Source organism: Mycobacterium asiaticum (assembly GCF_001673635.1).
Lineage (GTDB): Bacteria > Actinomycetota > Actinomycetes > Mycobacteriales > Mycobacteriaceae > Mycobacterium > Mycobacterium asiaticum_C.
On sequence record NZ_LZMH01000066.1, the window covers coordinates 57,672 to 100,089 of the forward strand.

Annotated in this window: 35 protein-coding genes; 11 read left to right on the top strand and 24 right to left on the bottom strand. The window is 68.2% G+C overall.

Going from position 1 to position 42,418, the window contains the following annotated elements; all coding sequences use genetic code 11:
* Positions 1 to 63 precede the first annotated feature (63 nt).
* A complete protein-coding gene (locus A5645_RS18385) occupies positions 64 to 1,473 on the top strand; it encodes an aldehyde dehydrogenase (RefSeq protein ID WP_065037254.1) in 1,410 nt (469 codons plus the stop codon).
* 22 nt (positions 1,474 to 1,495) lie between these two features.
* Here A5645_RS18385 and A5645_RS18390 read toward each other — a convergent pair whose 3' ends face one another.
* Positions 1,496 to 2,509, bottom strand: a complete 1,014-nt coding sequence (locus A5645_RS18390) for an NADP-dependent oxidoreductase (protein WP_065130590.1) — start codon at positions 2,507 to 2,509, stop codon at positions 1,496 to 1,498.
* A gap of 46 nt (positions 2,510 to 2,555) precedes the next feature.
* Between A5645_RS18390 and A5645_RS18395 the strand changes: the two genes are divergently transcribed.
* The gene (locus tag A5645_RS18395; RefSeq protein ID WP_065130612.1) at positions 2,556 to 3,290 is read left to right on the top strand and encodes a DUF3060 domain-containing protein; all 735 of its coding nucleotides are present in this window, start codon (positions 2,556 to 2,558) and stop codon (positions 3,288 to 3,290) included.
* Positions 3,291 to 3,315: 25 nt separating this feature from the next.
* Here A5645_RS18395 and A5645_RS18400 read toward each other — a convergent pair whose 3' ends face one another.
* From A5645_RS18400 to A5645_RS18415, 4 genes are all read right to left on the bottom strand, one after another.
* Positions 3,316 to 6,480, bottom strand: coding sequence for an adenylate/guanylate cyclase domain-containing protein (locus A5645_RS18400; RefSeq protein ID WP_081288430.1), 3,165 nt, complete (start codon positions 6,478 to 6,480; stop codon positions 3,316 to 3,318).
* Between the two features lie 30 nt (positions 6,481 to 6,510).
* Positions 6,511 to 6,897 (bottom strand): Rv0313 family protein, encoded by a 387-nt coding sequence (locus tag A5645_RS18405; RefSeq protein ID WP_065037256.1) that lies wholly within the window; start codon positions 6,895 to 6,897, stop codon positions 6,511 to 6,513.
* Between the two features lie 70 nt (positions 6,898 to 6,967).
* Positions 6,968 to 8,419 carry a DUF7159 family protein gene (locus A5645_RS18410; RefSeq protein WP_065130591.1) on the bottom strand — a complete coding sequence of 484 codons (1,452 nt, stop codon included), beginning with the start codon at positions 8,417 to 8,419 and terminating at the stop codon, positions 6,968 to 6,970.
* 138 nt (positions 8,420 to 8,557) lie between these two features.
* Complete coding sequence (locus A5645_RS18415) at positions 8,558 to 10,510, bottom strand: Hsp70 family protein (protein ID WP_065130592.1); 1,953 nt, start codon at positions 10,508 to 10,510, stop codon at positions 8,558 to 8,560.
* 198 nt (positions 10,511 to 10,708) lie between these two features.
* On the opposite strand from A5645_RS18415, the gene A5645_RS18420 reads away from it, so the two are divergent.
* Positions 10,709 to 11,215: a nuclear transport factor 2 family protein gene (locus A5645_RS18420; protein ID WP_036351615.1), complete on the top strand. Its 507-nt coding sequence runs from the start codon at positions 10,709 to 10,711 to the stop codon at positions 11,213 to 11,215.
* A gap of 69 nt (positions 11,216 to 11,284) precedes the next feature.
* On the opposite strand, the gene A5645_RS18425 is transcribed toward A5645_RS18420, so the two are convergent.
* Positions 11,285 to 11,953 (bottom strand): L,D-transpeptidase family protein, encoded by a 669-nt coding sequence (locus A5645_RS18425; protein ID WP_065035650.1) that lies wholly within the window; start codon positions 11,951 to 11,953, stop codon positions 11,285 to 11,287.
* Positions 11,954 to 11,978: 25 nt separating this feature from the next.
* Positions 11,979 to 12,689 carry a phosphatase PAP2 family protein gene (locus tag A5645_RS18430; protein WP_081288431.1) on the bottom strand — a complete coding sequence of 237 codons (711 nt, stop codon included), beginning with the start codon at positions 12,687 to 12,689 and terminating at the stop codon, positions 11,979 to 11,981.
* Positions 12,690 to 12,747: 58 nt separating this feature from the next.
* Between A5645_RS18430 and A5645_RS18435 the strand changes: the two genes are divergently transcribed.
* From A5645_RS18435 to A5645_RS18445, 3 genes are read left to right on the top strand one after another with little or no spacing between them, the layout of a single operon-like run.
* Complete coding sequence (locus A5645_RS18435; RefSeq protein ID WP_065035652.1) at positions 12,748 to 13,230, top strand: hypothetical protein; 483 nt, start codon at positions 12,748 to 12,750, stop codon at positions 13,228 to 13,230.
* A 24-nt stretch (positions 13,231 to 13,254) separates the two neighbouring features.
* On the top strand, positions 13,255 to 13,932 hold the full coding sequence (bluB, locus tag A5645_RS18440; RefSeq protein WP_065130594.1) for a 5,6-dimethylbenzimidazole synthase: 678 nt from the start codon (positions 13,255 to 13,257) through the stop codon (positions 13,930 to 13,932).
* Complete coding sequence (locus A5645_RS18445; RefSeq protein ID WP_065130595.1) at positions 13,922 to 15,370, top strand: sulfatase family protein; 1,449 nt, start codon at positions 13,922 to 13,924, stop codon at positions 15,368 to 15,370. Before bluB ends, A5645_RS18445 begins: the two co-directional genes overlap by 11 nt.
* Here A5645_RS18445 and A5645_RS18450 read toward each other — a convergent pair.
* Entirely contained in the window at positions 15,318 to 16,112 is a 795-nt protein-coding gene (locus A5645_RS18450) for a trans-aconitate 2-methyltransferase (protein ID WP_065035655.1), read from the bottom strand. The two genes, A5645_RS18445 and A5645_RS18450, sit on opposite strands and share 53 nt — an antisense overlap.
* 163 nt (positions 16,113 to 16,275) lie before the next feature.
* Here A5645_RS18450 and A5645_RS18455 point away from each other — a divergent pair, with 163 nt between their 5' ends.
* Positions 16,276 to 17,508, top strand: coding sequence for an alpha/beta hydrolase family protein (locus A5645_RS18455; protein WP_065130614.1), 1,233 nt, complete (start codon positions 16,276 to 16,278; stop codon positions 17,506 to 17,508).
* Here the strand turns inward: A5645_RS18455 and eccE are convergent.
* From eccE to A5645_RS18525, 14 genes are all read right to left on the bottom strand, one after another.
* Positions 17,495 to 18,505, bottom strand: a complete 1,011-nt coding sequence (gene eccE, locus A5645_RS18460) for a type VII secretion protein EccE (RefSeq protein ID WP_065130596.1) — start codon at positions 18,503 to 18,505, stop codon at positions 17,495 to 17,497. The genes A5645_RS18455 and eccE overlap by 14 nt on opposite strands.
* Positions 18,502 to 19,902: a type VII secretion-associated serine protease mycosin gene (mycP, locus tag A5645_RS18465; RefSeq protein ID WP_065035658.1), complete on the bottom strand. Its 1,401-nt coding sequence runs from the start codon at positions 19,900 to 19,902 to the stop codon at positions 18,502 to 18,504. Before mycP ends, eccE begins: the two co-directional genes overlap by 4 nt.
* Complete coding sequence (gene eccD, locus A5645_RS18470) at positions 19,899 to 21,305, bottom strand: type VII secretion integral membrane protein EccD (protein WP_155768074.1); 1,407 nt, start codon at positions 21,303 to 21,305, stop codon at positions 19,899 to 19,901. Before eccD ends, mycP begins: the two co-directional genes overlap by 4 nt.
* 87 nt (positions 21,306 to 21,392) lie before the next feature.
* Entirely contained in the window at positions 21,393 to 22,274 is an 882-nt protein-coding gene (locus A5645_RS18475; protein ID WP_065130598.1) for an ESX secretion-associated protein EspG, read from the bottom strand.
* A 12-nt stretch (positions 22,275 to 22,286) separates the two neighbouring features.
* Positions 22,287 to 22,577 carry a WXG100 family type VII secretion target gene (locus A5645_RS18480; protein WP_036351589.1) on the bottom strand — a complete coding sequence of 97 codons (291 nt, stop codon included), beginning with the start codon at positions 22,575 to 22,577 and terminating at the stop codon, positions 22,287 to 22,289.
* A gap of 29 nt (positions 22,578 to 22,606) precedes the next feature.
* The gene (gene esxG / locus A5645_RS18485) at positions 22,607 to 22,900 is read right to left on the bottom strand and encodes a type VII secretion system protein EsxG (protein WP_036351586.1); all 294 of its coding nucleotides are present in this window, start codon (positions 22,898 to 22,900) and stop codon (positions 22,607 to 22,609) included.
* A gap of 57 nt (positions 22,901 to 22,957) precedes the next feature.
* The gene (locus tag A5645_RS18490) at positions 22,958 to 24,499 is read right to left on the bottom strand and encodes a PPE family protein (protein WP_065130615.1); all 1,542 of its coding nucleotides are present in this window, start codon (positions 24,497 to 24,499) and stop codon (positions 22,958 to 22,960) included.
* A gap of 14 nt (positions 24,500 to 24,513) precedes the next feature.
* Positions 24,514 to 24,822 carry a PE family protein gene (locus A5645_RS18495; protein ID WP_065130599.1) on the bottom strand — a complete coding sequence of 103 codons (309 nt, stop codon included), beginning with the start codon at positions 24,820 to 24,822 and terminating at the stop codon, positions 24,514 to 24,516.
* Entirely contained in the window at positions 24,819 to 28,832 is a 4,014-nt protein-coding gene (gene eccCa / locus A5645_RS18500; protein WP_065130600.1) for a type VII secretion protein EccCa, read from the bottom strand. Before eccCa ends, A5645_RS18495 begins: the two co-directional genes overlap by 4 nt.
* On the bottom strand, positions 28,829 to 30,433 hold the full coding sequence (gene eccB, locus A5645_RS18505) for a type VII secretion protein EccB (RefSeq protein ID WP_065130601.1): 1,605 nt from the start codon (positions 30,431 to 30,433) through the stop codon (positions 28,829 to 28,831). The genes eccCa and eccB overlap by 4 nt, the downstream gene beginning before the upstream one ends.
* Positions 30,430 to 32,292, bottom strand: a complete 1,863-nt coding sequence (eccA, locus tag A5645_RS18510) for a type VII secretion AAA-ATPase EccA (RefSeq protein WP_065130602.1) — start codon at positions 32,290 to 32,292, stop codon at positions 30,430 to 30,432. Before eccA ends, eccB begins: the two co-directional genes overlap by 4 nt.
* 418 nt (positions 32,293 to 32,710) lie before the next feature.
* Entirely contained in the window at positions 32,711 to 33,613 is a 903-nt protein-coding gene (locus A5645_RS18515) for a class I SAM-dependent methyltransferase (protein WP_065130603.1), read from the bottom strand.
* A 9-nt stretch (positions 33,614 to 33,622) separates the two neighbouring features.
* Positions 33,623 to 35,224, bottom strand: coding sequence for a PPE family protein (locus A5645_RS18520; RefSeq protein WP_065035665.1), 1,602 nt, complete (start codon positions 35,222 to 35,224; stop codon positions 33,623 to 33,625).
* A 113-nt stretch (positions 35,225 to 35,337) separates the two neighbouring features.
* Positions 35,338 to 36,243, bottom strand: a complete 906-nt coding sequence (locus A5645_RS18525; protein WP_065130604.1) for an oxygenase MpaB family protein — start codon at positions 36,241 to 36,243, stop codon at positions 35,338 to 35,340.
* A gap of 79 nt (positions 36,244 to 36,322) precedes the next feature.
* Here A5645_RS18525 and A5645_RS18530 point away from each other — a divergent pair, with 79 nt between their 5' ends.
* The gene (locus tag A5645_RS18530) at positions 36,323 to 36,976 is read left to right on the top strand and encodes a TetR/AcrR family transcriptional regulator (RefSeq protein ID WP_065035667.1); all 654 of its coding nucleotides are present in this window, start codon (positions 36,323 to 36,325) and stop codon (positions 36,974 to 36,976) included.
* 3 nt (positions 36,977 to 36,979) lie between these two features.
* Here the strand turns inward: A5645_RS18530 and A5645_RS18535 are convergent, their stop codons facing one another.
* A complete protein-coding gene (locus A5645_RS18535; protein WP_065035668.1) occupies positions 36,980 to 37,525 on the bottom strand; it encodes a hypothetical protein in 546 nt (181 codons plus the stop codon).
* Positions 37,522 to 38,106 (bottom strand): VOC family protein, encoded by a 585-nt coding sequence (locus tag A5645_RS18540; protein ID WP_065035669.1) that lies wholly within the window; start codon positions 38,104 to 38,106, stop codon positions 37,522 to 37,524. Before A5645_RS18540 ends, A5645_RS18535 begins: the two co-directional genes overlap by 4 nt.
* Positions 38,107 to 38,178: 72 nt before the next feature.
* Here A5645_RS18540 and A5645_RS18545 point away from each other — a divergent pair, with 72 nt between their 5' ends.
* The 3 genes from A5645_RS18545 (at position 38,179) to A5645_RS18555 (ending at position 42,224) form a co-directional block, all read left to right on the top strand.
* Positions 38,179 to 38,826 (top strand): TetR/AcrR family transcriptional regulator, encoded by a 648-nt coding sequence (locus tag A5645_RS18545; protein ID WP_065130617.1) that lies wholly within the window; start codon positions 38,179 to 38,181, stop codon positions 38,824 to 38,826.
* Positions 38,823 to 39,938 (top strand): alpha/beta hydrolase, encoded by a 1,116-nt coding sequence (locus A5645_RS18550; protein WP_172830562.1) that lies wholly within the window; start codon positions 38,823 to 38,825, stop codon positions 39,936 to 39,938. The genes A5645_RS18545 and A5645_RS18550 overlap by 4 nt, the downstream gene beginning before the upstream one ends.
* Before the next feature lie 90 nt (positions 39,939 to 40,028).
* Positions 40,029 to 42,224, top strand: coding sequence for an acyl-CoA dehydrogenase family protein (locus A5645_RS18555; protein ID WP_065130605.1), 2,196 nt, complete (start codon positions 40,029 to 40,031; stop codon positions 42,222 to 42,224).
* The last annotated feature ends 194 nt before the right edge of the window (positions 42,225 to 42,418 follow it).

The window sequence follows — 42,418 nt, forward strand, 5'->3', positions numbered from 1 at the left end:
AGCCGACGGTATATGCTCGAAAACCTAATCACAAGTAGTTGAGATTGCCGATCGGAGGCCGGGATGGCGCAAAGCCTGACGGGGCAAGTTTTCGAAGTCGTTTCGCCGCACACCGAGCAACCGGTCGCCGAAGTCACGGCCGCAAGCCCGGACGATGTGGACGCGGCCGTCGACGCCGCGCGTGCCGCACTGGAAACCGGGCCCTGGGGCCGCACCGAACCGGCCGAGCGCATCGCGGCGGTCCGCCGCCTGGCCGACGTCTACGACCAGCACCGCAAGCAGATGGCCGACACCATCACCACCGAGATCGGCGCACCGATCACCTTCGCCAAGCGTGCGCAGGTGGGCCTGCCCGCAATGATGATGCGTGCCTTCTGCGATCTGGCCGAACGGCACCCCTGGCAGGAGACGAGGCCCGGCTTCTTCGGGGCGGACGTGCAGATCCGCAAGGAACCGGTCGGCGTGGTCGCCGCGATCGTGCCGTGGAACATGCCGCAGTTCCTCATCGCCGGCAAGCTGGTTCCCGCGCTGCTGGCCGGTTGCACCGTGCTGATCAAGCCCGCGCCCGAATCCCCCTTGGACGCCCTGCTGTTGGCGGAGCTGCTGGACCAGGTGGATCTCCCGCCGGGTGTGGTGACCGTGTTGCCCGGGGACCGCGCCGTCGGTGAACTGCTGGTCGGACATCCCGGGGTGGACAAGGTCTCCTTCACCGGGTCGAGTGCCGCGGGCCGGGCCGTCGCCGCGGCGTGCGCCGCCAACCTCACCCGGGTCGGTCTGGAGCTGGGCGGAAAATCGGCCGCGATCATCCTCGACGACACCGAACCGCAGCAGGTCGCCGCCGGGGTGCGATCGGCCAGCCTGTCCAACAGCGGACAGATCTGCAACGCCCTGACCCGCCTGCTGGTGCCGCAGCGTCGCCACGACGAGTACACCGACGCGCTGGCCGCCGAGATGAGCGCCATCCGGGTCGGGGATCCGACCGACCCCGGCACCCAGATGGGTCCGCTGGTCTCGCACCGCCAGCAGCAGCGCGTCCTGGACTACATCCGGATCGGTGAGCGCGACGGCGCCCGGCGGGTGCTCGGCGGCACCGAACTGCCCGACGGTCTCGACCGCGGCTGGTACGTCCGGCCCACCTTGTTCGCCGACGCCGACAACAACATGACGATCGCGCGCGAGGAGATCTTCGGCCCCGTGCTGACCGTGATCCCCTACCGGGACGAGGACGAGGCGGTGGCGATCGCCAACGACAGCGACTACGGCCTGGCCGGGTCCGTGTGGTCCGCCGACACCGACCGGGCACTGCGGATCGCGGCGCGGGTGCGCACCGGCACGCTCGGGATCAACCAGGGCTACACCATGGACCCGTTCGCGCCGTTCGGTGGTGTCAAGGCCAGCGGTTACGGTCGCGAGCTGGGCCCCGAGGGCATCGACGGCTACCTGGACGCCAAGTCCATCGCGGTAGCTCCATGAGATACGGTGCGGCGCGACGCTTTCAGGTCGCGTCGCTGACCTTCACCAAGGTCTTGCCGATGTTGGCCCCGGTGAACAAGCCGTTGAGGGCATCGACGCACGACTCGATCCCGTCGTAGATCGTCTGCCGATGCCGCAGCCGGCCCTCGGCTTCCCACTGGCGCAGGTTGGCGAACGCCTCGTCGAAGCGGCCCCACTGGTCGAGCGCGTTGAATCCTTGCATGCTCGCGGTTTTGGACAACAGGTTGACGTAGTTCGACGGTCCCGGGTGCTCGCCGGTGAGGTAGCTGGAGATGACGCCGCACAGCACGACCCGCGCCTTCGGCGCCAGCCTGCCCAAGACGGCGTCGAGGATCGGCCCGCCGACATTGTCGAAGTAGACGTCGACGCGCTTGGGGCAGTGCTGTCTGAGGCCGGCCGCCACGTCTTCGTTCTTGTAGTCGATGCACGCATCGAACCCGAAGTCTTCGACCACCGCCCGGCATTTCTCCGGACCGCCGGCGATCCCGACCACCCGGGCCCCGGCGACCTTGGCGATCTGGCCGGCCACCGACCCGGTGGCGCCCGCCGCCGCCGAGACCACCACCGTCTCGCCCGGCTGGGGCCGGCCGATGTCGGTCATCCCGAAATAGGCGGTGGCGCCGGTGGGCCCATACACCGACATGATCGCCAACTGGTCGGTCTCGCCCGGGATGGGCGTGCTGAATATGTCGTCGCGGATGATCACGTACTCCTGGAAACCGGTCAGCGTGGTGACGATGTCGCCGACCGCGTAGGCGTCACAGCGTGATTCGACCACCTGGCCGATTCCGGCGGCCCGGATGACCTCACCCAGCTGCACCGGCGGCAGGTAGCTGGGCTGGTCGTCCAGCCAGGTCCGAACGGCGGCATCGAGGCCAACGTAGGTGGTGCGCAGCAACGCCTCTCCGTGGGCGGGTTCGGGTGCCGGCCGGGTGACCAGCTCGGTGTCGTCGGGCTGAACGAGCCCGGAGGGACGGCGGCGCAACAGGATCTGGCGATTCGGCAACTCAGGCACGTGCAGAGCCTATTCGCCCGGCTCACCCATGTGGGAGCATTCCACCATGAACCCCGAGGACGACCCGGAAGCCCGCATTCGGGAGCTGGAGCAGCCGCTGTCCAACCAGGCGCACGCAAGCGAATTGGGGCAGGGCGCCAATTACAACTACCCGCCACCCCCGCCCGGCCCGGTGCCGCCGCCGGCGGGGTCGGGCATGACCCCGCCACCGATGTCGCCGAATCTGGCGCCGCCGTCCTACGGTTACGAGAGCCCCTACCCCGGCGCCACACCCCGGTCTTCTTCGGGCATGCGCTGGTTCTGGATTCTGGCCGGAGTCGGCGTGCTCAGCGTGCTGCTGCTGGTCGGCGGCATCGCCGCCTACGCGGCCCGCCAGTTCTCCCACGGCGACCTGGTGGTCGAGTCACCCACCGAGACCACGTCGGCGTTGCCGACGCCGAGCGGCCGCGCACCGTCTACCGTCAAGACCCATGTGCCCAGCTCGTCGCCGTCGCCGTCGGTCACCGCGCCCGCGGCGCAGCCGGTGATCGTCTCGGGCATCAACGAAAGCAGGACGCTGGCCTGCGACGGCGGGATCAGCGTCACCGTCAGCGGGATCTCCAACACGGTGGTACTCACCGGCCACTGCGCGAACGTCACCGTGTCGGGGCTGCAGAATGTCATCACCGTCGATTCGGCCGACGAGATCGAGGCCAGCGGCCTGAACAACAAGGTCACCTACCACACCGGCTCGCCGAAGATCTCCAAGCTCGGCAACGGCAACGTCGTCGAGCAGGGCTAGGGCTAGGGCTAGGGGCTAGGACGGCTCAGGCCATCGCTTCGGCCTGCGCCACACAGCCCTCGAAACCGGCCCGGCGCGCCCGGACGCCGAACCGCCGCACCGACTCCCGGTAGCCGGCCTCGTCGCCGCGCGCCCGTGCCAGCAGTGCCCCCAGGCGCAGCACGGCAAGTTCGTGTGGCACGAACCCCGGGTCGGTAGGCACGTCCGCCAGCCGGTCGACGGCGCGCTGCGCAGCGTCGAGATCGGTATTGCCGCCGCGCGCCAGCAGGGCCTCGACCAGCACCGTCGTCGCCGGTCCCCGGAAAATCATTTCGCCGCAGTCGAATTGCTGGTTCAGCACCGAGGCGGCCAAGGCGATCGCGCCGTCGAGGTCGCCCGATCCGGCGCGCTGGCGCGCCATTTCAATGTCCGATGTCCTTTGCAGCGTCGTGGTGAGCTGCTGGTCCACCAGCATCTGGCGCGCCTCGTTGAGACAGTTCAGCCCGTCCGGGCCGGAGTCGGTGTGCAGCAATGTCATTGCCCGGTTCAACAGCGCATAGGTGAGTGCGACGTTGTTGCCGGAGCTCTGCGCGATTTCCAGCGCCGCTTCGGTGTGCGCCACGTCGTGCGAACTGAGCAGCACGGCTCCGTTCTGCAGACCGGCCTGGTATTTGTACAGTTGAACAAAGGGTTTGGCTGCTTTGTCGACATTCTTGGCCAGCGAGATGCCCTCCTCGAGGTCATTGCGCCAGCCCGGACGCCCCAGGAACATGCCGGCGGCTCCGCGCACGGTGAGTGCCCAGGCCAGCGGGGAACCGATGATGAAGTCGCCCATGGTGGGGTTACCGTCGGCGAGGTCGATGACCCGCTGGGCCAAGGTCAGGGCTTCCGTTGCGTGGCCGGCTTCCCACTTAGCCTGTGCCGCAGCGTAAAACAACCCGACCGTCATCGCCGGATCACCGATTGACTCGACCAGCGTGGCGAACTCGGAGGCCATGTCGGCGGCCTTGAAGTGGTGGGAGTTGAAAACCAGCGTGGTGAGGTGGCCGGCCATACCCAGGGCAAGTGATCGCTTGTCACCGGCGGCGGTGGTGAGCTCACGCAGTTCCGCGAAGCCGGTCTCTGAAGGGGTTCCGCCAACCTGAAAAGCGCTGCCGCACAGCAAGGCTCGCGGTGCGATTCGCATGGCCAGCACGTCCTGCCCGGCACCGGAAATCTGGTCGGCGACGGTGACCGCCTGTTGCCAGCTCTCCCGGGCGGCCCGGATGTCGCGGGCGCCGTACCAGGTCGCCGCCTGCATGTGCCAGTCGTACGCGTCCTGCAGGTCACCGGCCGCCGCGTACTGGACGGCGACGATAGCGGCCTCCTGACCGGTGAATCCACCGCGGGTCCGCTGCATCACCGCGGCGACGCGCCGGTGCAGCTCGGAGCGCCCGGATTTCAGTTGCGACTCGTATGCCACCGCGTGAATCAAGGGGTGGCTGAAGGCATAGGTTGCCCGCGGCGTGTATCCGATCTGTTCGACGAGATAGGCCTCGATCAACGGCGCAATGTCGATCGAATCCAGCAGGTTCTGCAGCAGCTCCGAGTCAAATTGCGCACCAATCACCGCCGCGGCGTTCAGGGTACGTTTCGCCGTCACCGGAAGCCGGTCGATGCGGGCGCCGATGATCGCTTGCAGGCTGGCGGGAACGTGGATGTCGCTCACCTCACGACGGCATACGTAGGCGCCGGGAGCGCCCTCCAGCTCGCCCCGCTCGGCCAGGTCCCGAACGATCTCTTCGGCGGCGAACGGGATGCCCGCCGCCCGGTCGGCGATGACGTCCAACAACCGCCGGACCGAGGGATCGTCACCCAACAGACCCCTGATCAGCGCGGCGCTCTGCGAATCATCTAGTGGCGCAATGTCCAACGGGCAGGAGCCGGGGAGCTTGGACAGGGCACCCGAATACTCCGGCCGGTAGGCGACGAGCAGCACCGCCCGCATGCGGGGCACCATCGCCGCGAATTCGGCAAGCATCGATTCGCTGACGCTGTCGATCCAGTGCGCGTCCTCGACGACGTAGACGACCGGTTCCACCCGTCGCGCCGCCATTGTCCTGATCAGCTCGCCCAGCCGACGGCGCTGGGCGTCCGGGCTGATGTCGGGCAACGGGATGCCGTCCTCCCGGATACCGAGCAGGTCGTCGAGCAACACCCGATCGTCGTCGCTGGCCTCGGGGATTTTGCCGTGGACCCGCGCCCGGGCCGCTTCCGCGCCGACGTCACGCACGCTGAACACAGCGCGCAACAACCGTGAGATGGCATGGAACGGAATGTCTTTGGTGTGTGATTGACAGTGTGTGGTGAATACCTCGAACCCCCGGCCGGCCGCTGTCACGACCGACTCGCGGACCAATCTGGTCTTGCCTACGCCCGGTCGCCCGGTCACCGTGATGATCGCGCCCTGACCACCCAGCGACCGATCCAACAGCTCGGCGATGATGTTCTTCTCGGTTTCGCGTCCAACCAAGCGGGACTGGTACCGGACCTTGCGCCGGTACTCGAGGTCGGCGGCCAGCAATTGACGCGCGGGCACGCCGGTGGCGACACCCTTGATGTGGACGATCTCCCGGTCGGCGAGCACCACCCGGTCTTCGACCAGCCGTGCGGTGGATTCGGTGAGCATCACCCCGCCGGGTGGCGCCGCCGATTCCATTCGTTGGGCCATGCCCACATGTGCGCCGACCGCGGTGTAGCCGAGGTGCGTGGCGCCGACTTCGCCGGTGATCACCTGCCCCGAGTTCAGGCCGATCCGCAGCCGCAGGTCGATGCCGTCGCGTTCGCGAACCTCCGCGGCCAGGCCGCGCACCACCTGCTGGATGTCCATGGCCGCCAGACAGGCCCGGAACGCGTGGTCTTCCAGAGCGACCGGGGCACCGAACAGCGCCATGATGCCGTCCCCGGTGAATTTGTCCACGGTGCCCGCATAGCGCTGCACCACGGCGGACGACCGGTCCACCAGCTCGGTCATCACCTCGCGCAGCCGCTCGGCGCCCAGTGCCGCCGCGATGTCCATAGATCGGACAACGTCGGCGAACAAGACCGTCACCTGCTTGTATTCGGCCGGTTTGACGACGACCGTCAGCGGCGAGCCGCACGCATCACAAAACCGGGCACCCGCGCGCGGCTCGGAGCCGCAGGTAGGGCAAACGGCGGAGGTTGCGGCCACAATCTGCAGAGAATAGGCCGCATTGGCCGATTACGCCGTGTCCTCCGCAGGATCGTCGAGGACGCTGACAGCGATGCCGTATGGCAGGAACCGGACCTTGCGTTTGGGGTCGGTGTTGTTCTTGTTGGCGCGCAGGGCATCGAGCTCGGTGGCGTACACCTGCTCGACGCGGGCGGCGCCGTCGTCGTCGACCGTGTAGATGGCCCACACGCCGTCACCGGCCTCGCCGGTTGTCTCCGGCTCCGGACGGCTGCGCCGGGACAGGTCCTCGAAGATCGCCGACCACCCTGTCTTGGTGCCAGGGCCGCCGACGAACCTGCCGATGCGCTCGAAAGCGTCGCGCAGGCCCTCGGTTCCCTCTCTGATCACCCGATCGAACTCGTCGGGGTCGAACCCGAATCCGCCTTTGTCGCTCACGCGACCTCCTAGCCACTGATAACCGTTACTGCCAGTTTGCGCTTCAGCGACCGGATCCGCCACGTGCGGCCTAGGGCGCGGGCGGCGGAGGCGGCGGCGGCGGGTTGATCGGGATCGGGATGGTGAAGAACGGCAGGTGCAGGTACGCCGTCATGATCGGTGTCGGCGGAGCGGCCGGGGCCGGGGCGGCGGGTGCCGGCGCGGCGGGCGGCGGCGCGGCCGGTTGGGGGGCCTGCTGCACCGGGGCCTGCACGGGCGGGGGTGCCTGACGCGTCGGTGCCCGGCGGGGCTGCTGCGGCGCCAGGTACGCGGGCGCCTGCGCCGGTTTGGTGACCGTCTGCGGAGCCTGCTGCACCACCGGCGGCGGCTGCTGCACGGGCGGCTGCTGCTGGACGGGCTGCTGCACGATCGGCGGCTGCACGACCGGCGGCGGCGCGCTCGGAGCCGGGGCGGGCGCCTCGGCTGGTGGGGGCGCGGCCGGCGCCGAGCTCGGGGCCGGTAGCAGCACCTGCGCCGGCAGTTCGGTGGCCGGTGCCTGCAGCGCGGGTGTCTGCGCACCGCCCCGTGCGCTGGCCTCCTGCGCGGCCGTCGGCCGTACGTGAGAGGCCAGGGAAACCATCAGCATGCCGGCGGCGACCGCGGCGACCCCCGCTATGGCGGCGCTGACCAGGGTCAACGGCTTGCGCCGTGATTCGGCGTCGTGCGGTTCGGCCTCGGCGGTCAATTCGTCGCCCAAGGCGCTGTAGGCCAGGGCGCCCTCGCCGACGCCCGCGACGGCGCAGACGTCCAGGTAGTGCGGCGTGAGCGCGTGCGGGTTCACTTCGCCGGTGCCGGGATCCAGCGCATAGGCCAAAGCGGAGGTCGACGAGGAGAACAGCGGGGCGTTCGCCGAGGCCAGCGCAGCCCCGCGGGCCAGCGCCATGTCCGGCTCCTCGGGGAGGCTGACCACTAAAGACGTCGCCGCCTCCAGAGCGGGCTTGAGGTCCACGATGTCGACCCCACAGCCGACCACGAACACGCCCTGGGCGCGGGACTCCGGCGCATCCAGTCCGGCGAGCATGGTCACCAGCTCGGCGGCCACCGACGCATCCCGCAGCACATGGCGATGCAGGTCCACAATCGAACCGTCGGCGACGTCGACGACCGCCAGCGTCGCGCTGTCGGCCTCGACGAACAGCATCGCGATGTGCTCGTACTCCAGCGCCGCGCCGACCGTCTGCGCCAACGCGGCGGCGGCCAGCAGCGGGGAGACCAGCATGACGCCGCCGATCTCGCGGGCCGCCAATTCCGCGCGCAACGGCGCGACTTCGCCGGCGTCCGTCCACGTCACGCCGGTCGACGCGAGCCGGTATCCGCTCTCGGCGGCGCCTTCGCGCGTGCCGATGAGCGCGTCGATCACCTGCGCGGTCTCGGTGACCTCAATGCTGTCTTCCTCGATGGAAACACCGTCGGCGTCCGCCCCCTCGATCAACACCAGTCGGACTGCTGAGGGCTCCATTGCCACCCCGAGCACGATGTCCATCGCCCCTCCAAGCCATGTGCGAGATTCGTTCTGCTGGCCTGTTATGAGTTTGCCAGCTAAAAGCCTACTCGCGCACATCGAAGTGGAGAGCAATTCCTATGAAGCTCAAAGGCGACAGCTATACCCGAGGTTGAGGGTTTAGTAGCCTCCCGGATTTTGGAAGGGGTTCTGGGGTCCCGGGTCTTGCGGTATTTGGTTTTGCGGTAGCTGGTTTTGTGGGAGCTGGTTTGGCGGGACCTGGTTCTGCGGCACCTGGATCGGGATCGGGACCGGAAGCAACGGAACGTGTATCCACTGGGTGGTCATCTTCACCGGCGGCTCGGTACTGGGCGGTGCCTCCGCCGCGCTCGGCGACTCCGCCACGGGGCTGCTGGGCGGGGTGCTCGGCGGGGTCGTTAGCGGCGTCGTGGCGGGTGGCGCGGTGTTCGACGGGGCCGGCGGATGTGTGGTGGTGACCGGCGCCGGCCGGGTGGTCGTCACGCTCATGGTCGGCGGCGGTTCCACGGTGGGTGGCGGTGGTGGCGGCGGCTCGCTGGTGGGCACCGCGGCGTTGGGCGCCGGCACCTCGCTGGGCGGCGGCAACGGGGGGAGCGCCGGCGGACTGGTCGGCAGCAGGCTCGGGGGCCTTGCGCTGGGCTGGGGCGCGACGCTGGGCACGATCGCGGGCTGGTGCGGGACGTGTCGCTGCTCGACAGCCGTGAGCGAGATCGCCACCCCGCCGATCGCCGTCAGGGCCACCGCCGCACACAGCCCGATCAGCACCTGCGATACCCGAATGCGGCGCCAGGGCGGCTCTTTGGGCGGATCGATGATGTTCAGCCGCATCGAGAAGCACGGGCCGTCCTCGTTGTACGAGTCGCCGTCGAAGCGGGTCATCACCTCCGGGAACTCGGTCTGCGACCAAGCGAGCTCGCGCTCGGTCAACGCGTCCTGATCGATTACCAGCAGATCGCCGGGCGGCAGGTCGAGCAGGCTGGTGCCAGCGGAGGCGCCGGTGGCGGACGAAGCCGCCGCTGCCATCGCCCCGATGGATACCCGGGTCCGCAGGTCGAGCAGTCCCCCGCGCTTGGCCAGCAACAGGGCGCCGCGCGCGGCCGCGGTGACCGGTTCCGAGGCGGTCAGGACCGGCACCCGGGTGTGGAACGAAAGGCGCTGGCTGACCAGCGGAATACTGGCACCGCCGCCGACCGTCACCACCGCGGCCAGATCGGCGAAGCTGGAGCTGTTGCGCGCCAGCATGTCGTCGAAGGCGTAGATGAAACCGGTCAGCCGGTCGGAGATCAGATCTTCGAACTTCTCCCGGCTCAACTCGATGCCGATGCTGCGTCCGGACAGTTCGGCGGCCAACTCGGTGACCGCGTCGGTGGACAACCGCTCCTTGGCTTCCCGGCACTGCTCGCGCAGGGCGCCGAGCTGCGAAAGCATGGCGGTACTGGTCTGGTCGATGTCCTTGTGGCCCAGGACGTCGATGGCGTGCAGCAGCAGCGCCTGGTCGATCTGGTTGCCCGAGAAATCCTCGTAACGCATTGTGGCGCCGATTGGTTCGAAGTCGCTCTTGTGCTCCAGCAAGGTCACGCACGTTCCAGAGGCACCGAAGTCGAGCAGGCCCACCACACCGTCGGCGGGAACCTCGGCTTCGGCGTTGACCGCCGTCAGGGCAGCGATGGCGTCGGGCACCAACCGGGGGGCCATGCCGCTGCGCACGAAGCCGACGTGCGTCCGCAACGCATTGCGCAACGCCTGCACCGTGCTCGGCTTCCAGTGCGCGGGAACGGCAATCGCGATCTCGGCGGCACTCGCGTCCGCCCCCGCCGCGACGACCATCGCGTCCAGCGCCTCGACCGTCAGCAGGTCGGGATCGTGCGCGGATCCGTCCGGAGAGACCAGCGCGACGGAATCGCCGATCCGCTCCACGAAGCCACTCATCAGCGTGCCTGGTTCGGCGAGCACTGAAAACTCGCCGAACGCACCAAGTTTCGGGGCGCAGTGCGGATACAGGGTGAGCACGGCGCGACGGATAACCGGAGAGTTCCCGTTAGCCGCCGCAACCAAGTTCATGGTCCCGATCGACAACCCCAGCGGGTCGTACATAGAGCAGATACCTTCGTCGATAGCGGGTCGGTAGCCAGCGCGTTAACCATAGCCAGGGACACCCCGGATGTGCCTCGGCCCCAACCTCATTGGTATCCGGTCGATGCCGTGTCGTCACCAAAAAGGTATGACCGGCGCTATTGACAGACCGGCCCCGGGCGCGTCGCCGGCCAGCCCTACGAGACTGCGGCAAAGGCGGTGTGCTGCAATGAGCGGGTGACCCTTCCCGAGTTTCCCGTAGCCGACGTCGAAGCGATCAAACAGGTCAAGTACCGCTACCTGCGGGCCATGGACACCAAGCACTGGGACGAGTTCGCCGAGACGATGACCGAGGACATCGTCGGCGCCTACGGCTCATCGCTTGGCAAGGAGCTGCATTTCGACAACCGCAAGGACCTTGTCGAGTACCTGAGTTCGGCGATGGGACCCGGTGTGGTCACCGAGCACCGGGTGACGCACCCCGAGATCACCGTCACCGGCGACACCGCTTCGGGCATCTGGTATCTGCAGGACCGGGTGATCGTCGCCGAGTTCGACTTCATGCTGATCGGGGCGGCGTTCTACCGCGACCAGTACCGGCGCACCCCGGACGGCTGGCGGATCAGCGCGACCGGCTACGACCGCACCTACGAGGCGACAATGTCGGTGGCGGACCTGAAGTTCCACGTCAAACCCGGCCGCGCACGCGCGGATTTCCAGGGCTGAGCAGACGCGAAAGCACCCGACACGCCGGGCGTGCGGGTGCTTTCGCGTCTGCTCGCGCGGGTACCGGGCTTACTTGGCGATCGCGATCACCGCGCCGGGGCGCAGCCAGCGGATGATCTGCACGAGCGTGTCGTCGTCGATCGCGACACAGCCTTCGGTAGGACCGCCGTCGGTGGTGTGAAAGAAGAACGCGGCGCCACCGCCGGGAACCTTGTTTTTGTTGACGCCCATCACCACCGCGTGTTTGTACTGCGGAATCTGCAGGTTCTCGCTTTCCCCAGTATTGAAGGGGCACTGGGCTTTCTGACACACCTGCATGGAGTTGAACGTGGGACTGTGGTCATCGCCGCTCCACCAGTGATTCGGCCCCACCTGTGTGTAGGGCAGTCCCCCGCCCGGGTTCGGCGCGGTGCCGAAGGCGGAGTCCAGGCTGTACACCCCCATCGGGGTGGCCGGATACCCGCTCTTGGCCTGCGGCGCCATGCCCGCCGAGCCGACATGGGTGGGTATTCCGGTCTTGAGGGCCTGCCAGCCGGCGGCGGTGCGCTGATAGATGTCCATCTTCGCGTTGGACCCGCCGGTCGAGACGACCGAAACCACTTGCGTCGCATTGCCAACCGAGTTGGCGAACCAGGGGTTGCCGGCGGCCGCGGCCAGCGGTGCCGCCAGCATCGAGCCGAACAAAGCGGCCACCCCGGCGCACACCACGGCACACAGTAGAGCTACCTGTCGGCGCATCCTTTTATGGTCGAGTGCGCCTCAGCTAGGGGTCAAGTAAAGCTTGAGCCCCGGTTGGGTCACGGGGCCGTGACCCGGCGTGGCCCTCGGGTTTGACCGGCACGGGCCGAAACACCCACAGGCACAACAGGAAATACACGTACCCCAGCGCCCAGCCGGCGATCACATCCGAGGGGTGATGCACGTTCAGCGCGACCCGAGCGACGCCGACGATAAACACGCACAAGCCGCCGACCACCATCGCGACGACCCTCAGCACCCGGCGGGACAGCAACGGCAGCGACAAGATCAGCAGCGCCGGCACGGCGGCCATCGCCTCCAGCGCGTGCCCGGACGGAAAGGACGTCTCCCCCACGAACACCAATGCGGTCGCCGGTCGCGGGCGCCCGGCCAACTGCTTACCGACCAGCGTCACGAAGCCATTGAGCGTCACACAGAACAGCACCAGTAGCGCCATGCGCATTCGTCGTCGCACCAGCAGAATCACGGACAGCACAAACCCCAGCGTCCGCAGCGGGACGGGCCCCAGCACGAACGACACAATGACCCAGAACCGCACCCACCCGGAATGCTTGATGCCGATGTCGTGCGCCGGGTTCAGCAAGGACCAATCAAAAGTCTCCAGCCAGCCCCACTGCTGGCGGTGCCCCACCCACAACACGATGTAGAGGGCCAGCGCGCCCAGCGCCAACCAGGCGGCCGTTGAAAAGCGGAACACAAATCTTGGGCCGGTCACGCGCTAAATCGATATCAGCATCGGTGCGCCGCCCGCGAAACCACCCCATACTGGCGTCATGGCGGTGATTCTTCGGCGGTTGTTCGGCGTGGGCAAGCTGCCCGACGATCTGCGCACTCAGGTCGACGCCGAGGGACTCATCCACCTGGCCGAGTACGTGGCGGTCACCCGGAAGTTCAGCGGCTCGATCCCGGGTCTGCGGTCCCAGGGCACGATCGCCAGTTACGTGGGTTGCCTGGCGTTCACCTCGCAGCGGGTGCTGGCGACGCTGTCGGTGGTGCCGAAGTTGGCCGGTCGCGTAGTGGACGTGCGGTGGGACGACGCGGCGCGCGGCGCGGCGGCCGCGGAAATTTCTTCGACCGGATTGCAAGTCGACCTCGACACCGCCGCCGTCGACGAGCGGTTTCAAGGCCATCTGTCGCTGCACTTCAAGGACGCGATCGGTGACGATGTGCTGGCCAGGCTGCCCCGGCGCACGCTGGCATTCGACGTGCCGCCGGAGTACGTCTTCCGGGCGGTGGGCGTCACCTACAGTCCGTGACGGCCACGTTTCTACGATGGCCCGGTGACCGATTACGCATTCACCGCGCCGGAGCGGCGGGCGGTGTACCGCGTGATCGCCGAACGCCGGGACATGCGCCGCTTCGTCCCCGGGGCCGAGGTGCCCGCGGAGGTGCTGACCCGGCTGTTGCAGGCCGCGCACGCCGCGCCCAGCGTCGGGCTGATGCAGCCGTGGCGCTTCATCCGGATCACCGACGGCCAGCTCCGGGGGCGCATCCATGCCCTGGTCGACGAGGAACGGGCGCTGACCGGCGCGGCCCTGGGACCGCGCGAGGCGGAGTTTCTGGCGTTGAAGGTCGAGGGAATCCGGGAATGCGCCGAGTTGCTGGTGGTGGCGCTGTGCGACAACCGGGAGTCGCACATCTTCGGCCGGCGCACCCTGCCGCAGATGGACCTGGCGTCGGTGTCATGCGCGATCCAGAACCTGTGGCTGGCGGCACGCAGCGAGGGGCTGGGGGTCGGGTGGGTGTCGCTGTTCGATCCGCGCCGGCTGGCGGGCCTGCTGGGCATGCCCACCGACGCCGAGCCCGTCGCGATCCTGTGCCTGGGACCGGTACCGGAGTTTCCCGACCGGCCCGCACTGGAGCTGGACGGCTGGACCACGGCGCGACCGCTGACGGACTTCGTCTGGGAAAACCGATGGCAGCCGGCGAACGGAGAGGTGATCAACGGTGACGGGTGACGACTCGGGTGCGGCTGCACAGAATGTTCTGCTCGTGCATTGGCACGACCTGGGGCGCTATCTCGGCGCGTACGGCCACCCGGACGTGTCGAGCCCGCGGCTGGACCGTTTGGCCGCCGAAAGCATCCTGTTCACCAGCGCCCATGCCACCGCGCCGCTGTGTTCACCCTCCCGGGGATCGCTGTTCACCGGGCGCTACCCGCAGAGCAACGGGCTGGTGGGTCTGGCCCATCACGGCTGGGAGTACCGCAACGACGTGCGCACGCTGCCCCAGTTGTTGTCCGACGCCGGTTTATACTCAGCGCTTTTCGGCATGCAGCACGAGACCTCCTACCCGAAACGGCTGGGCTTCGACGAGTTCGACGTATCGAATTCCTATTGCGAATACGTGGTGGAGAAGGTCGAGGAGTGGCTGCGCCACAGCGTCGCCGACCTGGCCGAACAGCCGTTCCTGCTGACGGCCGGGTTTTTCGAGACGCACCGGCCCTATCCGCACGACCGCTACGAGCCGGCCGACAGCGCGGCCGTCGACCTGCCGGACTACCTGCCCGACACCCCGGAGGTGCGCCAGGACCTCGCCGACTTCTACGGATCCATCGCCACCGCGGATGCCGCGGTGGGCCGGATCCTGGACACGCTCTCAGAGACCGGGTTGGACGCGAACACCTGGGTGGTGTTCTTCACCGACCACGGCCCGGCTTTTCCGCGCGCCAAATCCACCCTCTACGACGCCGGCACCGGCATAGCGCTGATCATCCGGCCCCCCGCCCGCCTGGCGTTGCCGCCGCGCGTTTACGACGAGTTGTTCAGCGGCGTCGACCTGGTGCCGACCCTGCTTGGTCTGCTGGGCCTCGAGGTACCCGGCGACGTCCAGGGCGTCTCGCACGCGGCGGCGTTGCGGTCCGCGGACCCGGGTCCAGCCGTGCGCGAGCACGTGTACACCACGAAGACGTATCACGACTCGTTCGACCCGATCCGGGCGATCCGGACCAAGACCTACAGCTACATCGAGAACTACGTCCCACGACCACTTTTGGACCTGCCCTGGGATATCCAGGAGAGCCCGTCCGGGGTGGCCGTCGCGCCATCCGTGCAGGCGCGGCGACCAGAGCGGGAGCTCTACGACCTACGCGCCGACCCCGGTGAGACCGTCAACCTGCTGAGCGGTACCGCCGGCCGCGAGGTGGATGCCATCGCATCCGAACTCGCTGTCCGCCTTCATGATTGGCGTCAGAGCACCGGCGACGTGATCCCGTCGGACTTCGCCGGCACCCGCATCGCCGAGCGCTACACGCAGACGTATCTCAAGATCCACCGCACCGCGCCGACCAGCAGGTCGGCGATCGCGGTGGACCGCGGTATCGAGGACGAAGTCGAACCCGGGGCTAACCAGCTGAGCCGGCCGACCGCCGCGCCCCCCCGACCTGCGCCACGATGAACACCCGACGGAACGGGAAGATGGTCGTGCCGTCCGGCCGGGCCGGGTACGCGTCGTCCAGCAGCGGGATGAGCTCGGCGCGGAACTGCTCCCAGCCCTCGTCGTCTAGGCGCTCTCGCACCGGTACCAGCGCGGTGCCGGTGATCCACTCCAGCACCGGGTGCTCGCCGGTCAACTGGTGTAGGTACGTGGTTTCCCATACGTCGACGCGGCAGCCGGCATCCATCAGCAGATCTGCGTAGTGCACCGGCGGCTGCACCACCGCCCCAACACGAAACGGTATGTCCCGCATGATCTTTGCGTATGGCTCGCGCCGCGCCAGCGCGCGCACAGCGGCGTGCGACGGGGTCTCGAAGTTGCCGGGAATCTGCACGGCGATCCAGGACTGGTCGGCCAGCTGGCTGACCCACTTCACCAGCAGGTCGGAGTGTTCGGGCACCCAGTGCAATGCCGCGTTGCTCACCACCACGTCGGTGTCGGGCTGGGGCTTCCAGTTGCGCAGGTCGCCGGTGACGGCGTCGATGCCGCGCTCGCGGGCGGCCGCGACCATCTCGGGTGAGCTGTCCAAGGCCTCGATGACCGCGCCGGGCCAGCGCTTGGCCAGATAACGGGTCAGGTGGCCGGGCCCACAGCCCAGGTCGACCACGCGGCGCGCGCGGTCGGCGCCCACTCGGGACAGCAAGTCGTAGAACGGACGGCTTCGGTGATCCGCGAAGGCCAGGTAGACGTTGGGATCCCACATATCGGTCCTCCTGATCGACACCTGCAAAGGTTCGGTCCGTCGGGTGTCTATCCAAACCGTATTACCGGACTGGTCCGAATGGGCAGCCAAGGGGTCGAAAATAATTGACGATCCTGTCGAAAAGGTCCGCCTTGGCACCGGCCAGCGGGATACCATTCCGGTGATGTCTGAGAGCCCGGGGCTGGCCGACGCGGCCAACGCGGCAGATGCGGCCGACCCGATCAACCCACCGGTTCCCATTCCCGACGTGCCGGGCGCCGACGCCGGCGGCGAGGGTTTACCGCCGCGCTCCGCCCTGTCGGCACGTCAGCGCCTGGTGGTGGAGGCTTCGGCGGTCGGGGACCTGGCACTGCGCACCACCGCCTCTTCCCTGCTGGCCACCACCGTGGCGCCGGCCGTCGTCGGCGCCAACCTGTGCCGGGCGGAGTCCCGCGACGAACGGGGCAAGCTGCGGTTCTATGCCGAACTGGCCGCCGATCGCGATCCGCGCAAGTCGTTCCCCGCGCCCACCGAATCGCCGAAAATCGTGTCACGGCAAGCCAGCCCGCTGGCCGAATGGGTCGCGCGGGGGGTGGTGGACAATATCTCCTTCAGCAGCAGTTTCCGGGCGATCAACCCCGCGATGCGCCGACGATGGAGTTCGTTCTCCACCAACAACGTTGTCAGAGCTCAACATTGGCGCCACGAGGACGGGCCGCGGCCGACCTTGTGCGTGATCCACGGGTTCATGGGATCGTCCTACCTCTTCAACGGGCTGTTCTTCTCGTTGCCCTGGTATTACCGGTCCGGTTACGACGTGCTGCTGTACACGTTGCCGTTTCATGGCAAGCGAGCCGAAAGGTTCTCGCCGTTCAGCGGTTTCGGGTTCTTCGCGAACGGGATGAGCGGGTTCGCCGAGGCGATGGCCCAGGCGGTGCACGACTTCCGTTCGGTGCTCGATTATCTGCAGAGCACCGGAGTCGAGCGGATCGCCCTGACCGGCCTGTCGCTGGGCGGCTACACCTCGGCGTTGGTGGCCTCGGTCGACGACCGGCTGGAGGCCGTCATCCCCAATTGTCCGGTCGTCACACCGGCCAAGTTGTTCGGCGAATGGTTTCCGGCCAGCACGCTGATCAAGCTCGGAATGCGGCTGACCGGCATCGGCGATGCCGAGCTGGAGGCCGGCCTGGCCTATCACAGTCCGCTGAGTTACCGGCCACTGCTGCCGAAGAACCGACGGATGATCATCACCGGTCTGGGCGATCGGATGGCGCCGCCGGAGCACGCGGTGGCGTTGTGGGAACACTGGGATCGGTGCGCCCTGCACTGGTTCCCCGGCAGCCACGTGATGCACGTGAGCCAGCTGGACTACCTGCGCAGGATGACGCCGTTCCTGCACCGCTTCATGTTCGAGTGAGCACCTGCGTCTCGGCTTCGGCCGACCGGTGCGCTCCCGCGGCCGGTGTCGGCCACTGCAACCGCTCCAGCAGACCGGCGGGCGCCTCGGTGTGCCCGCCGAGGCGCTGGGTGGACAGCGGGTCCAGAGCCTGCAGCGCCGGCCGCTGATTGCCACGCTCCAGCGTCAGGCCGGACGCCGGTGCACCGCGGTCCGGCGCGGCGTCGGTGTGCAGTGCGCAGGCGGCGGCGACGGTGTAGTGGGCCCCGGTCCCGGTCCGGGCGATCTCGAGCGCCGTCCAGATCTCCCGCGCCGGCAGGGACCGCACCGCGGCCAGGGTTTCGGGCAGCGCGGAGTCAGCCGTTACCCGGTAGGCCGCAACATAATCCGAGTCACCTTGGCGCACTGCGCGCCAGCTCTCCCGGGACGTCTGCCCGGACTCCCACGCCAGCACCTCCGGCACGTCTTCCGCACCGACCGTGCCGGCTTCCCAGCCGATCTCGCGAAGGTGGTCCGCGAGCCGGCGGGCCGCGACCTCGGCCGTCTCCTGCAGCGGGATGCGCGACGAACGAGCCTGCAACGCGGCCAGGTTGTCGGCGGCCGACACCGTCAGCCCCACCCAGGTCTCGCGCGCCCCGGTGGCGGTGTCGCGGCCGGTGATCCGGATGTTGTCGGCCCGGACGCCGTAGCGGTCCAGGTAGCCGGCGATCAGCGGCAGCGGCAGCGCGTCGGCAGCCGACGGCGCCGCCCCGATGCGCAACAACGCGGTGGTGCGGATGCTGGCATCCGGATCGGGCACCGGACGCCCGGATCGTCCCAGTATCGCCAGGCGACGGCGCAGGATCGTGGTGAAATGCAGCCCGTGCCACCAACCGAACAGCAGCAGCACCGCGGCGAAGGCGATGCCGAGCAGCCAGTACGCGCGGGTCGACTGCCACGGGTAGGCCATTGCGGCAGGCACGACGGCCAGCAGCGCCAGGGTGATTCGGCCACTGGACGGCCACACAATCCGGCTCACGGGGTGGGCTCCTTTCGGCGGCGGCTGACCGCCACGGTCGCTGCGGTGACGATCACCAGCAAAGCCAACAGGCCGGCTCCGGCCAGTGCGACGTTGCGCGGTGTGGTGTCTTTGGGTGCCGGGGGCGGCGGGACTTTCACCGGCTTGACCGACGCCGGGCTTGCGCCGCCGGCCGCCGCGGGCAGCTGCCAGGTCAGGGCGGCGACCGCGTCCACGGTCCCGGCGCCGACGACGTTCGACGGCTCACGCGGGCCGTTCTGCGCGGTGGCGGTGATGCGGCGCACCACCTCGTTGGCCCTCATCTCGGGATACTTGGCACGAATCAGGGCAGCGACGCCGGAGACGTAGCCGGCCGCATAGCTGGTGCCGCTGAGCGGGATCAGCCGCTGATGGTCGTCGGGCAGCCCGTTGGCCAGTCCGCCGCCGTCCGCATTGCTCACCGACGCGATGTTCTCCCCCGGCGCCGCGATGCCCACCCAGGGGCCCGCCATGGTGAATTTGGACGGCCGGCCGTCCGGCGCCAGCGAGGCCGCCGACAGCACGTAGGGCTGCCACCAGGAGGGAACGGAGACGGACTTGACGCCGGCCCAGTTGCGCGGGTCATTGGGACGGCTGAGATCGGTGAGCGGGTTGGAGTCGCAGGACGTTCCGCCGGCCACCGAACCGGTGGGCCCGCTGTTGCCCGCGGCGGCGACGATCACCGCGTCCTTTTCCTCCGCCGCGTATTTGATCGCCGCGCCCAGCCCGGCTTGGTCGACCGGCCGATCCGCCGGCAGGCAGGTGATCGCCGAAATATTGATTACCCTGGCGCCGCGGTCGGCCGCGTGCACGATGGCTCGGGACAGCGCCTCGATGTCGATCGCGGCGCGGGCCAGCGTCGGATCGCCGCCTGGGGTGCGCGGTGAGAACTTCGCCGAAGTCACCCGGACGGACAGTATCCGCGCGCCGGGCGCGACCCCGGAGAAGCCGTCGTCGCCCGGCTGGCCGGCGACGATCCCGGCGACCAGGGTGCCGTGCCCGTCGCAGTCGACTAGGCCGTCGGTCGACTCCACGAAGTCGCCACCGGCGTCGACGTTGGTCAGCCGCGGGCCGGGCCGTACCCCGGTGTCGATGATGGCCACCAGCTGCCCCTCACCGCGGGAGAACTGCCACGCCGCAGGAAGATTCAGCATGGTCTGACTCGGCGTCGGCACCCCCGGGTCGGTGCCCGGGATCTGGCCGGAGACGCTGCAGACGCCGCGCTGCTCCATCGGCTGTACGGGTCCCGGTGTGCCGCTCGGTGGCGGCGCGCCGGCATCCACCACCGGCGGACTGATCGCCGACGCCGGCGGAGCCGACACGCCCGCCTGCAGCGCTATCAGCGTCGCCGCCAGGCAAGTCGATCCGGCACGTCTCATCGATTGAGCACCCAGGTGAACAGACCCACCAGGAAGGCCATCACCGGGATGAGCGAGGCATCCAGGCCCGCCGCGACGAAGCCCACCAGGCGACGCAGCGGCAGCGCGTAGCTGTCCGGCGAGGCGATCGACGGGTTCAGTGCGACCACGATCCAGACCAGCAACAGCGCGGCGAGCACCGACACCGCACCCAATGCGGCCCCGAAGCGACCGGTCGCGGCGTAGGACACCAGCAGAGCGCTCGCGACCAGGAACGGTTGGGCCAGCAGCCAGGCCTTGCAGGCCGCGGAATCCCAGACCCGGGCCCGCAGCGCCGCGGCTGCCGAGGTGGCCGCCACCACATACCAGCCCGCCACGCTCAGCGTCTCGGGGCGGAACGCGATGGCCAGCGAGCCCAGCACGCTGAGCAGCACGGCGGCAGCGATGAACCCGTTCTGGTGGGCGTCGCCGATCCGGACCCGCCGCGGCAGGTCCTCCAACACCCGCAACGACGGCGCCGAGGGCGTCGGGTCACCGGGTGCCGGGATGACCGGCAGCGGGAACCGCGCCCACAGCGCGGACAGCTGAGCCGCCTGGATGGTGATCAGCAACGCAGCAACAATGAGCCCGCAGCCGACCGTCAGAATCGGTGGTTGCCATAGCAATTCGGCACCGGCCGCCAGCGCGAGAACGAGCCCGACCACCGCGGCCGAGGTGAAGAACGCGACGGCCCGCTCCCGTTCGGCGCTGGGCACGATGAGGACGATCAGCGACCACGCGGCGACCCCCGCCGCGGCCAGCAACACCTGAGCGGCGCCGAATCTGCCCGGGACCGCCAGCGCCAGGGCGGCGGCGATCGGTGCCAGTGCGGTGATCGACAAAGCGATCCCGGTGCGCGGCGAACGAGCGGTGCTCAGCAACCCGGTGATCGCGACGAGCGCCGCCACGACACTGGCCGCGACCAGACCCACCAGGGCGCCCGTGGCGACGCGATGCGCGACGGCCAGGCCGGTCGCCACCAGCGTCACGGCGATCACCGCCGCCAGCGCACCGCGCTGAATGTGCTTGGCTCCCCATGGGTTACGGCGGGACGAGGAGAAGATCATCGCCGCGTCCGCGATGTCCTCGACGATGCCCGGCGCCGCGGGACCGGTCGGCACCGGCTGCAGGGCAAGCAGGTCGCCGTCGACCACGCCGACGGTGTCCAGGCTGGCATCCAGGCTGAACGGCGCGCCACCGATGGGCGCCAGACTCAGGTGCGGCGCCGCATTCGCGGAACCCCCGTCAGCACCCTCGCCGTTCTGGGTTGCCGGCACCACCAACCGCTGCACCGCAGGCAGGATCTCGCGCAGCGGCAACTCGGCGGGCAAAGCCATTTCCGTCAACCGGCTCTCCGCGAGGATGGCGACGCGGACGATCGGCATGACGGTCCCGGACGTCACTGGACCCTCGAGTTGTGCTGGTGGCGTTGCTGGAACATCGTGCTCTCTTTCGTGTTTCGGTGTCGAGGTTTACGAGGTCTGCGTGGAGAAGTCTCGGGCCAGCCGGTGCTCGGGGAACCAGTCCCCGTCCGGCAGGTAGGAAATCAGTCGCTCGACGGCGACCGCGGTGGCGAACGGGGTGCCGGGGCTGAACGTCGAAACCCATTCGCCGTCGAATGCCCGGGACGGACTGACCAGCACCCGGCCCGCTTGGGTGTCGACCAAGCTCATACCCACCTCGGTGGTGGTGTGCCGACCGTCTCGGTTGCACCCGGCGACGATCTCGACGTAGCTGCGCGGCCCGCTGAACACCGCTTCCACCACAGGTCGGGCCGAAGCCGGGATGCCCAGGTAGTCAAGGATTTCGGCGAGCGGCGCACCCCCGCGCAATCGTTCGTCGGCCCGGGCACCGACGCGTGCCGGCATGCTGAACTCCTCGAACCGGGCCGGCGGCCGCTGCGCCAGTCCCACGCCCAGGACCGGGACCAGCGCCCGTGGGTCGTCGATCTCCATCGCCGTGAAGGTGACCAGTTGCGCGCTGCGCAGCGCCACCACCGTGCGGCCGCCACGTTGCGCGACGATGCCGCGCAGCATGTCGCAACCGTGGGCGGCACCGGCGCCGGCACTGGCGGGTCCCAGGTAACGCAGGTCGAGCCACCGGTCGGGGAAGCAGACGACCTTGATCCAGTCTGCGACCGCGGGGTTGATGACACCGCCGCCATCGCCGGGCGTCACCAGTCCCATCCGAGTGAGCTCGGCTGCCTGACGTTCGAAGAACTCGGTTCGCTGCGTGCTGTCGCGGTACGGCGTGGTGATGGCGAGCACCCATGGGAAGCTGCCCGCCCCAACCGTTTCCGCGATGAACCACGCTTGTTCGACCGTCAGCTCAACGGCATTGGGCATGGAGTCCATCGGATTGTGGCGTTAGCCGCCCCACTTGGCGGCTTCGGCCTGGTCACGGGCCATCATCGCCAAGGTGTTGGCCTCGTGGGTGCTGGCCATCGCTTGGTAGGCCCGCACCAGGTCTTCCATCGCCTGGTTCCACTGCACCTGCCAGGTCTGGTAGGTCATCCCGGTGTCGCCCTGCCACGCGTTCTGCAGCGCGGCTTGCTCGGCGGAGATGTCGGCACCCAGGCCCTGCATCGTGCCCGCGTACCCCGACATGTCGCCGGCGTGGGCCAGCATTGCCGGGTAGTTGTACATGATCTGCGACATGACAAGTCCTCTCTGGTGATCGACCCGGCTCAGAAACCGGTGTAGGTGGATGCGGCCGCGGCGTCGGCGGCGACGTAGGTGCCGGCGGCCTCACCGAGGTTGGCCTGCGCGATGTCCAGCAGGGTGTTGACCCGGGCCGCCACCTCGACGAACCGGGCGTGGGCAGCCTGGAATGCCGCCGAGGCTTCACCTTGGTGGAACGCCTGGGCCGACATCGCGGCCTGCTCGGCCTGGCCGATCGTGTGCCGCATCAGCCCCGCCTTGGCGCCGAACGCCGACTGCGAGGACACCAACTGGGGAATATGAGCATCCAACAAACTCATAACTTTTCCTTTCCAACTACTCGATTCATTCGAATCCGAATTCTTTTTCCTGCGCGCTCAGTCGTCGTGCCGACTTTCCGGCCCCCCTTCCCCTGGCTCGTGGTGCCACGTCCCCGGCACCATCGGCATGCGCGGCCCGCCGCCGAAATCGTTGTCCGCCAACGCGGTCAGGCCTGCCGCTGGCAGTAGCGTCTCGGTCGCCACCGTCCCGGCCATCCCGAACCCGCCGGCTCCGCGGTCCGAAGCCACGGTGTCGAAGTCCCATGCGCCGGCGTCGGTGCCGGTGTCGGCACCGGTGTCCATATCGAGAAACTCATCACTGTGGTCCCGCAGGGGTGCGCGCCGGCGTCGCTTGGCCCGTGCGGCCGCGCTGCTCACTGCCGCCGCCCCCGCCGCCGGGACTGTCGCCGCCGGAGCTTTGGCGCTGGTACGACCGCCGACGGTCGGACCCAGACTGGGCCCCCAGCCGCCCGGCGCGGCGACCGCGTAGGCGAAACCCGCCGCCGGAGCCGATGCCGCCGGCGCGGGGCCGGCGGGCACACCCGCCGCCGCCGCGGATGCCGGCGTACCGGCCGGGCTGGCGACGGTCGAACCGAGGCCGGCGACTCCGAAGCTGTGCTGCTGCTCTACGCCGGGGACGGGAACGGCTGCCTGGCCGGGGATTTCGGCGGGAACGTCCAGGCTGATCAGGCCCAGGAAGCCCAGGCTGCCGAGACCCACGGCAAGCAGCGGCGGCAGCCATGCCGGGGCACTGAGCAGCGTCCCCCAAGTGCCCCAGCCGACCGGCTGGAAGAACGCCTGATAGCCGAGCGCGAAGAGCAGCGGGCCCCAGGTGACCAGGGCGGCTTGCGGGTTCGTGGCGAAGTCGATGACCATCTGCTCGATCGCCGGAAGGGGATTGGACAGGAAGTCCCACAGCAATTGGCCGTCCGGCAGCATCAACACGTACGACTTCAGCAGCCCGACGATGGCGTCGATGATGCTCGTGAACGGGTTGGCTTCGGCGGCCGGCGCCACCGCACTGGTCTGCAGCAGGGCCGGAGCGGTCTCGGATGTGACCACCGGCGGGGCGGGCGTGATGCGCGGCGCCGTTGCCAGTGCCGCACCCGTGGCCGCCTGGTAAAGGCCCATGGTCGCGGCGGCCTGCAACCACATCCGTAGGTAGTCAACCTCGTTGAGCGCGATCGGAAGGGTGTTGATACCAAAGAAATTCGTGGCCACCAGGACGCCGTGCAGCACATGGTTGGCGGCCAGCTCGGCCAGCGTCGGCATTGCCGCCAGGGCGGTGGTGTACGCCGTAGCCGCGGCTTCGTGCTGAGCGGCCACCCCCGCGGCGTCGGCGCTGGCCTGCTGCAGCCACGCGACGTAAGGCTGATGTGCGGCCACATACCGCCCGGCGCTCAAGCCCTGCCAGGCACCCGCCGCGACCGTCCCCACCAGACCACTGAGTTCCGCCGCCGTGGCGGCGTATTCGGCACTGAGCTCGTGGTAGGCCGCAGCCGCCGCCAACAGCGACGCCGGTCCCGGTCCACTACTCAGCAACGCCGAATGCACCTCAGGCGGCGAAGCAATCCAGATTGGCCCTAGCGGGGGGCTCACGGCGAATGGCACAGTCAGCCGCCCGAGATGCCGTACGTCGCAGCGGCCGCCGCGTCACCGGCGAGGTAGCTGACGCCTGCGTCGCCCACACCGACGCCGGCGCGACCCAGTTCCTCGACACCCTGAGCCGCGACGACCGCGTGCTCCTGACCCTGCGCACTGAACCCGGCGGCGGTCTGCAGTGACACCGGGTCCGCCGCCGGTGGCACCACCGCGGTGATCAGCGGCGCTGCCGCGGCATGCGCGGCCGCCAGCTTCGCCGTCAGCGCCTCCACTGCGGCGCTCGCGGCGGCCAATCCTTCAGGAACCACTCGCAACGTCATGACTGACTTCCCTTCTGGTGCGTTTCACCGAATATTGCGCCCTCGCCGGCGAGGGGGTTGATCAATTGCACGAAGGTCGGAGTATCGCTGTCGGACAGCAGGATTCCCCGTCCGGCGGGCAGCCGGCTGAATCGCTGCCCGCGGATCTTCCCGCTGTCCTGCGGGTTACCGGCCAACATCAGCGTGGTGGCCTGCAGGTCGTTGAACCTGCGCAGCAACGGATTCGTCATCAGCCCGTGTGCGGATCCGGACGCGCGTCCGGTGACGATAACCCGCAGCCCCAGGTCGGCGGCCTGCCCGAGCAGTCCGATGAGCGGGGACCAGGGACGCTGCCCGAGGTAGGGCCCGCTGGTTGCCGCCGAGTCCGGGATCTGGTCCACGTCATCGATGATCAGGTAGTGGGTGTGGCCGTCATAGGTCCAGCGCGACAGCTCGGCCGGCGTCAGCCCCGCGGGCGGCCGGCGCGCTTCGATCAGGTTCGCCAACCCGATCATCGCCGGCGTCACCCGGTCGATGTTCGCCGTGTACTCGTTGTCCGGGAACAACGGCTCCTCGACGAGGTGCAGTCGGCGGTCCAGCACGGTGAACGCCACCTGGTCCGGACTCGAGTGCTCGCGCACCGTGCGGATGATGTGGCGCAGCAGCGTCGTCTTGCCCGACTTGCTGTCGCCGAACACCATCAGCAGCGGGTTCTCGGCGAAGTCGTGCACCACCGGCGCCAAGTCCTGCTCGCGCTGGCCGATGACGACTTGCTCCGGCCCACGCCACACCGCGCCGACGGTCGCCGGTGCCAGGTTGGTGGGCAGCAACCGCACCGGCGGCGCGACCTGACCCGGGTACCGGGCGTTGATCACGGCAATCTGGTCCAGTTCCGGTTCGGCGAACAGAAAATGCTGTGCGGCCATGGTCAATCCGCGACCCGGCTGGTCGTTGGGAATGGCGTCGGCGGGACGGTGCAGCGCACCGACCACCCGCACGTTGCTGTCGCGCGCGTCGTGCAGCTTGAGCTCGAGACGCAAGCCCAGCCCGTCGCGCATCGCCAACGGCACCTCCAGCCAGCTCGGCGTCGTGATGACCACGTGTATGCCGTAAGCCAGACCCACATTGACCAATTCGGTCACCTTGGCCAGCAACGGGTTGCGGGTGTTGAACTGGTCGGTGTTGTCCCGGCCGAAGGCATAGAGGTTGTCGATGACCAGGAAGACCTCGCCGAACCCGTCATTCTGCTTGGAGCCGTTGTGGTGTCCGTTCGGCGCGTCCCGGAACGCCTCGCGCTGTTGGCGGGCCAGCAGCAGCTGCTCCAGCTCGCCGAAGGTGCGCCGGATGCGTTCGGGTTCCAGCGCTGTGGCGACGGTCCCGACGTGCGCCAGGTCGTCCAGGGCGCGTAGTTGTCCGCCGCCGTAATCCAGGCAGTAGAAGGTGACCTCGCGAGGTGAGTGCAGGCTGGCCGCCGACAGTATGAACGTCTGCAGCGCAGTCGATTTACCTGACTTCGGGCCACCGTGGATCAGCATGTTCCCGGCCGCCGACATCGCGTCGAACACCAGCGGGTCGCGACGCATCTCGAACGGCTTGTCGACCTCGCCCAGCGGCCAGCGCCATTGGCGCGCGGGCACCCCGGCACGGGCCAGCACGGTGGTCAGCGGGATCGGCTCGTCCAGCGGCGGCAGCCACAGCTGTGGGGCCCGCGGCCCGTAGCCGGCCAACTGCTCGCCGATCGTCGCGATGAGCTTGCGCGGCGGGCCGGTCTGCTCTTCCTGGTCGGTCCCGGAGATGATGGTGCCCGGATCGGGCTCCACCCGCCCGGCCGGAAACAATTTCGGCTCCGGAACGGACTGCACCACCAACGTCTTTGGCGCCTGGGGTGGTTCGTAGATGCCGTCGACGTAAGTGGAGCGGAACTTGATCGGGGCCGCGCCAGGTGCGGGCACCAGGAACCCAATGCCCTTGTGCTCCTTGCCTGATTCGATGTGATAGGCATCCTCCACACCGATGATCTGACGAGACACGCTGGGGCTGGCCACCTTCAGACCGATGCGGTACGAGGTGTTCTTGTCGATGTCCTTGATCTTGCCCACGTCCAGCGTCTGCGACGCGAACAGAATGTGGATGCGGAACGAGCGGCCCTTGCGGGCCACGTAGTCGAACAACTCCGCGTATTCCGGGTGATCGGCCAGCATCAGGGTGAATTCATCGGCGACCACGAAAAGCGTGGGGATGGGCGCTAGGTCATGTCCAGCAGCGATGGCGTTCTCATACTCGGTGACCGAGTTGAACGCGCTGCCCTGCACCTTGCGGCCGGCCTCCCGTAGCAGCATTTCGCGCCGGGCCACCTCGCCGCGCAGCGTGTCGGCGAACCGGTCGGCCAGCGACTTCTTCTCCGCCATGTTCGAGATCACCGCGACGACCTGCGGGAAGTTGCGGAAGCTGTCGGCACCGGCCTCACCCTTGAAGTCGGCGTAGATGACGATCAGCCGGTCAGCGGAATGAGTCGTCAACAGCGACAACAGAATCGACATCAACGTCTGGGACTTGCCGGAACCGGTCATACCGATCATCAGGCCGTGCGGGCCCATCCCGCCCTCGGCTTCGTCCTTCAGGTCGAACATCAAGGGCTCGCCGGTAGCGGTGACACCGATCGGGACGCGCAGCTCCTCGTCACGCGGCCGGGGTGCCCACAGCGTCGGCACGTCGAGGTGCGAGGCATCCGGAATACCGAGCAGCGTGGTGAAGCTGGCCCCGCGGGTAGCGGCCGAGCGTAGCCCGGTGTGGGTGGGATTGGAGTCCCAGCGGGACAGCCGGCGAGCCAGATGGGAAGCCTCGTCCACGCCGAGCGCGTCGGCTTCATCGACGTAGGGTTGCCAGCCCCCGGTCTGCCACCGTTCGATGGTGCTTTTCCCATTTTTGGGCTCGACCTTGAGGATCGGCTTCTCCGGGTCCGAGTACTGCTCCCGGTGCGGCGCCGTCGCCGAGAGGTGCACCACGGTGACACCGGCCCGGCCCACCGCAAGCGTCGAGGCCTTCAGGTCGTAATCGGGGTCATCCACGACGATCAACAAGTGGCGCAACGCGTCGACGGGCCGCCCGGTGAAAGCCGGGCGGTCTTCGAGCGCCGACCCCAGCAGCTCGACCAGCTCGTCGGCGTCGGTGGTCAGATACCGGGCCGGGCCGACTCCGTCGACCTGTCCGGGAATGTCGATGTGCGGCAACCACTTCAGCCAGGACCAGTCGGCGCCCTCGAGATCACGGGCGGCGACCGCCACCCCCAGCACCGTCGGGTCGTGCCAGGTCACGGCCTGGGCGATCCACGCCCGCACCGCTGCCCGCACCCCGGCGGGATCGCCCGCCGCGCCGGGCAGCACCGTGATGCGTGACAGCTTGGTCAGATCGATTCCGGTCGGCACGTCGCGGACCGTGCGCTGGGTGTCGAGCAGGCTGCGTAAAGCGCTGTGCGACACCGGCTCCAGGTCGATCTCGTCGGCGGTGTCACTTACCCGCAGCGTGGTGGCCAGCGGTGCGGAGTGGCGCCCGGCGCGGACCACCAGGAAGTCGGAGTCGTCCGGGTCCCGCTCCCACTGACGACGCGACCCGGGCACCGCAAGGAGGGCCTGCGGTTCGGGGTGCGACCACTGCGCGGCCGCGCGTTGCTCGGCCGCCTGGGCCCGGATGTTGTCCCGAACCACCGACAGGTAGCGCAGGTAGTCGGCCCGTTCAGCGTCGACTTCCTCGGTCCGGGTCTTGTTGCTGTCGCCGCGGTACAGCGCGGTCGCGGCCAGCAACAGCACGAACGGGAAGAACAGCGTCTGCGGCGAAATCAGGCGCATTCCGGTGGCGAACAGTGCGACGATCATGCCGACGATCAGGATTCCGATCAGGTAGGGCATCGCACGCCGGAACAGCGAGGGCGGGATCACCCGCGGCAACTCGGGCGGCGCCTCGATGGTGATGGTGCCCTTGCGGGCACTCGGCGGCGCCAACCGCCGTCGGGCCTCGAAGATCAGTCTGCTCATCGGGGCTCCCCTTCGGCGGATACCGGACGGCCCGGTCGGCTGTCGGCCGGCAGGCCATCGTGCGCCAGCAACGCGTCGGCACGCGACAGCGTCGGGCCGGCTGCGAACAAAGACAAAACCGACCACGGGATGCCGAGCGGCGGGGACTGAAGCCCCAGCGCCTCAACGGCTTTGCCGTGACCATTGGCTCCGGACCTACCGTCGGCCTCGTTGTCGATGCCGTAGCGGACTCCGGTGTCGGAGACCCAGAACAGCGATCCGGTCGGCGGCGCGGACGCGCCCCCGCCGACGGTCTGGGTGAAGTAGCCGGTGCCCGGGGCCAGCGCCACCTTCGCGCCGCCGCCGACCAACTCGACGGTGTGCAATCCCTCGGCCACCGGCAGTGCCGAACCCGAGAGCAAGCTCAGCGAACTCGTGGCCGCCCCGGCCGGCTTGGTCCAGAACGCGCAGGTGACCGGGTTGCTGCCGACATTGATCGGCGTGACCGGCTGGGCGGGGTAGCGGCTGCTGTCCAGCAGGCGCGACACCGGGAGCTTGGCGACGTCGTCGGCACCGAGCCGCGGCGGCTGCTGCAGGCCATAGGAGTTGGTATTGCGCAGGATCGCGGCCAGCACCGGTGAGATCGGCTGCAACCCGTCCGGCAGCACCGCGTAGTAGGTGATGTTCTCCGACGAACTGCGGTCGACCGCATACGACACCAACACCCCGCCGATCGGCGCGGGCACGGCGAAGGTCGCCGGAGCACCCGCGTTAGGGATGGGCGGCGCGGCCAGCGGCGGCGCCTCCGGAATCGCGTTGAACAGACCCGGCGCGATCGGCCGCGGCGCCGGTACGTCGGTACCGAGCCCCAGGGCATTGGTGACCGCGCGGTCGGCGAGGTCGATCCGGCTGCGCTTGCCTTCCCACAGCAGCCAGCTGCCGTCGCCGCTGTCGACCAGGATCGCCTGGCCGGAAGTGATCGCCCTGGCGCGGGCGCCTTCGCTGTCCGGCTGGCCGGCGATCACGGTGACGCCGGTGCTGTGCGCGCCGCGGCCGGGTTGCCCGCTGACGCCGTCGCACACCGTCCAGTCCGCGTCGCGCGAGCTGCTCTGCACCATGCGCTCGGGGGCACCGGGGATTCCGATCAGGTTGCCACGCGGAAAGCGGTCCAGCTCAGCGCTTTTCACCGTGGTCGGATTGACCGGTTGACCCGCGATCAGCCGGGCCGAGGTGAGGTTGAGCACCGGGTGCAACTGCTCACCGACCCGCACATACAACGCGGCGGTCGACCGGTCCGCCAGCACCGCGTTGTTGCCCACCTGACCATTCGGCCGGATCAGCGAAAACACAAAGCAGCCAATCAATCCGGTGATCAGCAGCAGCACGCCCATCAGCACCGCCCGGGACTGGGTGCGCAACGGGTCGACCAGCATCCTGGTGTCGTGCAACGCGATACCGGAGGCGATGCGGCGCATCACGAACCGCCAGCCACTCACCTGATGGCGGGTGACGAAGCCGCGCCGGTACTCCAGCTTGTCGGGGTTCTCGTTGACCGGCGTCCGGGAAGTGAACGAACGCCGCTCGTCCTCCCGCTCGCTGTCGAACTCGTTCCTGTTGCTCATGCCGGTACCGACAGTCCGAGGCCGCGCAGCAGCGGAGCGACCGTGTTGGCGACATCTTGGGCGGTGATGGTCATCAATTCCTCGTCGGTGAATTCACCCGTACCTGCTTGTTCGGAGTGGTCGAGCCGGAATTCGCGTTCCTCCTCCGACCGTTCGACGATGTTTCGTACGAACCGGCCGTTGCCCGCGATGTCCAGACTGCGCCGCGCGATCCCGTTGCTGTCCGGCGACGACGTCTCGGCCAGATGGGTGAACAGCGCCTGCATGCTGTCCAGCGCCGCCTGCTCGAAGACGCTGTCCCGTTGCTGGGCCATGAGATTCGCGATCTCGGTCAACTCGGAGGGCTGATAGGACGGGAAGTCGATGCTACGAGTGAAGCGGGACCGCAGACCCTCGTTGGTGTCGAGGAACTTGTCCAGGTCGGCGCGATACCCGGCGATGATGACCACCAACCGGTCGCGGTCGTTTTCCATGCGCGCCAGCAGCGTGTCGATGGCCACCAGGCCGAAATCGTTTTTGGCCCCGGTGGCCACCAGTGCGTAGGCCTCGTCGAGGAACAGCACGCCGTCCAGCGCACTGTCGATGATGGCGTTGGTCTTGGCCTCGGTCTCCCCGATGTGCTGACCGATCAGGTCGGCGCGGTGCACCTCGCGAATGTTCTCCCGCTTCAAAAGTCCCAGACCGCAATATATTTTCGCGACGACGCGGGCGATGGTGGTCTTACCAGTCCCGGGCGGGCCGGCGAAAACCAGGTGGTGGGTGCGCTGCGCGACGGCAAGCCCACGCTGCTGGCGCAGCACCGCCATGGCGACCGAACTCTTCAGCCGCGACACCTGGTTCTTGACCTCGTCCAGCCCGATGAACTCGTTGAGCTGCACTTCGGCCTCGGCCAGCAGTGCGGCTTTACGCTCCCGGGCGCCCGGATCGACGAAATCGGCGTCGCTGGGCTCGGTTTCGTGGTTCCACGGATCGGTGCGTGCCTCGATGCGGGCCGCGGTTGTGGTGACCATGCCGAAGCTCGGATCCGAGAGCGCCTGCTCGATCTCTTCGTTCTCGGGATTGGCCGCGTACAGCTCGTGCAGCACCTCGCTGGCGGCCTCTTCGTCGACATGTGCCCGCAATGCAAGCGCTTTGGCCAGCGCGCCGTCGACCGCGGCGACCGCGATGGGGCCTTCGGGCTCCTCGAGATACGACAGTGCCGGGGCGAACATGCCGAGCCGGGCCAGCGCGGTGCCCAGGGCGATCTTCACCGCATGCGCGAATGCACCGTCCAGATCGGGGTCGTTGACGATCGGGGTCAGCAGCTTGACGACGTCCGACCAGCGCTCGGCGCGGTAATTGATGACGACGGCGATCCAGCGGGCCTCGCGCAACTTGGGCCGACGCTCGGCGATGCTGCTGACGATCTCATAGGCGCGGGCGTATTCGGCCGGGCCGCCGGCAGACGCGAGGGCCGCCGCGTAGGCCAGCTGGAAATCGTCTGGGCCGGTGGCGCGGAACTGAAGGTAAAGGCCGGTGTCGTAACGGAAACCAAGGGCGCCGCGCTCGAGTTCGACCTGTCGTTGCAACACCCCGGCCGTGGCCGCGGTGCGGGCCACCTGTTCCAGCACGTGCGGGGAGGTGTCACCCGCGGCAGCCAGGCCGGTCCAGGCATCGCACTGCTCGTGCGCGATCCGGGTGAGCGCACTGAACCCCGAGCGGGCCGCATCAAGGTCCGCGGGCCGCTGCCGCTCGTAGACGGCAATGCCCAGGGCACGGCAGCAGGTAGCAAACCTGCTGACGACGTCGCTGTCTACCCTGCCGACTGTCCGGGATGCGAGGGGTTTAGCCGCAAGCATGCCGATATCACCGCGTTCCACGCCCCCGCCGTCTCCTGAAGTAGTTAAGGTCGCCACCGGCTAACTCCGCCCAGCTCCGCCTGAGGTTAGCCACCCGAAGTTAGCATTCCCTAAGCTAACTGTCGAGGCGGCGAAAAGCGTGCGATTCAGCACAAACACTCCCGTCCTACGCCGCTGACCTGCGAGATTTCTCGATCCATTACGGACCGGCCACCAGGCTAGCAGCTTACTGAATATGATTTTCATTAACAACGGCGGGTGCCGGTACATGCGCCGCCGGCGCCATGACCGATGGTCATCGCGTAGGCCAGCTCGAAGCGCACCCGCACATAGTCGGGCCTATCGCACAGGTTGGGAATGAATACGATCCCGGTGAAGTTTGTCGCAGCCGCACATAGTCAGTAGTCGGAGCGCACGGCTGCCAAGTTCCCCGTCCGGGTCAGGGCTTGGCGGCGCTGACCAGCGTGTTGCGTGCGAACATCGCCGCGGCCTCGGAGTCGGGGCCCGGTATCGGCCGCCCCACCTCACGCAGGTACTCGTTGAGCGGCGTTCCGATCGCGGTCCAGCCATGCCCACCGAACCACTCGGTGGCCGGCGCGCACCGCTCGTTGTAGACCAGCTGGAAGAACGGGCGCTGCTCGCCATCCGAAGTGGCGCGTTCCTCCTCGACCTTGGCCAGGAATTCATCCTCCGGGAGCGGAGTGCCGTCCTCGACGGCGACATGACTACCCGGACAGGCCAGCGCGTCGATGCCGGAGAAAAGCTGCTCCTGGGCGGCTGCGGGCAGATAGATCAACAGTCCCTCAGCGATCCAGGCCGAGAACTGGGTGGGATCAAAACCGCTGTCCTGCAACGCTTGCGGCCAATCCTGCCGTAGATCGACAGCGATCTCCCGACGCTCGGCGCGCGGTTGCACGCCGTGTTGGCCGAGCACCTCCCGCTTGAAGTCGAGAACCTGTGGCTGATCCAGCTCGAAGACCGTCGTGCCATCCGGCCAGGGCAGCCGGTAAGCCCGCGAATCCAGTCCGGCCGCCAGGACGACGACCTGCCGCGCACCCGCGGCAGCGGCGCGCTCGAAATAGGCGTCAAAGTACCTGGTGCGGGCGCCCTGGAAGTCCACGAAGTGGCGACCGAAGTCCTCGCTCTTGAGGTCGTGGTCGGGGGCTTTGCCGTCCAGCACGTCGGCCCAGGAACCGCCGACGGCACGGCAGAACAGTTCCGCATAGGGATCAACCGCCAGCGGCTCGGGTTTCTGCGCCTCCAAAGCCCGCGCGGTCGCTACGAAAAGCGCGGTCGATCCCACACTCGTCGTGATGTCCCAGGTGTCACCGTCACTGCGCACCCCAACACCCTATCCGCGTTCGAGATCCCAAGTGCCGGGCAGCATCGGCTCGCGTGGACCGCCACCGAACTCGTCGTCGGCCAACGCCGTCAGCCCGGCCACATCAGCTACCGCGCCCCTACGCACCGTGCCGGCGAAGCCCATGTCACCGGCGCCGTGCACCGACGCGGTCGCCGAGGCGAGCTCGTCAGGCGCCGGGTCCCAGTCGGGATCGACGCCGACGTTCATATCCGCAAACTCGTCGCCGTGCTCGTGCAGCCCCGACCGTCGGCGACGGCGTCGGCGCGCCTGTTCCCGCGCGGCCGCCGCGGCGGCCACGGCCGCGGCGTCCGGCTCCGACGCCTTCCTGCTGGCGCTCGTAGTGGCACTCATGCCCGAGCCGAATCCGATCCCGGGTCCGCCACCGATCAGAAACGGGTAGCCCATGCCCGCGGCCGGACCGCCGGCCGCCGGTGGTGTTCCGGCGCCGGCGGCGGTGCCCGAAACCGTGGTCGCCGTGCTGGGTGCGGGGGCTGCGGTTGCGGCCGAGGCGACGACCGATGGCGCCGTCCCGACGGTGGGCAGCATTGATGCCTCGGCGATCGGCGGGACGATGGCCGGGATCGCGGCCGGCTGAATCGCCGCGAGCCCCGACAACCCGGCCAGCCCGGTCACCGAGCCCAGGTTGGCGATGGCGCCGCCGAGCGCGGCGGCCAGCAACTGCGGAGACTGCACCAGCGGCGCGAGCTGCGCGAGGTGGGTCGGCCAGTCGAATTCGGCAAGCTCGACGACATACTCCAGCGCGCCCGCCGGATTGGTGAACAGCTGCTGGACGAACGTTTCGAACTGCTGCCCGAATTCCAGGGACCGGGCAACCCACCAGCTGGGTTGGGTCGCGTCGGTGATGTCGTGCATGTGGACCCCGTTGAGCGTGCCCTCCAACGGATCCCAGTCGATCTGCCCACCCGTGAGCGCCCGCAGCAGGTCGGCGACGAGATAGTCCAACGGGGTGGGATCCCCGTGATCGTGGCCCTCGTGGTCCTCGTGGTCGTCGTGCCCCTCTTCGCCTTCCTCGTGGTCGTGGTCGTCTTCGGCAGCAACGATCTGCGGCGCGGGGGTTACCGACGCCGTCGACGCCACCGCGCCCTCGGACGCCGCCTGATAGGCCGTCATCGTTGCCGCCGCCTGGATCCACATCCGCGCGTAGTCGGCCTCGTTGAGCGCGATCGGGATCGTGTTGATCCCGAAGAAGTTCGTCGCCACCAGCACGCCGTGGATGGCGTGATTGGTCGCCAGCTCGACCAGTGTCGGCATGGCGGCCAATGCGGCGGTGTACGCGGCGGCCGCGGCTTCGGCTTGCCCGGCCGCGTTCGCACTGCGAGCGCTCGCCTGCGCCAGCCAAACCAGGTACGGCACATGGGCGGCCACATACTGTTCGGCACTCGGCCCCTCCCAGGCGCCACCCTGCACGGCGCCCAGCAGCGCGGTGAGTTCGTCAGCGATTTCGCTGTACTGCGCGCTCAGCACCCACCATGCCGCCGCGGACGCCAGCATCGGGCCGGGTCCGGGACCGCTGCTGAGCAGCGCCGAATGCACCTCCGGCGGTGAGGCCATCCAAATCGGGGCCGTCATCAAGTACTCCTCCGCTGGCAGGGCTGTGCCAGCTCCCTCGTCCAGGGAGAGTACTGAAGTTGATAATCGTTTTCAATAGGCTGGATGTCGGCCCGGACGGGGCCTTGCCGGCGTTACACGAGCGGAAGGCGCTTTTTGATCCGCCGGTCCAGATCCCACAGCATCAGGTTGAACGGGAACTCCCGGACGATGCGCGGCAGCATCGCGTTGACCGTCGCGAGTACCTCCATCACCAGGTCGAAACGCTGTTGGCGGTCGTCGTCCCAGGTGAACCCCATTTCGTCCCGGAACCGCTGCGGCAAGAACCCAGAGGTGATCAGCAGGTTGAACTGCTCCAACGGACTTCGCACCCAGCCGGGCAATGGCAATCCCCGGATCCGCGCCACTGCGATCGGGTACAGGAACTCGCGGACGGTGTCGTCGATGTGCACCTGGTCCAGCGACTCCTGCCAGTACTTGTCGAAGGCGGCCCGGTCGGCCGGCCACATCTCGGGCGGCACCTGCAGCGTCGTTCCGATCGCCATGCCCTGCTGATACAGCCGGTCTGCATCCTCGTCGTCGATCTCCCCGACGAAGAGGCGGTAGACGTCGATCGTTCCCTTGTAGATGCAAGCAGCGACCCACAACTGCAGTTCGGGGTCGAAAGCGTTGTAGGAGACCGGACTCTCGGGGGTGGAGTACACCTGTGCGTGCGCCCGGTTCACGGCCCGGCGGAACGCCGCCTTCTGCGCGTCAGTTCCCGCATTGGCCACCGCGATGTAGGTAAAGGTGGTGCGGGCCCGCTTGATCGGGTGGCGGTCGATGCGTCCGCTTTCCACGCGGCTCTCCGCCACGCCATGCCCGACACCCGGCCGCGACAGCTCCATGATGACGTTAGCGGGTCCGGCCAGCAGGGCTACTCCCATCAGGCCGAAGTCACCGGCGATGCGCCGACGCACTTTGCCCTGCGGCCGCGGCGGATCCGAGATCGGCCTCTCCACATGTGGGACGCGAGTCCTCTCAATCTGTTCGATCGTCACCCTGCAACCCCCCACGAGTCCGGCGAATTCTGATAACACACGTTTCCAAATTTTGGCTGCTTCGCATTCTGATGTCAAGATGGTGTCCATGGATGCCGAAGCGTCGAGCGCGCGGCCCTACCGCGGCGTCGATGCAACCCAGCGACTGGCCGTGCGCCGCAACCAGCTGCTGGCCGCCGGCTTGGACCTGCTCGGGGCCGAGGACCCGAACGCCACCGAGCTCACCGTCCGTAATCTGTGCCAGGCCGCGGGCCTGTCGGCGCGATATTTCTACGAAAGCTTCACCGACAAAGACGACTTCGTCGCCCGCGTCTACGACTGGGTGATTGCCGGACTGGCCGGCAGCATGCAGTCGGCGATCTCCGGCGTGCCGGCGGAGGAGCAACCGCGGGCCGGTATGGCTCACCTGGTGCGGACCATCGCCGGCGACGCCCGCATCGGTCGGCTGCTGTTCAGCACCCACCTCGCCAATGCCGTAGTAATGCGCAAGCGGGGCGAGTCGACGATGTTTTTCGCCCTGCTGTCCGGCCAACACGTGGTGACTGCGATGGGGGCGCCGGCGAACGACCGGGTCAAAGCGGGGGCACACTTCGCCGTCGGCGGCGTCGGACAGACGTTGAGCGCGTGGCTGTCCGGTGATGTGCACATGGAACCCGACGAACTGGCTGATCACCTGGCGTCGCTGCTGGTGGAACTCACCGAGCCCAGCTTGTACAGCCCGGTAAGGCCCTGAGCCCTAGGGCATCAACGGCACCTGCCACAACCGCATGTCGGGATGGAGCCAGAGGCGCATCCAGGTCAGGCGCATCACCCGCAACGCCCCGGAGATCAGCAGATAAGCCATCGGCACCGAGATCAGCAGCGCGGTCACCACCGACAACGCCGCGTCGTCGGGACCCGCGGTCATCAGGTCGAACCAGGCATCGCAGATGAGCAGGACCCCCGTGGTGAAAGCGGTGAGCACCAGCAACTGGCGGCGCAGGTAACCCAGCACCGCGGTGGCCGCCATGAACCCGACCAGCAGCAGGTCGAAGCCCACCCAGGTGATCGGCCAGTTGTGCGCGACGTACTTCTGCGGCAGCGTCAGCGCGAGGTAGGCCATCCACGGGATCATCGCGATCAGACCACCGACGATCAGGCCCAATCGGATGTGCCGCATCCGGTTGAGGGTGGCCGGGTCCTCCAGCTCACTCAACGGCGCCTCGAGCCGGGTGATCAGCTCGCGTCGCTGCTCCGGCGTTAGGGCGGCGATCTGGCGGTCGCTGAGAATCGCCTCGGTCATGCCTGGGCGGCCGCCACCGGTGGCCGCCGGTCGGCTTCGGTCTTGGGTACCGCCGGGGTGTCAGCGTCGGTGAATTCCCTTACCCAGCAGGCGAATTCAAGCATGATCCCATCGGGGTCCTGGAAGTAGAACGAGCGGACGTACACCCCGGGATGCACCGTGGCGGATACCTGCATCGGACTCTCGTCGTGGTTGAGCACCGGGCCCACCCGCACGCCCTTGTCCTTCAGCCGCTGGCGGTAGGCGTCGAACTTCTCCGCCGGAACGTGGAAGGCGAGGTGGTTCATCGTACTGACGGCGCTGGTGATGTCGCCCAGACCCGGCAGCGCGCCGGGCGAAGAGATACCCGGCACCCGGTCGGGCGCTTCGGCGAACCAGAAGAACGCGACGCAGTCTCCGTTGCCGGCATCGAAGAAGAAGTGCTGACCCGCACCGCCGGGCAGGTCAAGCGACTTGATCAGCGGCATGCCCAGGACGTTGCTGTAGAAGTCCACCGTGCGCGCCATATCGGAGCAGACCAGCGCGACGTGGTTGATTCCGCCGAGCTCGAATTCGGTGTTGGTGTTGTGCGGCTTGATCATTTCGCGACTCCCATGATTAAGATCCAAACCTGAATCTAACATCAGGTTCAGTTTCCTTCCAGGAAGGTGCAGGTGGCAGCTTCGGCAGCACCCGCCGGGCCGGGCTCGGGCCGTGCGTCCTTTCCGACCCTCCGTGGTCGGCGGACCCAGGCCGCCATCGACGAAGCCGCGCGAACCGTGATCGCGCGCAAAGGAATTCTTGCCACCACCATTGCCGATATCGCCGCCGAAGCCGGCCGGTCGGCGGCGTCGTTCTACAACTACTACGACTCCAAGGAGGAGATGGTCCGCCAATGGGCGCTGCGGTTCCGCGACGAGGCCAACCAGCGGGCCGTCACGGTGACCCAACACGGCCTCTCCGAGCGCGAACGGGCACACCAGGCGGCCGCCGCTCACTGGCACACGTATCGGCATCGCCTGGCCGAGATGATCAGCATCTCCCAGCTGGCGATGGTCAGCGACGACTTCGCCCAGTACTGGGCCGAGATATGTGCGGTTCCAATCGCATTCATTGCCGAGTCAGTGAGACGCGCTCAGCGTCAAGGATTTTGCAACAACGATGACCCGCAACTGCTGGCCGAGGCGATCGTTGCGATGTTCAATCAGTTCTGTTTCATCCAGCTCACCCGCACCCCGGCACCCGACGACGACGCCTGCATCCGGACTCTGGCGAACATCTACTACCGGGCCATCTACAGCCAGGAGGACGTGCCGAATTGACCGCCATCAGCCGTGAATTCATCGGACTGCCGTCACCGACCGCCGAACGCGCCGGCGCCGGCGGGCATCCCTGCCAGGGGCTTTATCACCGCGCCGAGGGGCACAAACCGAAGGTGGCGATGATCGCCACCCACTACCAGATCGACTTCTCCGAGCATTACATCGCGGACTATATGGCCGCGCGCGGTATCGGATTTTTGGGCTGGAATACCAGGTTCCGCGGATTCGAGAGCAGCTTCCTGCTCGATCACGCGCTGGTCGACATCGGGGTGGGGGTGCAGTGGCTCCGCGACGTCGCGGACGTCGAAACCGTTGTGCTGCTGGGAAACTCCGGTGGCGGATCGTTGATGTCAGCATACCAGTCGCAGGCGGTCGAACCGAATGTGACCCCGCTGGCGGGCATGCGGCCGGCGAAGGGCCTGACCGAGCTGCTACCGGCCGACGGCTACGTGGCCACCGCGGCGCATCCCGGACGCCCGGACGTGCTCACCGCCTGGATGGACGGTGCCGTCGTCGACGAGAACGACCCGGTGGCAACCCATCCCGAACTGGACTTGTTCGACGAGCGCAACGGCCCGCCCTACTCGCCGGAGTTCATCGAGCGCTATCGCGCCGCCCAGCTGGCGCGGAATCACGCGATCACCGACTGGGCCGAGGCCGAACTCGAACGCATCTCGGGGGCCGGCTTTTCCGATCGGCCGTTCACGGTGATGCGCACCTGGGCCGACCCGCGCATGGTGGACCCCAGCATCGAACCCACCAAGCGGCAGGCGAATTGGTGCTATGCGGGAACTCCGGTGAAGGCGAACCGTTCCACCCGTGGCATCGCCGCGGCGTGCACGCTGCGCAACTGGTTGGGCATGTGGAGCATGCGCACGGCGCAGACCCGCGCCGAGCCGCACCTGAACCGCATCACCTGCCCGGCGCTGGTCATCAACGCCGAGGCCGACACCGGCGTCTTCCCCTCCGACGCGCAACGCATCTTTGACGCGCTGGCCGGCGCCGACAAGGCTGCGACCGCCATCGACACCGACCACTACTTCACCACCCCGGGTGCCCGCGACGAGCAGGCCGACGTGATTGCCGAATGGATCGGCAATCGGTGGGCCTAGCGGCGTGACCAACCAAGTGGTTGTTAGCTTCAAGTGGTTGTTAGCTTGAAGACGGCCGCGTAGGCGAACCGATCACAGGGAAGGCGACCAATGCCGATCGCAATCAGCCCCGAACATCAAGACCTGGCCGACTCGGTGCGGTCCCTGGTGGCCCGCGTCGCGCCGTCGGAGGTGCTGCACGCGGCCATGGAGACGCCGCTCGAGAATCCGCCGCCGTACTGGCAGGCCGCCGCCGAGCAGGGCCTGCAGGGCGTACACCTGTCCGACTCGGTCGGCGGGCAGGGCTTCGGCATCCTCGAACTGGCGATCGTGCTCGCCGAGTTCGGTTACGGGGCGGTGCCCGGTCCGTTCGTGCCGTCAGTGATCGCCAGCGCGCTGGTGGCCGCCCACGACCCCGACGCCAAGGTGCTCGCCGAGCTGGCTACGGGTGCGACGATCGCCACCTATGCCCTGGACTCCGGGTTGACCGCCACCCGCCACGGCGACGTCCTGGTGATCCGCGGTGAAGCGCGCGCGGTCCCGGCCGCCGCGCAGGCCTCGGTGCTGGTCCTGCCGGTCGCGATCGACAGCGGCGAAGAGTGGGTGGTGCTGCGCGCCGAGCAGCTGGAGATCGAGTCGGTACAGAGCCTGGATCCGCTGCGGCCGATCGCTCACGTGCGGGCCAACGCCGTGGAAGTCGGCGACGATGTGGTGCTGAACAACCTGAGCATGACGACCGCACACGCGCTGATGACGACGTTGCTGTCGGCGGAGGCGGTGGGTGTGGCGCGCTGGGCCACCGACACCGCGTCGGGCTACGCGAAGATCCGCGAGCAGTTCGGTCGGCCGATCGGGCAGTTCCAGGCCATCAAGCACAAATGCGCGGAGATGGTCGCCGACACCGAGCGGGCCACCGCGGCGGTATGGGACGCCGCGCGCGCATTGGACGAGCTGCGCGATGGCCTGGAGGGCACGAACAACCACCTCGAATTCGCCGCGGCCGTGGCCGCCACCCTGGCACCGGCCGCCGCTCAGCGCTGCACCCAGGACTGCATTCAGGTGCACGGTGGCATCGGTTTCACCTGGGAACACGACACCAACGTGTACTACCGCCGGGCGCTGATGCTGGCCGCCTCGTTCGGCCGCAGCTCGGAGTATCCGCAGCGGGTCGTCGACACCGCGACCACCACCGGGATGCGCGAGGTGAACATCGATCTGGACCCGGAGACCGAGGAGCTGCGGGCCGCCATCCGCGGCGAGGTCGCCGCATTGAAGAAGATGGACCGGCCGGCCCGCGCCGTGGCGATCGCCGAGGCCGGGTGGGTGCTGCCGTATCTACCCAGGCCCTGGGGCCGGGCGTCGAATCCGGTCGAGCAGATCATCATCGCCCAGGAGTTCGCCAGCGGGCGGGTGAAGCGGCCACAGGTCGGCATCGCCGCCTGGATCATTCCGTCCATCGTCGCGTTCGGCACCGAGGAGCAAAAGCAGCGTTTCCTGCCGCCGACCTTCCGCGGCGAGATGATCTGGTGCCAGCTGTTTTCCGAGCCGGGGGCCGGCTCGGATCTGGCGGGGTTGTCCACCAAGGCGACCAGGGTGGACGGCGGGTGGCGCATCACCGGCCAGAAGATCTGGACCACCGCCGCGCAGTACTCCCAGTGGGGCGCCCTGCTGGCGCGAACGGACCCGAGCGCCCCCAAGCACAACGGCATCACCTACTTCCTGATGGACATGAAGGCCAAGGGGGTGACGGTCAAGCCGTTGCGCGAGCTCACCGGTCACGAGATGTTCAACACGGTCTACATCGACGACGTGTTCGTGCCCGACGAGTGCGTATTGGGCGAAGTGAACCGGGGCTGGGAGGTCAGCCGCAATACCCTGACCGCGGAACGGGTCTCGATCGGCAGCAGTGACGCCAACTTCCTGGCCACCCTGCCGCAGTTCGTCGAGTTCGTCCGGGACGGGCAGTTCGACCAGGTGGCTCAGCACCGCGCCGGGCAACTGATCGCCGAGGGCCACGCCGCCAAGGTGCTGAATTTGCGCTCCACACTGCTGACACTGGCCGGCGGCGACGCCATGCCCTCGGCCGCGATCTCCAAGCTGTTGTCGATGCGGACCGGACAGGGCTACGCCGAGTTCGCGGTGGCGTCCTTCGGCGCGGAGGCCGTGATCGGCGACCCCGACCAACTGCAGGGCAAGTGGGGCGAATATCTGTTGGCCAGCAGGGCCACCACGATCTACGGCGGCACCTCGGAGGTGCAGCTGAACATCATCGCCGAGCGCCTGCTGGGCCTCCCCCGCGACCCGTAACAGGGGCCGCGTTAAGTGGCGCGAACAGACGCTAAAGCACCCAATTTCGGCACGAAATGGGTGCTTTAGCGTCTGTTCGCGCTAGCTGGTCACCACCACCAGTTCCACCATGGCCGTCCCCAGCCCCGGTGTCCCCAGCCGTGGCCGCCGCGTACGGGAATGACGTTCGGCCGCGATGCGGCGGCTGCGCGGCG

Coding starts and splice junctions, on each gene's coding strand:
- A5645_RS18385 (WP_065037254.1), top strand. CDS start 64: ATGGCGCAAAGCCTGACGGGGCAAGTTTTCGAAGTCGTTTCGCCGCAC.
- A5645_RS18395 (WP_065130612.1), top strand. CDS start 2,556: ATGAACCCCGAGGACGACCCGGAAGCCCGCATTCGGGAGCTGGAGCAG.
- A5645_RS18410 (WP_065130591.1), bottom strand. CDS start 8,419: ATGGACATCGTGCTCGGGGTGGCAATGGAGCCCTCAGCAGTCCGACTG.
- A5645_RS18415 (WP_065130592.1), bottom strand. CDS start 10,510: ATGTACGACCCGCTGGGGTTGTCGATCGGGACCATGAACTTGGTTGCG.
- A5645_RS18425 (WP_065035650.1), bottom strand. CDS start 11,953: ATGCGCCGACAGGTAGCTCTACTGTGTGCCGTGGTGTGCGCCGGGGTG.
- A5645_RS18435 (WP_065035652.1), top strand. CDS start 12,748: ATGGCGGTGATTCTTCGGCGGTTGTTCGGCGTGGGCAAGCTGCCCGAC.
- A5645_RS18450 (WP_065035655.1), bottom strand. CDS start 16,112: ATGTGGGATCCCAACGTCTACCTGGCCTTCGCGGATCACCGAAGCCGT.
- A5645_RS18455 (WP_065130614.1), top strand. CDS start 16,276: ATGTCTGAGAGCCCGGGGCTGGCCGACGCGGCCAACGCGGCAGATGCG.
- mycP (WP_065035658.1), bottom strand. CDS start 19,902: ATGAGACGTGCCGGATCGACTTGCCTGGCGGCGACGCTGATAGCGCTG.
- eccD (WP_155768074.1), bottom strand. CDS start 21,305: ATGCCGATCGTCCGCGTCGCCATCCTCGCGGAGAGCCGGTTGACGGAA.
- A5645_RS18475 (WP_065130598.1), bottom strand. CDS start 22,274: ATGGACTCCATGCCCAATGCCGTTGAGCTGACGGTCGAACAAGCGTGG.
- A5645_RS18480 (WP_036351589.1), bottom strand. CDS start 22,577: ATGTCGCAGATCATGTACAACTACCCGGCAATGCTGGCCCACGCCGGC.
- esxG (WP_036351586.1), bottom strand. CDS start 22,900: ATGAGTTTGTTGGATGCTCATATTCCCCAGTTGGTGTCCTCGCAGTCG.
- A5645_RS18495 (WP_065130599.1), bottom strand. CDS start 24,822: ATGACGTTGCGAGTGGTTCCTGAAGGATTGGCCGCCGCGAGCGCCGCA.
- eccCa (WP_065130600.1), bottom strand. CDS start 28,832: ATGAGCAGACTGATCTTCGAGGCCCGACGGCGGTTGGCGCCGCCGAGT.
- eccB (WP_065130601.1), bottom strand. CDS start 30,433: ATGAGCAACAGGAACGAGTTCGACAGCGAGCGGGAGGACGAGCGGCGT.
- A5645_RS18520 (WP_065035665.1), bottom strand. CDS start 35,224: ATGACGGCCCCGATTTGGATGGCCTCACCGCCGGAGGTGCATTCGGCG.
- A5645_RS18530 (WP_065035667.1), top strand. CDS start 36,323: ATGGTGTCCATGGATGCCGAAGCGTCGAGCGCGCGGCCCTACCGCGGC.
- A5645_RS18535 (WP_065035668.1), bottom strand. CDS start 37,525: ATGACCGAGGCGATTCTCAGCGACCGCCAGATCGCCGCCCTAACGCCG.
- A5645_RS18540 (WP_065035669.1), bottom strand. CDS start 38,106: ATGATCAAGCCGCACAACACCAACACCGAATTCGAGCTCGGCGGAATC.
- A5645_RS18555 (WP_065130605.1), top strand. CDS start 40,029: ATGCCGATCGCAATCAGCCCCGAACATCAAGACCTGGCCGACTCGGTG.